The 55,817-nt window shown below is 72.1% G+C and carries 52 protein-coding genes and 1 pseudogene (1 of these 53 running past the window's edge); 39 read left to right on the plus strand and 14 right to left on the minus strand.

From position 1 onward, the window contains the following. Positions 1-76: 76 nt before the first annotated feature. Together ACIQVL_RS30930 and ACIQVL_RS30935 are read right to left on the minus strand one after the other, a co-directional pair. Entirely contained in the window at positions 77-868 is a 792-nt protein-coding gene (locus ACIQVL_RS30930; RefSeq protein ID WP_403476967.1) for an SDR family NAD(P)-dependent oxidoreductase, read from the minus strand. Beyond that, complete coding sequence (locus ACIQVL_RS30935) at positions 865-2,184, minus strand: acyl-CoA dehydrogenase family protein (RefSeq protein WP_403476968.1); 1,320 nt, start codon at positions 2,182-2,184, stop codon at positions 865-867. Before ACIQVL_RS30935 ends, ACIQVL_RS30930 begins: the two co-directional genes overlap by 4 nt. A gap of 98 nt (positions 2,185-2,282) precedes the next feature. On the opposite strand from ACIQVL_RS30935, the gene ACIQVL_RS30940 reads away from it, so the two are divergent. The 10 genes and pseudogenes from ACIQVL_RS30940 to ACIQVL_RS30985 all read left to right on the plus strand — a co-directional run bounded on the left by ACIQVL_RS30940 (position 2,283) and on the right by ACIQVL_RS30985 (position 14,287). Continuing rightward, entirely contained in the window at positions 2,283-3,515 is a 1,233-nt protein-coding gene (locus ACIQVL_RS30940; protein WP_403476969.1) for a CaiB/BaiF CoA transferase family protein, read from the plus strand. Positions 3,516-3,648: 133 nt separating this feature from the next. Further along, a complete protein-coding gene (locus tag ACIQVL_RS30945) occupies positions 3,649-4,851 on the plus strand; it encodes a cytochrome P450 (protein ID WP_403476970.1) in 1,203 nt (400 codons plus the stop codon). Positions 4,852-4,858: 7 nt separating this feature from the next. After that, the gene (locus ACIQVL_RS30950) at positions 4,859-5,332 is read left to right on the plus strand and encodes a VOC family protein (protein ID WP_403476971.1); all 474 of its coding nucleotides are present in this window, start codon (positions 4,859-4,861) and stop codon (positions 5,330-5,332) included. Positions 5,333-5,352: 20 nt separating this feature from the next. Further along, positions 5,353-6,531 carry an acyl-CoA dehydrogenase family protein gene (locus tag ACIQVL_RS30955; RefSeq protein ID WP_403476972.1) on the plus strand — a complete coding sequence of 393 codons (1,179 nt, stop codon included), beginning with the start codon at positions 5,353-5,355 and terminating at the stop codon, positions 6,529-6,531. Continuing rightward, positions 6,518-8,017: a class I adenylate-forming enzyme family protein gene (locus tag ACIQVL_RS30960; protein ID WP_403438830.1), complete on the plus strand. Its 1,500-nt coding sequence runs from the start codon at positions 6,518-6,520 to the stop codon at positions 8,015-8,017. The genes ACIQVL_RS30955 and ACIQVL_RS30960 overlap by 14 nt, the downstream gene beginning before the upstream one ends. Then, positions 8,014-9,270 (plus strand): MaoC family dehydratase N-terminal domain-containing protein, encoded by a 1,257-nt coding sequence (locus ACIQVL_RS30965; RefSeq protein WP_403476973.1) that lies wholly within the window; start codon positions 8,014-8,016, stop codon positions 9,268-9,270. Before ACIQVL_RS30960 ends, ACIQVL_RS30965 begins: the two co-directional genes overlap by 4 nt. A 2-nt stretch (positions 9,271-9,272) precedes the next feature. Next, positions 9,273-10,037, plus strand: a complete 765-nt coding sequence (locus ACIQVL_RS30970; protein ID WP_403476974.1) for a crotonase/enoyl-CoA hydratase family protein — start codon at positions 9,273-9,275, stop codon at positions 10,035-10,037. Between the two features lie 320 nt (positions 10,038-10,357). After that, a pseudogene (locus ACIQVL_RS30975) lies at positions 10,358-11,473 on the plus strand (CaiB/BaiF CoA transferase family protein); the annotation flags it as partial. A 37-nt stretch (positions 11,474-11,510) separates the two neighbouring features. After that, complete coding sequence (locus ACIQVL_RS30980) at positions 11,511-12,653, plus strand: thiolase family protein (protein ID WP_403438823.1); 1,143 nt, start codon at positions 11,511-11,513, stop codon at positions 12,651-12,653. Beyond that, positions 12,650-14,287 (plus strand): thiolase C-terminal domain-containing protein, encoded by a 1,638-nt coding sequence (locus tag ACIQVL_RS30985; RefSeq protein WP_403476975.1) that lies wholly within the window; start codon positions 12,650-12,652, stop codon positions 14,285-14,287. Before ACIQVL_RS30980 ends, ACIQVL_RS30985 begins: the two co-directional genes overlap by 4 nt. A gap of 27 nt (positions 14,288-14,314) precedes the next feature. Here the strand turns inward: ACIQVL_RS30985 and ACIQVL_RS30990 are convergent, their stop codons facing one another. From ACIQVL_RS30990 to ACIQVL_RS31000, 3 genes are all read right to left on the minus strand, one after another. Continuing rightward, positions 14,315-15,358 (minus strand): zinc-binding dehydrogenase, encoded by a 1,044-nt coding sequence (locus tag ACIQVL_RS30990; protein WP_403476976.1) that lies wholly within the window; start codon positions 15,356-15,358, stop codon positions 14,315-14,317. Between the two features lie 28 nt (positions 15,359-15,386). Beyond that, positions 15,387-16,628 (minus strand): cytochrome P450, encoded by a 1,242-nt coding sequence (locus tag ACIQVL_RS30995; RefSeq protein ID WP_403476977.1) that lies wholly within the window; start codon positions 16,626-16,628, stop codon positions 15,387-15,389. Positions 16,629-16,775: 147 nt separating this feature from the next. Further along, positions 16,776-17,975, minus strand: coding sequence for an acyl-CoA dehydrogenase family protein (locus ACIQVL_RS31000; RefSeq protein ID WP_403476978.1), 1,200 nt, complete (start codon positions 17,973-17,975; stop codon positions 16,776-16,778). Between the two features lie 193 nt (positions 17,976-18,168). Here ACIQVL_RS31000 and ACIQVL_RS31005 point away from each other — a divergent pair, with 193 nt between their 5' ends. The 4 genes from ACIQVL_RS31005 to ACIQVL_RS31020 all read left to right on the plus strand — a co-directional run bounded on the left by ACIQVL_RS31005 (position 18,169) and on the right by ACIQVL_RS31020 (position 22,776). Continuing rightward, entirely contained in the window at positions 18,169-19,641 is a 1,473-nt protein-coding gene (locus ACIQVL_RS31005; protein ID WP_403438814.1) for a FadR/GntR family transcriptional regulator, read from the plus strand. Between the two features lie 161 nt (positions 19,642-19,802). After that, entirely contained in the window at positions 19,803-20,570 is a 768-nt protein-coding gene (locus tag ACIQVL_RS31010) for an SDR family NAD(P)-dependent oxidoreductase (RefSeq protein WP_403438812.1), read from the plus strand. Further along, on the plus strand, positions 20,567-21,802 hold the full coding sequence (locus ACIQVL_RS31015; RefSeq protein ID WP_403476979.1) for an acyl-CoA dehydrogenase family protein: 1,236 nt from the start codon (positions 20,567-20,569) through the stop codon (positions 21,800-21,802). Before ACIQVL_RS31010 ends, ACIQVL_RS31015 begins: the two co-directional genes overlap by 4 nt. After that, on the plus strand, positions 21,799-22,776 hold the full coding sequence (locus ACIQVL_RS31020) for an NADPH:quinone oxidoreductase family protein (RefSeq protein ID WP_403438809.1): 978 nt from the start codon (positions 21,799-21,801) through the stop codon (positions 22,774-22,776). The genes ACIQVL_RS31015 and ACIQVL_RS31020 overlap by 4 nt, the downstream gene beginning before the upstream one ends. A 4-nt stretch (positions 22,777-22,780) precedes the next feature. Here the strand turns inward: ACIQVL_RS31020 and ACIQVL_RS31025 are convergent, their stop codons facing one another. Continuing rightward, positions 22,781-23,644 (minus strand): mycofactocin-coupled SDR family oxidoreductase, encoded by an 864-nt coding sequence (locus ACIQVL_RS31025; protein ID WP_403438807.1) that lies wholly within the window; start codon positions 23,642-23,644, stop codon positions 22,781-22,783. A 176-nt stretch (positions 23,645-23,820) separates the two neighbouring features. Here ACIQVL_RS31025 and ACIQVL_RS31030 point away from each other — a divergent pair, with 176 nt between their 5' ends. From ACIQVL_RS31030 to ACIQVL_RS31045, 4 genes are read left to right on the plus strand one after another with little or no spacing between them, the layout of a single operon-like run. Further along, the gene (locus tag ACIQVL_RS31030; RefSeq protein ID WP_403476980.1) at positions 23,821-24,966 is read left to right on the plus strand and encodes an amidohydrolase family protein; all 1,146 of its coding nucleotides are present in this window, start codon (positions 23,821-23,823) and stop codon (positions 24,964-24,966) included. Next, complete coding sequence (locus ACIQVL_RS31035; RefSeq protein WP_403438804.1) at positions 24,963-25,184, plus strand: hypothetical protein; 222 nt, start codon at positions 24,963-24,965, stop codon at positions 25,182-25,184. Before ACIQVL_RS31030 ends, ACIQVL_RS31035 begins: the two co-directional genes overlap by 4 nt. Positions 25,185-25,191: 7 nt before the next feature. Next, the gene (locus tag ACIQVL_RS31040) at positions 25,192-26,004 is read left to right on the plus strand and encodes a mycofactocin-coupled SDR family oxidoreductase (protein WP_403438802.1); all 813 of its coding nucleotides are present in this window, start codon (positions 25,192-25,194) and stop codon (positions 26,002-26,004) included. Between the two features lie 15 nt (positions 26,005-26,019). Continuing rightward, positions 26,020-26,208 (plus strand): ferredoxin, encoded by a 189-nt coding sequence (locus ACIQVL_RS31045; protein WP_403438800.1) that lies wholly within the window; start codon positions 26,020-26,022, stop codon positions 26,206-26,208. A gap of 118 nt (positions 26,209-26,326) precedes the next feature. On the opposite strand, the gene ACIQVL_RS31050 is transcribed toward ACIQVL_RS31045, so the two are convergent. After that, a complete protein-coding gene (locus tag ACIQVL_RS31050; protein WP_403476981.1) occupies positions 26,327-27,196 on the minus strand; it encodes a VOC family protein in 870 nt (289 codons plus the stop codon). Between the two features lie 162 nt (positions 27,197-27,358). On the opposite strand from ACIQVL_RS31050, the gene ACIQVL_RS31055 reads away from it, so the two are divergent. Together ACIQVL_RS31055 and ACIQVL_RS31060 are read left to right on the plus strand one after the other, a co-directional pair. Further along, positions 27,359-28,237, plus strand: coding sequence for an alpha/beta fold hydrolase (locus ACIQVL_RS31055; protein WP_403476982.1), 879 nt, complete (start codon positions 27,359-27,361; stop codon positions 28,235-28,237). Continuing rightward, positions 28,238-28,984 carry a TetR/AcrR family transcriptional regulator gene (locus ACIQVL_RS31060; protein ID WP_403438794.1) on the plus strand — a complete coding sequence of 249 codons (747 nt, stop codon included), beginning with the start codon at positions 28,238-28,240 and terminating at the stop codon, positions 28,982-28,984. Positions 28,985-29,041: 57 nt separating this feature from the next. On the opposite strand, the gene ACIQVL_RS31065 is transcribed toward ACIQVL_RS31060, so the two are convergent. Then, positions 29,042-30,640 carry an FAD-binding protein gene (locus ACIQVL_RS31065; protein WP_403476983.1) on the minus strand — a complete coding sequence of 533 codons (1,599 nt, stop codon included), beginning with the start codon at positions 30,638-30,640 and terminating at the stop codon, positions 29,042-29,044. 396 nt (positions 30,641-31,036) lie between these two features. Here ACIQVL_RS31065 and ACIQVL_RS31070 point away from each other — a divergent pair, with 396 nt between their 5' ends. From ACIQVL_RS31070 to ACIQVL_RS31090, 5 genes are all read left to right on the plus strand, one after another. Beyond that, positions 31,037-31,966, plus strand: a complete 930-nt coding sequence (locus ACIQVL_RS31070) for a 2-keto-4-pentenoate hydratase (RefSeq protein WP_403476984.1) — start codon at positions 31,037-31,039, stop codon at positions 31,964-31,966. Then, positions 31,963-32,916, plus strand: coding sequence for an acetaldehyde dehydrogenase (acetylating) (locus tag ACIQVL_RS31075; protein WP_403476985.1), 954 nt, complete (start codon positions 31,963-31,965; stop codon positions 32,914-32,916). The genes ACIQVL_RS31070 and ACIQVL_RS31075 overlap by 4 nt, the downstream gene beginning before the upstream one ends. After that, positions 32,913-33,923 carry a 4-hydroxy-2-oxovalerate aldolase gene (gene dmpG, locus ACIQVL_RS31080; RefSeq protein ID WP_403476986.1) on the plus strand — a complete coding sequence of 337 codons (1,011 nt, stop codon included), beginning with the start codon at positions 32,913-32,915 and terminating at the stop codon, positions 33,921-33,923. The genes ACIQVL_RS31075 and dmpG overlap by 4 nt, the downstream gene beginning before the upstream one ends. 257 nt (positions 33,924-34,180) lie before the next feature. Next, positions 34,181-34,939, plus strand: a complete 759-nt coding sequence (locus ACIQVL_RS31085) for an IclR family transcriptional regulator (protein WP_403438932.1) — start codon at positions 34,181-34,183, stop codon at positions 34,937-34,939. Between the two features lie 50 nt (positions 34,940-34,989). Further along, the gene (locus tag ACIQVL_RS31090) at positions 34,990-35,307 is read left to right on the plus strand and encodes a hypothetical protein (RefSeq protein ID WP_403476987.1); all 318 of its coding nucleotides are present in this window, start codon (positions 34,990-34,992) and stop codon (positions 35,305-35,307) included. 51 nt (positions 35,308-35,358) lie between these two features. Here the strand turns inward: ACIQVL_RS31090 and ACIQVL_RS31095 are convergent, their stop codons facing one another. From ACIQVL_RS31095 to ACIQVL_RS31105, 3 genes are all read right to left on the minus strand, one after another. Continuing rightward, positions 35,359-35,562: a cold-shock protein gene (locus ACIQVL_RS31095; RefSeq protein WP_362596413.1), complete on the minus strand. Its 204-nt coding sequence runs from the start codon at positions 35,560-35,562 to the stop codon at positions 35,359-35,361. 164 nt (positions 35,563-35,726) lie between these two features. Further along, positions 35,727-36,497 carry an SDR family NAD(P)-dependent oxidoreductase gene (locus ACIQVL_RS31100; protein WP_403438779.1) on the minus strand — a complete coding sequence of 257 codons (771 nt, stop codon included), beginning with the start codon at positions 36,495-36,497 and terminating at the stop codon, positions 35,727-35,729. Positions 36,498-36,500: 3 nt separating this feature from the next. Beyond that, positions 36,501-38,030, minus strand: coding sequence for a long-chain fatty acid--CoA ligase (locus ACIQVL_RS31105; protein ID WP_403476988.1), 1,530 nt, complete (start codon positions 38,028-38,030; stop codon positions 36,501-36,503). A gap of 224 nt (positions 38,031-38,254) precedes the next feature. On the opposite strand from ACIQVL_RS31105, the gene ACIQVL_RS31110 reads away from it, so the two are divergent. Genes ACIQVL_RS31110 through ACIQVL_RS31120 form a run of 3 tightly spaced genes read left to right on the plus strand, consistent with a single transcriptional unit; the run spans position 38,255 to position 41,355 of the window. Next, positions 38,255-39,094, plus strand: coding sequence for an enoyl-CoA hydratase/isomerase family protein (locus ACIQVL_RS31110; RefSeq protein ID WP_403438774.1), 840 nt, complete (start codon positions 38,255-38,257; stop codon positions 39,092-39,094). A 45-nt stretch (positions 39,095-39,139) separates the two neighbouring features. Further along, entirely contained in the window at positions 39,140-40,195 is a 1,056-nt protein-coding gene (locus ACIQVL_RS31115; RefSeq protein ID WP_403438772.1) for a 2,3-butanediol dehydrogenase, read from the plus strand. Further along, complete coding sequence (locus ACIQVL_RS31120; RefSeq protein WP_403438771.1) at positions 40,192-41,355, plus strand: acyl-CoA dehydrogenase family protein; 1,164 nt, start codon at positions 40,192-40,194, stop codon at positions 41,353-41,355. Before ACIQVL_RS31115 ends, ACIQVL_RS31120 begins: the two co-directional genes overlap by 4 nt. Before the next feature lie 46 nt (positions 41,356-41,401). Here the strand turns inward: ACIQVL_RS31120 and ACIQVL_RS31125 are convergent, their stop codons facing one another. Then, positions 41,402-42,109: a TetR/AcrR family transcriptional regulator gene (locus ACIQVL_RS31125; protein WP_403438770.1), complete on the minus strand. Its 708-nt coding sequence runs from the start codon at positions 42,107-42,109 to the stop codon at positions 41,402-41,404. Between the two features lie 189 nt (positions 42,110-42,298). Between ACIQVL_RS31125 and ACIQVL_RS31130 the strand changes: the two genes are divergently transcribed. After that, positions 42,299-44,284 carry a pyruvate dehydrogenase complex E1 component subunit beta gene (locus ACIQVL_RS31130; protein ID WP_403476989.1) on the plus strand — a complete coding sequence of 662 codons (1,986 nt, stop codon included), beginning with the start codon at positions 42,299-42,301 and terminating at the stop codon, positions 44,282-44,284. A 159-nt stretch (positions 44,285-44,443) separates the two neighbouring features. Here ACIQVL_RS31130 and ACIQVL_RS31135 read toward each other — a convergent pair whose 3' ends face one another. Next, positions 44,444-45,490 (minus strand): cyclase family protein, encoded by a 1,047-nt coding sequence (locus ACIQVL_RS31135; protein WP_403438766.1) that lies wholly within the window; start codon positions 45,488-45,490, stop codon positions 44,444-44,446. Positions 45,491-45,655: 165 nt separating this feature from the next. On the opposite strand from ACIQVL_RS31135, the gene ACIQVL_RS31140 reads away from it, so the two are divergent. Together ACIQVL_RS31140 and ACIQVL_RS31145 are read left to right on the plus strand one after the other, a co-directional pair. Next, positions 45,656-46,054 carry a nuclear transport factor 2 family protein gene (locus ACIQVL_RS31140; RefSeq protein ID WP_393814109.1) on the plus strand — a complete coding sequence of 133 codons (399 nt, stop codon included), beginning with the start codon at positions 45,656-45,658 and terminating at the stop codon, positions 46,052-46,054. A 50-nt stretch (positions 46,055-46,104) separates the two neighbouring features. After that, positions 46,105-46,497 (plus strand): nuclear transport factor 2 family protein, encoded by a 393-nt coding sequence (locus ACIQVL_RS31145; RefSeq protein ID WP_403438761.1) that lies wholly within the window; start codon positions 46,105-46,107, stop codon positions 46,495-46,497. Positions 46,498-46,569: 72 nt separating this feature from the next. Here ACIQVL_RS31145 and ACIQVL_RS31150 read toward each other — a convergent pair whose 3' ends face one another. After that, the gene (locus tag ACIQVL_RS31150; protein ID WP_403476990.1) at positions 46,570-48,231 is read right to left on the minus strand and encodes a flavin-containing monooxygenase; all 1,662 of its coding nucleotides are present in this window, start codon (positions 48,229-48,231) and stop codon (positions 46,570-46,572) included. Between the two features lie 276 nt (positions 48,232-48,507). Between ACIQVL_RS31150 and ACIQVL_RS31155 the strand changes: the two genes are divergently transcribed. The 8 genes from ACIQVL_RS31155 to ACIQVL_RS31190 form a co-directional block, all read left to right on the plus strand. Continuing rightward, positions 48,508-48,924: a carboxymuconolactone decarboxylase family protein gene (locus tag ACIQVL_RS31155; protein WP_403438755.1), complete on the plus strand. Its 417-nt coding sequence runs from the start codon at positions 48,508-48,510 to the stop codon at positions 48,922-48,924. A gap of 64 nt (positions 48,925-48,988) precedes the next feature. Then, positions 48,989-49,729 (plus strand): SDR family NAD(P)-dependent oxidoreductase, encoded by a 741-nt coding sequence (locus ACIQVL_RS31160; RefSeq protein WP_403438752.1) that lies wholly within the window; start codon positions 48,989-48,991, stop codon positions 49,727-49,729. A 178-nt stretch (positions 49,730-49,907) separates the two neighbouring features. Beyond that, the gene (locus ACIQVL_RS31165; protein WP_403476991.1) at positions 49,908-51,098 is read left to right on the plus strand and encodes an NAD(P)/FAD-dependent oxidoreductase; all 1,191 of its coding nucleotides are present in this window, start codon (positions 49,908-49,910) and stop codon (positions 51,096-51,098) included. Between the two features lie 18 nt (positions 51,099-51,116). Beyond that, positions 51,117-51,311 (plus strand): ferredoxin, encoded by a 195-nt coding sequence (locus tag ACIQVL_RS31170; protein WP_266423071.1) that lies wholly within the window; start codon positions 51,117-51,119, stop codon positions 51,309-51,311. A gap of 50 nt (positions 51,312-51,361) precedes the next feature. Then, positions 51,362-52,600, plus strand: coding sequence for a cytochrome P450 (locus tag ACIQVL_RS31175; RefSeq protein ID WP_403476992.1), 1,239 nt, complete (start codon positions 51,362-51,364; stop codon positions 52,598-52,600). A 104-nt stretch (positions 52,601-52,704) separates the two neighbouring features. Next, positions 52,705-53,649, plus strand: a complete 945-nt coding sequence (locus tag ACIQVL_RS31180; protein WP_403438745.1) for an SDR family NAD(P)-dependent oxidoreductase — start codon at positions 52,705-52,707, stop codon at positions 53,647-53,649. Between the two features lie 357 nt (positions 53,650-54,006). Continuing rightward, positions 54,007-55,470 (plus strand): MFS transporter, encoded by a 1,464-nt coding sequence (locus ACIQVL_RS31185; RefSeq protein ID WP_403476993.1) that lies wholly within the window; start codon positions 54,007-54,009, stop codon positions 55,468-55,470. Between the two features lie 172 nt (positions 55,471-55,642). Further along, a protein-coding gene (locus ACIQVL_RS31190; protein WP_403476994.1) for a hypothetical protein crosses the window boundary here: on the plus strand, positions 55,643-55,817 show its beginning. The gene runs 233 nt beyond the window's last position; 175 of the gene's 408 nt are visible here — the first part of the coding sequence; its start codon is at positions 55,643-55,645; the stop codon falls past the right edge of the window.

Genomic DNA, 55,817 nt, shown 5'->3' on the forward strand with positions numbered 1-55,817 from the left:
AAAAAAAGGGGCACTGCAGTGCGCCCCTTTAGGGGCGCGGGGAACTGCGCGAGCAACCCCCACCCACCCGCACTGTTCAGTACAACCCGCCATCCACCCGGATCAGCGACCCCGTCGTATAACTCGACGCGTCGCTCGCCAGATACAGCGCCGTGCTGATGATCTCCTCCGGCCGCCCTGGCCGGCCCACCGCGCTGCGCGTGCTCTGCCTCTTCTCCTCCGTCCAGGACTTCGAGATGTCCGTCAGGAACGGGCCCGCGGAGATCGTGTTGACCCGGACCGTCGGGCCGTACTCCAGGGCGAAGACGGTCGTCAGGGCGTTGAGCGCGGCCTTCGCACCGGCGTACGGGCCGAACCGCGGCTGAGGGAACAACGCACCGGACGACGACACGTTGATGATCGAGCCGCCGTCGCCCTCGGCCATCCGCTGCCCGACCAGCGAGGCGAGCCGGAACGGGCCCTTGAAGTTGACGCCGATCACCTTGTCGAAGAGTTCCTCGCTGGTCTCCGCCGAGGAGGGGGCCAGCGGGGACATCCCGGCGTTGTTGACGAGGACGTCGACGTGACCGAACTCCTCGTAGGCGAGGTCCGCGAGCCGGCCGAGGTCGTCCCAGCGGCCCACGTGCGCGGCGACCGGCAGCGCGCGCCGGCCCAGGTCGCGGACCTCGGCCGCGACCGTCTCGCACGCGTCGAGCTTGCGGCTCGCGACCACCACGTCGGCGCCCGCGGTGGCGAAGGCCCGCACCATCTCCCGGCCCAGCCCCCGGCTGCCGCCGGTGACCAGCGCGACCCGGCCGGACAGGTCGAACAGGTCGGCCGGGGTGCTGGACTTGGCGTCGCGGCCGGTCGAGTCCCGCCCGCCGCTCACGCGTTCACCCGGCCGCTGAGACCGTCGTCCGCGATGATGTGGGCGTACCGCTTGCGGGCCGCCTGAAGCTTCGGCGGGATGTGCTCGCTCGGGAACAGGCCCTCGGCCGGCGCGTAGTTCCTGAGCAGCTGCCTGGCGATGGTGGTGCGGTGCACCTCGGTCGGGCCGTCGGCGAGGGCGAGGTTCGGGGCGGCCATCCACCACTTGGCGAGCGGTAGTTCGCCGGTGGTGCCGAGCGAGCCGTGCAGATGCACCGCCCGCTGGACGATGTCGTGCAGCACCTTCGCCGTCTGCACCTTGCACATCGCGATCTGGGTGCGGGCGGCGCCGTGCGGCTGGGTGTCGATGATCCAGGCGGTGTGCAGCACGAGCAGCCGGAACTGCTGCAGCTCCACCCAGGAGTCCGCGATGAACTGCTGCACCGCCTGCTTGTCGGCGAGCAGGGTGCCCTGGGTACGGCGGGACAGCGCGCGCTCGCACATCATGTCGAAGGCGCGCGTGCACTTGCCCACCGTGCGCATCGCGTGATGGACACGACCGCCGCCGAGTCGGGCCTGGGCGACCGCGAAGCCCTCGCCGGGTCCGCCGAGCATGGCGTCGAGCGGGACGCGGACCTGGTGGTAGCGGATGTAGGCGTGGATGCCCTCGTCGAGGCTCTCACGCTCGTCCATCGTGCCGACGTTGCGCTTGATCTCGATGCCGGGAGTCCCCGACGGCACGATGAACATCGACATGCGCCGGTGCGGGGGCGCGTCCGGGTCGGTGACGGCCATGACGATGAGGAAGGCCGCGTACCGGGCGTTGGAGGAGAACCACTTCTCCCCTTCGATCACCCACTCGTCGCCGTCCCGCCAGGCCCGGCACGTGAACTCCTTGGGGTCGGCGCCCGCCTGCGGCTCGGTCATCGAGAAGGTGGAGACGATCTCGCCGTCGAGCAGCGGCCGCAGGTAGGCGGCCTTCTGCTCCTCGGTGCCGAACATCGCCAGGATCTCGGCGTTCCCGGTGTCGGGGGCGGCGGTGCCGAAGACCGTCGGCGCCCAGTAGGAGCGGCCGAGTATCTCGTTGAGCAGGGCGAGCCGCACCTGGCCGTAGCCGGGTCCGCCCAGTTCGGGGCCCAGGTGGCAGGCCCACAGACCCTGCTCCCGTACCCGTTCCTGCAGCGGCCCGAGGATCGCGCGGGCCTTCTCGTTGCCCGTGTCGTACGGGTCGCCGCCGTGCGGGAAGAGGAGGTCGAGCGGCTCGACCTCCTCGCGCACGAAGGCGGCGGCCCAGTCCAGCCTGGCCTGGAAGTCAGGTTCGATCGCGAAATCCAGCATGGCAAAACAGTATACTTTTTCGGCGACCTCGGTCCATACTCGAAGCGCAGGAGGCCAATTGGGTATGCGCAATGGCGCGGATCGGGAGGTCTGGTCGGATGCAGAGGCCGATGGAGGGCGTGCGGGTGCTCGAAGTCGCGCAGTTCACCTTCGTCCCGGCGGCGGGTGCCGTGCTGGCCGACTGGGGTGCCGACGTGATCAAGATCGAACACGCCGAACGCGGCGACGCCCAGCGCGGCCTGGTGCGGGTGCTCGGCTACGAGGCGGCCAGCGCGGGCTCGTCGTTCTTCCCGATCATGGAGGGACCCAACCGCGGGAAGCGCAGCGTCGGCCTGGCCCTGGAGAAGCCCGCGGCGCGGCCCGTGCTGGAGGAGCTGATCCGCTCCAGCGACGTGTTCCTCACCAACTTCCTGCCCGAGGCGCGGGCCAGGCTCCGCATCGACCTCGACGACGTCCGGGCGGTCAACCCCGACATCATCTACGTCCGGGGCAGCGGCTTCGGCATCCGCGGGGAAGAGGCCGGCAAGGGCGGCTACGACAGCACGGCCTTCTGGGCGCGCGGCGGCAGTGCCGCCGGTGTCACCCCGCCCGGCGCCGACCGCCTGACCCGGATGCCGGCCGGCGCCTACGGCGACTCGATGGGCGGCATGACCATCGCCGGCGGCATCGCCGCCGCCCTCTACTCCCGGGCCACCACCGGCGAACCGTCCGTCGTGGACGTGTCCCTGATCGGCGTCGGCGCCTGGGCGACCCAGTTCACCGTCAACCTGGCACTGATGACCGGCGGCCCGCTCCCGGTGAAGACCCAGCCCCGGCACGGCTCGGCCACCAACCCGCTCGTCGGCGCCTACCGCACCGCCGACGGCCGCTGGATCGAACTGTCGATGCTGCAACCGGGCCGCTACTGGGCCGAGTTCTGCAAGCTCGCCGGCCGCGAGGAACTGGGCGGCGACGAACGGTTCGACAGCACCGAGAAGCTGATGGCGAACGCGGCCGAGGCCGCCGGGATCGTCGCCGGTCTCGTCGCCTCCCGCCCGTACGCGCAGTGGGTGGAGATCCTCTCCCGGGGCGAGGGGCAGTGGTCGGCCGTGCAGAACGCCTGGGAGGTGGGCCAGGATCCCGCCCTGCGGGCCAACGGCCTCATCGCCCCCGTCGTGGACGCCGACGGCGTCGACCGCGAACTGGTCGCCAGCCCCGTCCAGTTCGACGAGACCCCGGCCGCCCTCACCCGGGCACCGCAGTTCGCGGAGCACACCGACGAGGTCCTGCGCTCGCTCGGCCTCGGCGACGACGAGCTGATCGCGCTCAAGATCGACGGCGCGGCCACGTGACCGACGTACGACGAGACGTGACCGACGTACGACGGGACGACGAGACGTGACCGACGTACGACGGGACGACGAGACGTGACCGACGTACGGCGAGACGACGAGACGTGACCGACGTACGGCGAGAGGAGCCGTGATGGGAACGACGCTCGACGAGTCCGAGGGGACGTACGAGGGCACGCCCGCCTACCACTTCGACAACCGGCTCGGCGGGCCGGTCCTCAGCCACCAGGAGCGCTGGGACGAGATGGCCGGCACCCACACCGGGTTCCGCAGCACCGTCGCGCGCGGTTTCTGGGTCGTCACCGACGGCCCGGCGGTGCAGGAGGCGCTCCAGGACTGGCGGACCTTCTCCAGCAGGTCGGTGACGGCGCTGGAACCGGACCCGAAGTTCCTGTGGATCCCCGAGATGCTGGACCCGCCCACCCACAGCGTGTGGCGGCGCCTCCTCGGCCGCTACTTCTCGCCGGGCGCCGTGGCCGCCCGTGAACCTGAGGTCCGCCGGACCGCGGCGGAGCTGATCGACGCGCTCGGCGGGCGGGACGGCGCCGACGTGCTCGACGAGTTCGCGCGCCGCTTCCCGACCCTGATCTTCATGCGTCTGATGGGCCTGCCGGAGGAGGACCTGCCCACCTTCCTCGCCTGGACCCGCGAACTGCTGCACCTCTCGCACGCCGAGGACCCGGACGGCGCCCGCCAACTGGCCGCCACCCGGGAGGTGTCGGCGTACTTCGCGGAACAGATCGCCCTGCGCCGCAGGACACCCCTGGACGACCTGCTCTCGCACGCCATGACCTGGACCGTCGACGGCGAGCCCATCGACGACCGGGACATGCACGCCTTCTGCGTCCTGATGTTCCAGGCCGGCTTCGACACCGTGCCCATCTCGATCGGCTGGGCGCTGTACCACTTCGCCACGCACCCGGAGCAGCGTGCCGAGATCCTCGCCGATCCCGCGCTGATCCCGACCGGGGTCGAGGAGATCCTGCGCGTCTACTCGTTCGTCGTGCCGGCGCGCAAGGCGACCCAGGACGTCGAGGTCGGCGGCTGCCCGGTGAAGGCGGGCGAGATGGTGATGCTCCCGCTCGCGGTCACCAACCGCGACCCCGAGCGGTACGAGAACCCGCTGGAGGTGGACCTGCACCGCAAGGCCACCAACCACATCGCGTTCGGCTCCGGCCCGCACCGCTGCCTCGGCTCGCACCTCGCCCGCCTCGAACTCAACGTGGCGGTCGAGGAATGGCACCGGCGCATCCCCGACTACCGGCTCGCCCCCGGTCAGGAGCTGTGGCAGCACGGCAACATGTACGGCATCAAGTCGCTCCGGCTGGAGTGGTGAGGCGCCGGTGCCGACACACCCCCTGCGAGCGGCTGACCTCTACCACACCGGGATCGTGGTCGACGGCGTGGACGCCTGGAAGGCCCGGCTGAGCGAGGTCGCCGGGTACCGGTGGACCGAGACCATGTCCGCCGACCTGCCGGTACGGCTGGCGGACGGCGGCGACCGGGTGCTGAACCTCCGCTATGCCTACTCCCTGGACGCCCCGCACATCGAACTCGTCCAGGAGATCCCCGGCACCCCGTGGACGGCCGCCGCCCACCTCGCCACCCACCACCTCGGCTACTTCTGCGACGACCTGGCGACGACGTCGAAGCGGCTGGCCGAGGCGGGCTTCGCCCTGGAAGCCTGCGCGGTGATCGACGGCGAACCGTCCGTCTTCGCCTACCACCTGGCCCCCTCCGGCATCCGCATCGAGATCGTGGACCGCACCCGCATCCCCGACCTCGCCGCCTATCTGCGTTCGAAGACGCCCCGGTGACGGCCGGGGACGGGACGGCCGTGGCACCGACCTTCACCGAGGAGCACGAGCAACTCCGCGCGACGCTGCGCCGCTTCCTCGCGGACAAGGCGCCGAGCGAGGCAGTGCGCCGCTCCATGGAGTCCACGGACGGACACGACCCGGCGCTCTGGCGGCGGATGGCGGACGAACTCGGCCTGCTCGGCCTTGCGTTGCCCGAGGAGTACGGCGGTCTCGGCGGCGGACCCGTCGAGCTGGGCCTGGTCCTGGAGGAACTGGGCCGGGCCCTGTTGCCCTCCCCGTACTTCGCGACCGTCGCCCTGGCCGGCCAGGCACTCGTGGTCTCCGGCGACGAGAGGGCGAAGGCACGCTGGCTGCCGGCGATCGCCGACGGCTCGCTGACCGGCACGCTGGCGTGGGCCGAGGAGAGCGGGTCGTGGCACGTCGAGGACGTGCGGGCCGAGGCCGTACCCGACAGGGGCGGTACCCGCGACCGGGTGTCGGGCACGAAGATGTTCGTCGTCGACGGCCGCAGCGCCGACCTCGTCCTGGTCGTGGCCCGCACGACGACCGGCCCCCGGCTGTTCGCCGTCGAGGGCACGGCACCCGGGGTGACCCGCACTCGGCTGGAGACGCTCGACCCGACCCGGCGCCTGGCCCGGATCGACCTCGACGGCGCCCCGGCACAGGCGGTCGGCCCGGAGGACGCGGACGCCGCGGCCGGGTACCTGCGCCGGGTGACCGACCTCGCGGCGGTGGCCCTCGCCGCCGAACAGGCAGGTGGAGCACAGGCGTGCCTGGACGCGGCCGTGGCGTACGCCAGGGTCCGGGTGCAGTTCGGCCGGCCCGTCGGCTCCTTCCAGGCGGTCAAGCACAAGTGCGCCGACACACTGGTGAAGGTCGAGGCGGCACGATCGGCGGCCTACCACGCGCTGTCCGTGGCGGCGGCGGACCCGCCGGAGTGGCGGGAGCGGGCCGCGGCCGCCGCGGTGGCCGCCGTCTGCTGCGCGGACGCCTACACCCACGCGGCCAAGGAGAACATCCAGATCCACGGCGGCATCGGCTGCACGTGGGAGCACGACGCCCACCTCCATCTGAGACGCGCGAAGTCCTCCGAGCAGCTCCTCGGCAGCCCGGCGGCGCACCGCCGGCGGCTGGCCGGGCTGGTCGGAATCTCCGCGCCCGAGGCGACGAAAGGCCGAGCACGTGGGAATCCGTGACCGTCTGTCCCGGCTGCTGGGCGAAGCCGCCGCCGAGGCCGAGGCGATCGAGTACGACGGCGAGTGGTGGACCTGGGGACAGGTCCGGAAGACCGCGAACGGTGTCATGGCGCTCCTCGACGAGGCGGGCCTGCCGCCCGGCGGCCGGGTCGGCGTCGTACTGGAGAACCGGCCCGAGCACGTCGCCGTCGTCGCCGCGGTGATCGCCTCCGGGCGCTGCCTGGTGATGCTGAGCCCGCTGCAGCCCGCCGAGCGGCTCGCGGCCGACGTCGACCGCTGCGCGCCGCCCGTCGTCGTCGCCGGTGCCGAACCGCTGGCCCGCGCGGGCGTCTCGGCGGCGGTGACCGCCCACGGCGCGGCGCTTCGACTCGGCCCGGACGGCACGTTGACGCCCGCCGGGGGCGCCGCCCCCGCCGGCGCCCCGGCCAACCCCGGCGTCGCCGTGGAGATGCTCACCTCCGGCACCACCGGCCCCCCGAAACGCGTCCACCTGCGCATCGGCCAGCTCGACCAGGCCCTCGTCTCCGGCGGGCAGACCCCGAAGGCGGAGCGCCTGCTGTCGCCGTCGGCCTCGCTCGTGTCCAGCCCGCTGGTGCACATCGGCGGCCTGTGGCGGGCGCTCGCCTGTCTCGCGACCGGCCGCCGCATGCTGCTGATGCCCAGGTTCGCCGTCGAACCCTGGGCCGACGCGGTGGAGCGGCACGGGCTGCGGGCGGCGAGCCTGGTCCCGGCCGCGATCCGCGCCGTGCTCGACGCCGGGGTGCCGAAGGAGCGGCTGGCGAGCCTCCAGGTCGTCACCTCCGGCACCGCGCCCTGCCCGGCCGAACTCGCCGACGCGTTCTTCCGCACGTACGGCGTGCCCGTCCTGATGACCTACGGGGCGACCGAGTTCGCCGGAGCCGTGGCCGGCTGGACGCTGCCGCTGCACGCACGGTGGTGGCAGCGCAAGGCGGGCAGCGCCGGGCGCGCCTTCGACGGCGTCGAACTGCGGGTGACCGGCGAGAACGGTGCCGAGCTGCCGGTCGGCCGGACCGGCCGCCTGGAGGTCAGGACCGAGCAGAGCACGCACGGCGGCCGGGTGTGGGTGCGCACCAGCGACCTCGCCCGGATCGACGCCGACCGGTTCGTCTGGATCGAGGGCCGCGCGGACGACGCGATCATCCGCGGCGGCTTCAAGGTGCGGCCGGAGACGGTCCGCCGCGTCCTGGAGTCGCACCCGGCCGTACGGGAGGCGGCGGTGGCCGGGCTGCCGGACGCCCGGCTCGGCGAGGTGCCGGTCGCGGCGGTCGAGCCCGAGCCGGCCCGGCCCGCACCGGACCCCGCCGAACTCGTCGCCCTCTGCCGCGCCCGGCTCACCCCCTACGAGGTGCCCGCACACGTCGTCGTCCTCGGTGCACTGCCCCGGACCCCCTCGGGCAAGGTCAGCCGGGTGGAACTGCTGGGCCTGGTCCGGGCCCGGCTGGCGAGCAAGGAGGAACAGCGATGACGGACACCGAGGAGCGGTTCGGCGTCCTGACCGACGAGGCCGTCGAACGCTCCCGGCGCCGCCTCGGCGTCCCCCGCCCCCAGCGCAACCCCCCGCACAACTACGAGGTGACCTGGGACGCCGCCCGCCACTTCGCCTACGGCTACGGCGACGACAACCCCCTGTACTGCGACCCCGACTACGCGGCCGGCACCCGCTGGGGCACCCTGCTCGCACCGCCCACCTTCCTCTACACGATGGGCGAGGACGCCGCCCCGGCACCCGACCCCGGGACGAAGGCGCTCCTCAGGGGCGACCCCTTCGCCGGACTCGGCTCCTACCAGGCGGTGATGGAGTTCGAGTGGTGGTGCCCGCTGCAACGCGGGGACCGCTGCCGGGTGTTGCAGACCCAGGTGGGCGTGGACCTCAAACCCAGCCGCTTCGGCGGCCGCACCGCCCACGTCGTCAACGACTACCTCTACGCCAACGGGCGCGGCGAGATGCACGCACTGCGCCGGGGCACCTGGATCAACGCGGAGCGGCACACCTCCAAGCAGCGAGCCACCGAACAGCTCGTACAACAGCCGTACAGTGCAGCACAGTTGGCGGAGATCGACGCCGCCTACGCGGCCGAGACCCGGCGCGGCGCCGAGCCGCGATACTGGGAGGACGTCGAGATCGGCGAGGAGCTCCAGCCGCGGGTGAAGGGGCCGCTGACCACCACCGACGTGGTCGTCTGGCATCTGGGCTGGGGCATGCAGCTCACCCCGCCCGGCGCCTTCGGGATCGCGGCGCGGGTCCGGCGCAAGGCGCCCGGCCTCTACCCGCCCAACCCGCTGAACGTCCCCGACACCGTGCAGCGGCTGCACTGGGAGCCGGAACGCGCCAGGGAACTCGGCCTGCCGGCCCCCTACGACTACGGCGGCATGCGCGAGACCTGGCTGTGCCATCTGCTCACCGACTGGATGGGCGACGACGGCTGGCTGTGGCGGCTCCGCTGCGAGCACCGCAGGTTCAACTACCGCGGCGACACCACCTGGGTACGCGGCACGGTCGTCAGCAAACGCCTGGCGGACGGGCGCGCCGAGGTCGACATCGAGGTGCGCTGCGAGAACCAGCGGGGCGAGGTCACCACGCCCGGCACGGCCGTCGTCCTGCTGCCCACCCGCGACCGGCCCGTCGAACTCCCCGCACCGCCCGCGGCGGACCTCGACGGCATGGTCGCCCATGAACTGACCCGATTCGCCGTGACCGGCGACCGTCCGAGGAGGTAGGCGTGTCCGACGAGGTACTGGTGGAGCGCCGAGGCGCGGTGCAGCTCATCACGATCAACCGCCCCGCGGTGAAGAACGCGCTGGACGCCGCGGTGGCCGAGGGGGTGGCGGCCGCGGTCGACGAACTGGACGAGTCGGACGAGCTGCGGGTCGGCGTGCTCACCGGCGCGGGCGGCACGTTCTCGGCGGGCATGGACCTCAAGGCGTGGCTGCGCGGCGAGACGCCCGCGATCGAGGGCCGCGGCCTGTGCGGGATCAGCATGACCCCGCCGCGCAAGCCGCTGGTCGCCGCCGTGGAGGGCTGGGCCCTGGCGGGCGGCTTCGAACTGCTGCTGGCCTGCGATCTCGTCGTCGCCGCCCGCACCGCCCGGCTCGGTGTACCCGAGGTGACCCGCTCGCTGGTCGCCCGCGCGGGCGCCGCACTCCACCTGCCGCGCCGCATCCCGTACGCCATCGCCCTCGAACTGCTGCTGACCGGCCGGCCGATCGGCGCCGCGCGCGCCGCCACGTACGGCCTGGTCAACCGGCTCACCGAGGAGGGCGGCGCGCTGGAGGGCGCCCTCGAACTCGCGGCCACCATCGCGGCGAACGGCCCGCTGGCGGTCGCGGCGACGAAGCAGATCGCCCGCTCCACCGCCGACTGGACCCTGGACGAGGCATGGGGCAGGCAGTTCGACATCGCCGAGCCGGTGTTCCAGTCCGAGGACGCCCGCGAAGGGGCGGCGGCGTTCGCGGAGAAGCGGGCGCCGGCCTGGAAGGGCCGCTGACGATGACTGCCGAAGCCGAAGCCGAAGCCGAAGCTGGAGCTGGAGCTGGAGCTGGAGCTGGAGCTGGAGCTGGAGCTGGAGCTGAAGCCGGAGCCGGAGCCGGAGCCGGAGCCGGAGCCGGAGCTGAAGCTGAAGCCGGAGCTGAAGCTGAAGCCGGAGCTGAAGCTGAAGCCGGAGCTGAAGCCGGTGCCGGTGCCGGTGCCGGTGCCGGTGCCGGAGCTGGAGCCGGAGCTGAAGCCGAAGCCGAAGCCGAAGCCAAAGCCCCAACCGCAACCGCAACCGGGGCCGTCGGCCGCGACGGGACGTCGGCCGGCGCGGTCGGGCCGCTCGCAGGCTGCCGCGTCCTCGAACTCGGCGGGATCGGACCGGGACCCTTCGCCGGTATGCTCCTCGCCGACCTGGGCGCGGAGGTCGTCCGGGTGGACCGGCCCGGACGGGAGGCCGAGTCGGACGCGGGCGGACCGGCGGCCGTGCTCGACCGGGGCAAGCGGTCGGTCGTACTGGACCTGAAGCGACCCGCCGAGGCCGAGGCACTGCTGCAACTCGTGGCGCACGCCGACGTGTTGACCGAGGGGTTCCGGCCCGGCGTCACCGAACGGCTCGGCATCGGACCGCACGACTGCCTGGCCCGCAACCCCCGCCTGGTCTACGGCCGGATGACCGGGTGGGGCCAGGACGGACCCCTGGCCGCCGCGGCCGGACACGACCTCACCTACATCGCGGTGACCGGCGCGCTCGGCGCCATCGGCGAGGCGGGCGGCCCGCCGCGGATCCCGCTGAACCTCGTCGGCGACTTCGGGGGCGGCGGCTGCTACCTCGTGATCGGGGTACTGGCCGCGCTGCACGCCGTAGCACGCACCGGCGCCGGGCAGGTCGTCGACGCGGCGATCGTCGACGGCACCGCCCACCTGCTCGCCAGCACCTTCGCCAAGCTCGCCCGCGACGAGTGGCGTGACGAGCGGGGCGTCAACCGGTTCGACGGCGGCTGGCCCTTCTACGCCGTGTACGAGACGAAGGACGGCCGTCATATGGCCGTCGGCGCGCTGGAGCCCAAGTTCTACCGCAGCCTGGTGGAGCTGCTCGGCCTCGGGGTGGACCCGGACCGGCAGCACGACCGCTCGGCCTGGCCGCGGCTGCGGGAGCTGCTGGCGGAGCGCTTCGCCGAGCGCACCCGGGACGAGTGGGCGGCGCTGTTCGAGGGCACCGACGCCTGCGTGGCGCCCGTCCTGAGCCTCACCGAGGCGGCCTCCCACCCCCAGCTGGCCGCCCGCGCCAGCCTGTTCACCCGCGACGGCGTGCTCCAGCCCGCCGCGGCCCCCCGCTTCTCGGCGACCCCGGCCCGCCCCGGCCGCCCGGCACCGCCCGTCGGCGCCGACACCCGCGCCGTGTTCCGCGACTGGGGCGTGCCGTTCCCTGGTGAACCCACGCCCGAGTGAACTCACCCCCCCCCGACGACCCGACCTAGGAGTTGACATGCGAGACGCCGTCATCGTCGACGCCGTACGCACCCCGATCGGCAAGCGCAACGGCTCGCTGGCGTCGGTGCACGCGGCGGACCTGTCGGCCGAGGTGCTCAGGGCGCTGGTGCGGCGCACCGGCATCGACCCCGGCACCGTGGACGACGTGGTCTGGGGCTGTGTCACCCAGATCGGCGACCAGTCCAGCAACGTCGGCCGGTTCGCGGTGCTCGCCGCGGACTGGCCCGAGCACGTCCCGGCCGTCACGGTGAACCGGGCCTGCGGTTCCAGCCAGCAGGCCGTCGACCAGGCCGCGCACGCCGTCATGGCCGGCCAGTACGACCTGGTGGTCGCGGGCGGCGTCGAGACCATGAGCAGGGTGCCGCTGGGCTCGCACCGCACGACGGGGCAGCCGTACGGTCCCGCCGCCATCGCCCGCTACGGCGGTGCCGAGTTCAGCCAGGGCATCGGCGCCGAACTGATAGCCGAACGGTACGGGTTCAGCCGGGCCCGCCTCGACGAGTTCGCCTCCGAGTCGCACGCGAAGGCCGCCGCGGCGATCGACGCGGGCGTCTTCGACGACCACCTCGTGCCGATCGACGTCGAGGGCACCAAGTTCGCCACGGACGAGGGGCTGCGGCGGGGCACCTCGCCCGGGACACTGGCCCGGCTCAAGCCGTCGTTCCAGGAGGACGGCGTGATCCACGCCGGCAACTCCTCCCAGATCTCCGACGGGGCCGCCGCCCTCCTCGTCACCACCCCCGAGCGGGCCCGCGCCCTCGGCCTCACCCCGATCGCCCGCTACCACAGCGGAGCGGTCAGCGGCGCCGACCCGATCACCATGCTCCTCGGCCCGGTCCCCGCCACTGAGAAGGTGCTGCGCCGCTCCGGGCTCTCCCTCGGCGACATCGGCGCCTACGAGGTCAACGAGGCCTTCGCACCGGTGCCGTTGGCGTGGCTCGCCGAGACCGGCGCCGACCCGGAGCGGCTCAACCCGCTGGGCGGGGCGATCGCCGTCGGACACCCGCTCGGCGGCTCCGGCGCCATCCTGATGACCCGGCTGCTGGCCCGGATGCGCCGCGAGAACCTCCGCTACGGCCTCCAGACCATGTGCGAGGGCGGCGGCACGGCCAACGCGACCATCGTCGAGCTGCTGTGACGATCCGTCCGCTGCCCCAACCCACCCTCGCCAGCGCCGGGTTCTGGGCCTCCGGCGCCGACGGCGTGCTGCGGATCCCGCACTGCGCCGACTGCGACCGGTACTTCCATCCGCCGCTGCCGGTGTGCCCGTCGTGCCGCGGCCGTGCCGTGGCCCTCGCCCCGGTCTCCGGCAGGGCGGTCGTGGTCGGCTTCAGCGTCAACCACCAGACCTGGCTGCCCGACTTCCCGCCGCCGTACGTCGTCGCGGTGGTCGCCCTCGCCGAGGACGACCGGGCCCGCCTGACCACCAACATCGTGGGCTGCGCGCCGGACGAGGTGAAGGTCGGCCTGCGCGTCCGGGTCCGCTTCGAGCACCACGGCGACGTGCATCTCCCGCTGTTCGAGCCGGACCCGGAGGCCGAGGGCCCCGGCCCGCTGCCGCGACCGCGCGAGGTGCGCGCCCGTCCCATGGCCTCCCCGCGGAAGTACGAGGACAGGGTCGCCCTGACCGGTGTCGGCCAGTCACGCGTGGGCCGCCGCCTGATGGTCGACCCGCTCTCCCTGACCGTCGACGCCTGCCTGGCCGCGGTCGCGGACGCGGGCCTCGACCTCGACGAGATCGACGGGCTCTCCACCTACCCGGGGCCCAGCCCCGACGGCATGAGCGAAGGCGGCGTCACCGCCCTCACCGAAGCCCTCCAGCTGCGCCCCACCTGGGTCAACGGCGCCCGTGAAGTGCCCGGCCAGATCGGCTCGATCACCGCCGGCATGCTCGCGGTCGCGGCCGGCCTCTGCCGGCACGTGCTCTGCTTCCGCACGGTGTGGGAGTCCTCCCACGGCGCCCTGGTGCGCGCCGGGCGGTGGCAGTCCGGCGGCGGCCGGGCCACCGGCATGTTCGAGTTCCGGGCCCCCTTCGGAGCGATGTCGGCCGCCCAGTGGATCGGCTGCCACGCCTCGCACTACCTGCACCGGTACGGTGTCGGCCGCGAGGCCCTCGGCGCGATCGCGGTCACCGCGCGGACGAACGCCGGACGCAACCCGGAGGCCCTGCACCGCGACCCGATGACCCTCGACGACTACTTCGACGCCCGCATGATCACGACCCCGTTCGGGCTCTACGACTGCGACGTACCCTGCGACGGAGCGGTGGCCGTCGTCGTCTCCGCGATCGAGACCGCCCACGACCGGCCCCGGCCGCCGGTCCTGGTGGAGTCAGTCGGCACCGCGGTCCTGGAACGGCTCAGCTGGGACCAGGACACCCTCACCCACCTGCCGCAGTCCCGCGGCCCCGCCGCGCACCTGTGGACCCGCACCGACCTCACCCCGGCGGACGTCGACGTGGCCCTGCTCTACGACGGGTTCACCTTCAACGCCCTGTCCTGGCTGGAGGGCCTCGGCTTCTGCGGGCCGGGCGAGGCGACCGACTTCATCGGCGACGGCAAGACCATCGCCCTGGACGGACGGCTCCCGCTGAACCCGCACGGCGGGCAGCTCTCCGCCGGCCGCCTGCACGGCTACGGCTTCGTCCGCGAGGCCATGCTGCAACTGCGTGGGGACGCCCCGGGCCGCCAGGTCCAGGGCGCCCGTGTCGCGGTGGTCACGGCGGGCGGGGGAGTGCCGTCCGGAGCGATGCTGCTGCGGACGGCGGAGTAGGACCTCGCCGTCCGCAGCAGCACCCGCTCACGCCTCGTCGTCGTAGGTGACGACGACCTTCTCGGCAGCGCCCGGAGTCAGCGCCAGCTCGAAGGCCCGGTCCACCTCGGCGAACGGCACCCGGTGACTGATCAGCCGGGCGAACCGCTCCTGGTGCTCGGCGAGTTCCGCCGTCACCTCGAAGATCTCGGTCGGATACCCCTGCGAGGCGATGAGGGTCAGCTCGCTGCGCAGCATCCCGCCGAGGTCGATCGCCTCGGACGGCTTCTGCACGGCGACCATCACCAGCTTCGCGCCCCATCTGGCGGCGTCGACGGTGGTGTTGAGGACGGCGGCGACACCGGCGGCGTCGATGTAGACGTCGGTGCCGGCACGCGGCTGGCCCAGCGCGTTGGGCGCCTCGCCGTGCAGTGCGGTCAGCCGTGCGGTGACGTCCTCGGTGCCGGAGTCGATCACCGCGTCGGCGCCGACGGCCAGCGCGGTCTGCAGCCGCTCGGGGATGACGTCGGCGACGACCACGTGCCCGACCCCGCGCAGCTTCAGCCAGATGGTGACGCCCAGGCCGATGGGCCCGGCACCGAAGACCACGACCTTGTCGCCGGGCCGTGCTCCGGACCGGTTGACGCAGTGCCGGGCGACCGCCATCGGCTCGTTGAGCGCGGCGACGGCGAAGGGCACGGTGTCCGGGAAGACGGCGAGGGTACGGCCGAGCTCCGCCTCCTCCAGCAGCAGGTACTCGCTCATCCCGCCGTGTGCGCCGCCGCACCCGATGATCCCCGAGGGCACGCCCTGCGGGTTGACCACCACCCGGTCGCCGACCTTCAGCCCGGTGACCTCGGCGCCCAGCTGCACGATCTCGCCGGCCGGTTCGTGTCCGAGCAGCAGCGGCTCCACCGAGCCGTCGGCGTTGTACGGGGTGCCACCCGCCTGGACGAAGAACGTGTCGGTGCCGCAGATCCCGCAGGCGCGGATCCTGACCACCACGTCCCTGGGGCCGGGCACCGGACGCTCGGACTCCACGACCTCGACCGTGTTCTTCGCGCCGGTCCGGACGGATTTCATCGTGGCCATGTGGCTGTCTCCTTCCCCGGGACGCCGGTCACCAGGCGACGGGCAGCTCGTAGATGCCGTACGCCTGGGAGTCCTCCTTGAACTTCAGCTCCGAGACGTCGACCGCGAGCCGCAGGGCCGGGATGCGGCGGAACAGCGTGCTGAACACGACGTGCAGTTCGATGCGGGCCAGCTGCTGGCCGACGCACTGGTGCGGACCCCAGCCGAAGGCGTGGTGGTGCGCCGCGGTACGGGTCAGGTCGAGCCGGCCGGGCTCCGGGAACGCCTCGGGGTCCCAGTTGGCCGCCGGCAGCGAGGCGATGACACCCTCGCCGGCGCGGATGGTCTCCCCGTCGATCTCGATGTCGTCCAGCACCGCGCGCCGCGCCAGCAGGTGCGGGATGGTCAGGTAGCGCAGGAGTTCCTCGACGGCCTTCGTCACGTACTTCGGGTCGTCCTGGTTCTCCCGCAGTGCCGCGAGCTGGTCGGGGTGCTGCAGCAGCAGCGCGGTACCCAGGGTGATCATGTTGGCGCTGGTGTCGTGGCCGGCGACGAGCAGGATGTGCCCGAGCGGGGCGGCCTCCTCCATGGAGAGCACCCCCTCCTTGATCCGCGCGCCGAGGTCGGAGAGGACGTCCTCACCGGGGTCGTCCATCTTGGCCTCGATGAGCCCGGCGATGTACCGGCGCACCTCCACGATCGACCGGGCCGCCTCCTCGGGGGTCTTGAAGCGGGCGTTGGTGACCCCGGCGTGCTCCTGGAAGAAGTCGTGGTCCTCGTACGGGACGCCGAGGAGCGCGCAGATCATGAGCGACGGCAGCGGCAGGGACAGCGCCTCGTTGAGGTCGACGGGGTTGGGCCCGGCCAGCATCCTGTCGATGAGGTCGTCGGTGATCTGCTGGATCTCCGGGCGGAGCTTCTCCATCCGGTGCCGGGTGAACGAATTGGTCAGCATCCGGCGCCAGCGGGTGTGCTCGGCGCCGTCGGTGTTGTTGATCGACGGCTGGATCTCGGCTGCATGGGCCTTCATGGCCTCGGTGGTGTGCGGGTAGCCGGGGGCACCGATGTTCGCGCTGAGCCGCGGGTCGGTCATCAGCTCGCGCTGCGCGGCGTGCGAGGTGACGAGCCACGGCGTGGTGCCGTCCCAGGTCCGGACGCGTACGACGTCCTTGTCCGTCTCGTGCAGCGCCAGCAGGCCCGGAGGGGGCGCGAACGGGCACTGACCGGATCGGGGCGTCGGAAACTCCGGCAGCTCCGTGGCGGCATCGGTCCCGGCGATGCTCTCGGTCATGGTTCCCTCGCTCTCTCGGCATCACCATTGAGGGCACCTTACGTGGACCGGTCGGTACAATCAATATCGCGAACACGCTCATGTGGGATATCGACCGTCCGGTCTATTTGAAGCGAGCCTGGCCCGGTGGTCGGGTGTTCGGCCAGGTCAGCGGGGTTCCCGGGGCATCCCCAGGCCTCGCTCGGCGATCTGTGTCCGCAGCACCTCGTTCGCCCCGCCCGCGATCGTGTACGCCCGCGAGTACAGGTGGGCGTCCTGCCACCAGCCCGCCGCGAGCGCCGCCGGATCGTCCTCGGTGAGCAGGCCGTCGGTGCCCTGCAGGCGCAGGCCGAAGTCGGCCAGGTCGTGGTTGAGTTCGCTGAAGAAGACCTTGCCCAGCAGGGCGTCCGCGGGTCCCTCGGTGCCGTGCAGCATCCGCGACTGCGCGAGGGCGATCAGCGCGGCGTTCACCTGCACCCGGGCGGCGAGTCCGCCGATCTCCTGGCGGGTGGCGGCGTCGTCGAGCGCGGGCCGGCCGCCGGCCGGTACCTCCTCCGCGAGCCGTACCAGGTCCTCCAGTGCGGCGATCAGTTCGACGCCGCGTGCGGCCACCCCGGACCGCTCCCGGGCAAGGCTGCTCATCGCCACCCGCCAGCCGTCGTCCACCCGGCCGATGACGTTCGCCGCCGGGATCCGGACGCCGTCCAGGAAGACCTCGTTGAAGTCGGTGGTCCCGGTGAGCTCGCGCAGCGGCCGCACCTCGACCCCCGGGCTGCGCATGTCCAGCGCGAAGGCCGTGATGCCGTGGTGCTTCGGCGCGTCGGCGTCGGTGCGCGCCAGCAGGTAACCCATGTCCGCGTGCTGGCCGTTGGTCGTCCACACCTTCTGGCCGTCGACGACGAACACCGCGTCACCGCCCTCGTCCTCCCGCCGGGCCCGGGTGCGCAGGGACGCCAGGTCGCTGCCCGCCTCGGGCTCGCTGAACAGCTGGCACCAGACGTCGTCGCAGGAGCGGATGCGGGGCAGGAACCGCGCCCGCTGGGCGTCGGTGCCGAACTCGACGAGCGCCGCCGAGGCCAGTGGGGCGGCGCCGACCGGGGCCCAGGAGCGGGCGCGGGCGATCTCCTCGGCGACGACCGACGGTTCCAGCGGGTGCGCGTCGGGCCGCCCGCCGTACTCGGCGGGCCAGTCGATGCCGAGCAGCCCCGCCTCGTACAGTCGCGCGGTCCAGGCCCGGATCGCCGGCATCAGCTCCGGTTCGGGTGCGCGCACCCCGGCGTGCGCCTTGACGCCCGGCGCGTGCTCGGCCACGAAGGCGCGCACCTTGCCGCGGAAGGCCTCCAGTTCGGGTGTGGGTTCCAGTCGCATCGCCGCCGGCTCCTCGGTCCTCACGCAAGCGATCTCGAAATGAGGGTACTCTAAACATGCCTTGGGGCCGGTTGCCAAGGGCCGGTACTGAAATCAGTGGCCCGATCTCGGCGTCGGGCGGCCGGTCCGGGGGTTCCTGACCCGGTGCCGAATAGACTGGGGATCCGCAATGATTCCGCAGAGGAGTTGGCCCATGGCGACTGCCGTCGACCGCGAGCCCGCCGACGGCGAGACCGACGCCCCGGTCGGCAAGCTGGCCGCGCAGACCGCGCAGCGCATCGAGGCGACCGTGATCCGCCGGGGCTGGCCCGTCGGCGAGTCGCTGGGCTCCGAGGTGGACCTGCGCGAACAGCTCGGGGTGAGCCGGGCGGTGCTGCGCGAGGCGGTGCGCCTGGTCGAGCACCACCAGGTCGCCCGGATGCGGCGCGGCCCCGGCGGCGGCCTGCTCGTCTGCGCCCCCGACGCGGGCCCGGCGACCCGGGCCATGGTGATCTACCTCGAATACGTCGGCACCAGCGTCACCGACCTGCTCCAGGCCCGCCGACTGCTCGAACCGATCGCCGCGGGCCTCGCCGCCGACCGCATCACCGAGGAGGGCATCGCCACCCTCCGCGCCACCCTCGACTCCGAACGCGACCACTGGGACGACCCGTCCGTCCACTCCCAGGACCCCCTGCACCCGGTGCTCGGCCAGTTGTCAGGCAACCCGGTACTGCACCTGTTCATCGACGTCCTCACCCGCCTCACCGCCCGCTACGCCCACACCTCGCGCCGGATCTCCAAGGCGGAGATGCACGCGGCGAAGGAGACCTCGCACCGCGAGCACCGCGCCGTCGTCGACGCCGTCGTCGCCGACGACGGGGCCCGCGCGCAGACCGAGCTGACGGCGCACCTGGAGTCGGTGGCCGGCTGGATCGAGAAGCACCGGGTGCGCCGCGGCGGACGGATCTCGGGGAACGTGGTCGAGCCCGAACTGGTCGAGGGGCCGCGAGCCAAGCTCGCCGAGGTGGTGGCCTCCCGGATCCACGACGACATCGCCGCGCGCGGCTGGCAGATCGGCATGGTCCTCGGTTCGGAGCCGGACCTGCTGGCCCGCTACGAGATCAGCCGGGCCGTCCTGCGCGAGGCCGTACGGCTCCTGGAGTACCACTCGGTCGCCCGGATGCGGCGCGGCCCCGGCGGTGGCCTGGTCGTCACCGAACCCGAGCCGCAGGCCAGCATCGACACGATGGCCCTCTTCCTCGAATACCAGGGCGTCACCGCCGACGACCTGCGGATCGTCCGCAACGCCGTCGAACTCGGCATCGTCGCCCGGGTGACCGCCCGGCACGCCGGGGGTGACCCGGAGGTCGCCGAGCGGCTGGGCAAGGCCGTCCGCTGGACCGTCGAGGGTCCTGCCGCCGCGCCTCGCAAGGCCGACCTGTTCCACTCCGAACTGGCGGCCCTGGCCGACAATCCGGTGCTGTCGCTGTTCCTCGCCATCATCACCGAACTGTTCCGCCGGCACGCCTCCGGGCACGACCGGCCGCTGCCCGGTGACACGGCGGCCGACGAGGTCCAGCAGGTCCACCAGCGCATCCTCGACGCGATCGTGCAGGGCGACGCCGGCGTGGCCCGCCACCGGATGCGCCGCCACCTGGACGCGCTGATCCCCTGGTGGCACTGACTTAGTGACACTGATTACCTGTGCCCCGCACGGCTTCCAGCCATGCGGGGTTTTCTGCTGTGCCGACGATCGCTAATTACGTATACTCAATAGGGGAGTGGTCGGCATCTGCGACGGAATACCGTCGTCAGCAAGTCCCTGGGCCTGCAGAGGAGACCCGAGTGAACATCGACGGATCCACGGCACTGGTCACCGGCGGCGCCTCCGGTCTGGGCCTCGCCACCGCGCGCCGGGTCATCGACCGCGGCGGCCGGGTCGTCCTGGCCGACATCTCCGAGGAGCAGGGCGCCAAGGCGGTCGCCGAACTCGGCGAGGCCGCCCGCTTCGTCCGCGCCGACGTCACCGACGAAGCCGCGGTGAACGCCGCCCTCGACACCGCGGAGCGACTCGGCCCGCTGCGCTTCGCCGTGCACTGCGCCGGGCGCGGCGGCGACCGCACCCGGATCATCGACCGCGAGCGCGCCCCCGGCGAACTCGCCACCTTCGCCGAGGTGATACGGGTCAACCTGATCGGCACCTACAACGTGCTGCGCCTGGCCGCCGCCCGCCTCTCCGGCAACGAGGTGGTGGACGGCGACCGCGGGGCCGTCGTCCTGACCGCCTCGGTCGCCGCGTTCGACGGCCAGATCGGCCAGACCTCTTACACCGCCGCGAAGGCCGGCGTGCACGGCATGACCCTGGTCGCCGCCCGTGACCTGGCCAGTTGGCAGATCCGGGTGAACACCATCGCCCCCGGCATCATGGACACCCCCATGCTCGGCCGCCTCCGCGAGGACATCCGCGACGGCCTCGCCGCCTCCGTGCCCCACCCCAGACGCCTCGGCGACCCCGACGACTTCGCCCGCCTCGCCGTCGAGATGCTGGAGAACCCCTACCTCAACGGCCAGACCGTCCGCCTCGACGGCGCGATCCGCATGGCCCCGCGATGACCGAGGCGACGACCGGGGCGACGTTCGGGACGACGTCCGCGACCGAGACCGACGAGCAGTTCCGCACCCGCCTGCGCGCCTTCCTGACGGAACACCACCCAGGGCGCCGCCCCAAGGACCCCGCCGAACGCCTCGCGTGGCAGAAGCGGTGGCTGGCCACCCTGTACGACGGCGGCTACGCGGGCCCGGGCTGGCCGCGCGCGTACGGCGGCATGGACCTGCCCTTCGCCCGCCAGGTCGTCTACCAGGACGAGTACGCGCGCGCCCGGGTCCCCGGCCCGCTGGGCACCGGACTCGGCATCGCCGCCCCCACCCTCATCCGGTACGCCACGCCCGAGCAGAAGGACCGCTTCCTGCGCCCCATGCTGCGCGGCGACACGGTCTGGGCACAGGGGTACTCCGAACCCGAGGCGGGCTCGGACCTCCCCGCACTGCGCACCACGGCGCGCCGCGAGGGCGGCGGCCCCGACGACCCCCGGGCCGAGTACGTCGTCAACGGCCAGAAGGTGTGGAACAGTTCGGCCGACATCGCCGACATCCTCTTCACCCTCGTCCGCACCGGGCCCCCCGGCTCCCGCCAGGACGGCATCAGTTACCTCCTGATCGACGCCCACGCCCCCGGCGTGACCGTGCGCCCGCTGCGGGACCTCACCGGCGACGCGCACTTCTGCGAGATCTTCTTCGACGACGTCCGGGTCCCGGCCGCCGACCGGATCGGCGCGGAGAACGGCGGCTGGCCCCTGGTCCGCACCAGCCTCGGCCACGAACGCGCCGCCGGGGCGATGAACCAGGCGGCCCGGTACCGGCGGGTCCTCGACGAGCTGATCGAGCTGGCCCACGAACGCGGGGCGACCGCCGACCCGTCGGTGTGCGACCGGCTCGCCGACTTCGAGATCCGGGTGACGGTCATGCGGCTCACCGGGATGCGGACCATCGCCGACATCATGGCGAAGGGCGAGCCCGGCCCCGCCTCCTCGACCGCACGGCTGTTCATCGTCACCTTCGAGCAGGAACTGCACGAGTTCGCCCTGGAGTTGCTGGGACCGTACGGGATCCTGGGCCGCCGCGACCCGCACGCCGTCCAGCGCGGGCGCTGGATGTGGGGTTTCCTGCGCACCCGGGCCTCCACGATCGGCGCGGGCACCGCCGAGATCCAGCGCAACACCATCGCCGAACAGGTCCTGGGACTGCCCCGGGACCCGGCGATGCCGGCCACCGGGAGCACACGATGAGAGCCGCACGCTGTACCGACTACGGGCCCCCGGACGGCCTGGCCGTCGTCGAACTGGACGCCCCCCAGCCCGGCCCGGGGGAGGTCCTGGTCCGGGTGCACGCGGCCGCGGTCAACTACCCGGACGTGCTGCTGGTGGCGAACCGCTATCAGGTGCCCGCGCCGCTGCCGTTCACCCCGGGCAGCGAGTTCGCCGGTGTGGTCGCCGCGCTGGGGCCGGGCGTATCCGGCCCCGCGGTGGGTTCGCCCGTGGCCGGAGCGGTGCTCACCGGCGCCTTCGCCGAGCAGGTCGTGGTGCCGGTGACCGGCCTGCGCCCCGTCCCCGAGGGCCTCGACCTGGTCCACGCCGCCGCGTTCCACGTCACCTACGCGACCGCCTACCACGCCCTGACCACCGTCGGGCAGGGCACGGCGGGGGAGTGGGCGACCGTGCTCGGGGCCGCCGGCGGCGTCGGCTCCGCCACCGTCGACGTCGCCACCCGCCTCGGCATGCGCGTCGTGGCGGCGGCGTCCGGCCCCGAGCGACTCGCGGTCGCCCGGAAACTGGGCGCCGAGGGCGGCGTCGACTACGTCCGCGAGGACCTGAAGACGCGCCTCCGCGAACTGACCGGCGGCGAGGGCGCCCACCTGGTCGTCGACCCCGTGGGCGGCGACCACGCGGAGGCCGCCCTGCGCGCGCTGCGCCGGGGCGGCCGGTTCGTCACCGTGGGCTACGCCGACGGCAGGATCCCGCGGATCCCGCTCAACCTCGTGCTGCTCAAGGACGCGGTCGTCCGGGGCTTCGAGATCCGCATGCTGCGCCGGTACGCCCCGGACGCGGTGGCCGCGGGCGACCGGGCGCTGGCCCGGATGGTCCGGGACGGGATGCGCCCGCTCGTCTCCCGCGTCCACCCCCTCGCCGACGTGGCGTCCGCACTGACCGATGTGGCCGGGCGGCGCACCACCGGCAAGGTGGTCATCGACATGACGGCATGACCCGTCAGAACGCGGGCAGTTGCGGCCGCCGTTTGACGTAGCCGCCGGCGTCGACGCGCATCTGCATGCCGGTGACGTACTGCGACTCGTCCGACACCAGGAACAGCACCATGTCGGCGATGTTCTCCGGCTCGACGAAGGGGACCCCGAACCCGGTCGTCGCGGGGAAGCCGGGCAGCGCGTCCTCGCGGGTCGGGCTCTCCAGGTCGGGCCGGAACGACCGGTACATGACGTCGCTGTTCAGCATGTCGGTGTTGACGTTCGTCGGGTGCACCGCGTTGACCCGGATCCGGCGGGACAGCAGGACCGTCGCCAGGTCGTGCACGAACGCGGCCACCTGCCGCTTGGCGAAGGAGTAGCCCAGCCCGCCGGGCCCGTTGGCCGGGTTGTCCACGGTCGCCGGTATCAGCCCCGCGATGGACCCGGTCGCGACGATCGAGGCGCCGTCGGGCAGATGGGGCAGCGCCGCGTCGACGGCGTGCACGACCCCGTTGAAGTCGACGGTGACGGCGTCCAGGAAGGCCTGCACGGTCTGCTCGGGCCCCAGCGGGCAGATCCCGGCCTGGGCGACCACGGCGTCGAGCCGCCCCAGCTCGGTCACCCCCTCGGCGACCGCCGCCTTCAGCGCGGCCGGATCCCGCACGTCGGCCCGGCGGGCCACGATGCGCCGGCCGAGCTTCTCGACCTGCCGGACCGTCTCCTCCAGGTCGGCCTCGGTGGCCAGCGGGTAGCCGTTGGTGGCGATGTCCGCGCACAGGTCCACGGCGATGATGTCGGCGCCCTCCGCGGCGAGCCGGACCGCCTGGGCCCGGCCCTGGCCGCGCGCGGCTCCGGTGATGAAGACGGCCTTGTCCTGCACTCGCCCCATGGGGTCTCCTTCCGTAGATGAAAAGAGTAGCCTGAATAGTGGTGGCGGGAGCTGATCGATACCGGATGATCGCCGATGTGAGCGGTAGTTGGTCGATCTCTCTCACCCAGTGAGACAGGTTCAGTGCACACAATGTGCCCGGTGCTAGAGAGTCCCCGAGACCGAGGGAGCACACGATGCCGTTGCAGCCATGGATGAAGTTGCTGTCGACCGACGACCACCTGATCGAGCCCCCACACCTGTGGTCCGACCGGCTGCCGGCGAGGTACCGGGAGGCCGGGCCGCGCATCGTGGAGCAGCCGCGTGGCGAGGGACAGGCCCCCGCCGAGGTCTGGGTCTACGAGGACCGGGTCTACCCCTACATCGGCCTCAACGCCGTCGCAGGCAAGCGGCCCGAGGAGTTCGGCCTCGAACCCACCCGCTACGACGAGATGATCCCGGGCTGCTACGACCCGAAGGCCCGGATCCGAGACATGGACCTGGACGGCGTCTGGGGCGCCCTGTGCTTCCCGTCGTTCCCCGGCTTCTCCGGCCATGTCTTCCTGGAGGGCCGGGACCGCGAGCTGGCCCTGCTGTGCGTGCGGGCCTGGAACGACTTCGTCCTCGACGAGTGGTGTGCCACCGCCCCCGGCCGACTCATCCCACTGGTCATCATGCCGATGTGGGACGTCGACGCCTGCGTCGCCGAGATCCACCGCACCGCGGCCAAGGGGGCGAGGGCGATCTCCTTCCCCGAGAACCCCGCTCCCCGCGGGCTGCCCTCCTTCCACACCGACTACTGGGACCCCATGTTCTCCGCGGCGGAGGAGGCCGACCTGCCCGTCTGCCTGCACTTCGGCACCTCGGGCAAGCCTCCGAAGACCGCCGAGGAGGCCCCCTTCGCGGTCACCATCACCCTGTTCGGCTGCAACGCCATGTTCGCCACCGCCGACCTGCTCTTCTCCCCGGTGCTGCACAAGCACCCCAGGCTCAGGATCGGCCTCTCCGAGGGCGGCATCGGCTGGATCCCCTACCTCCTGGAACGCGCCGACGGCACCTGGGAGCGGCACCGCTTCTACCAGAACGTCGACCAGAGCGTGCGGCCCTCGGAGCTGTTCCGCAAACACTTCCACGGCTGCTTCATCGACGACCGGTTCGGCGTGGAGGTACGGCACCACGTCGGCGTCGAAAGGATCACCTGGGAGTGCGACTACCCGCACTCCGACTCCTACTGGCCCAAGTCCCGCGCCTACGCGGCCGAGGTCCTGGCCGACGTACCCGACGACGAAGTGCACCAGATCGTGGAGCTGAACACCCGCCGCCTCTACAACCTCCCCGCATGAGCCGGCGACCCGAGTCCGAGCGGTCCGACTGGACCGACCTGGACCTGCTCACCCGCGAGGAGGCCCACGGCCGGCTCCTCGCCGAGATCGCCGAGACGGACGCACGCCTCGCCGAACCGGGCACGTCCGACGGGGCCGAGCGCGAACTCCTGCAGTCCCGGCTGCGTGCCCTGCGCGAGGCCGCCGAGGACCTGCTCGACCGGCCGAAGGGGAAGTGAGGCGGCCATGGGGCGCATGGAGGGCAAGGTCGCGCTCATCACCGGAGGGGCGCGCGGGCAGGGCCGTTCGCACGCAGTGCGGCTGGCCGAGGAGGGCGCGGACATCGTCGTCACCGATGTCTGCCACGACATCAGTGCGGAACTGCCGTACCCGCTGGCGACCAAGGACGAGCTGGAGGAGACCGCCAAGCTGGTCAGGGAGACCGGGCGGCGGTGCGTCGCGGTCGAGGCCGACGTCCGCTCGGTCGACGAGATGCGGGCCGCGGTCGACGCGACGCGCAAGGAGTTCGGGCGGCTCGACACCGTCGTCGCCAACGCCGGAGTGATGAGCATCGGGGCCGCCTGGGAGCTGTCCGAGGAGGCGTGGGACGTCACCGTGGACGTCAACCTCAAGGGCCCCTGGAACACGGTGCGGGCCGCGGTCCCCTGGATGATCGAGCAGGGGGAGGGCGGCTCGGTCGTCCTCACCAGCTCCGCCGCCGGCATCCGCGGCCATGTGCCGTACGCCCACTACGTGGCCGCCAAGCACGGCGTGGTGGGCCTGATGAAGGCGCTGTCCAACGAACTCGCCCCGCACCGCATCCGGGTGAACACCGTCCACCCCACCGGGGTCAGCGACACGGGCATCACCGTGGGCGTGCCGGTGGAGGAACTCGCCGCGCGCGAGCCGTTGTTCGCACTCGCCGCGATGAACCCCCTGGCCCCGTACGTCGAGCCCCGGGACGTGTCGAACGCCGTCCTCTTCCTCGCCTCGGACGAGGCGCGGTACGTCACCGGGCTGCAGTTCACCGTCGACGCGGGTTCGACCAACAAGCCGTAGAACGGAGTGGGTTGAATGAAGATCACCATCGACACGACGGCGTGCTCCGGGCACGCGCGGTGCGCGGCGGCGTCCCCGCAGCTCTTCCGCCTCGACGACGACGGCTATGCGCTGCCGTTCGACGGAGAGGTCCCGGCGGACCTCGAACAGGCCGCCAGGGACGGTGCGGCGGCCTGCCCGGAGCGGGCCGTCACCGTCCACTGACAGCGACGTCCGGTCCCTTCGGAGAGACGTCCGCCGACAACGGCCGAGCCCCACGGTCCGAGGACCGTGGGGCTCCCCCCGTACCCGCCGCCTCAGCCGGCCGCCTCAGCCGGCCGCCTCAGCCGGCCGGCTGAGGCGGCGGGGTGAAGTGGTGGCCCCAGAACGCGCCGTCCGTGATCTCGTACACGGGGACCGGCTCGGGCACCTTGAGGCCGTTCCAGCCGAACTCGACGGCGTAGTTCTCCGGCGACCAGACGTAGAACGACACCATGTGGTCGTTGGTGTGCTTGCCCAGCGAGTGCATCATCGGCACCTCGTACCTGCCGGCCCGGTCCAGGGCCCGCCCCACGTCGTCCAGGGTCGCCGCCTCGACCATGAAGTGCAGCAGCCGCCCCGGACCCGGCATCGGTGTGACGCCCAGCGTGTGGTGGCGCGGGTTGCAGCCCATGAACCAGGTCGTGCCGCCCGGCGAGCGCATCGTGTTCCGCTCGATGAACCCGAGCACGTTGACGTAGAAGTCGAACGTGCCGCGCGCGTCCTCGGCGGAGACGATGGCGTGCCCGAAGCCCATGTCGTCCGTGACGAACTTCGACACCAGCGGGGTCTGCACGGGCAGGTGGTCGAGGGTCCGGCCGTAGAACAGCTCGACCGGGTTGCCGCCCGGGTCGCTGAACCTGACGAAGCCGGTCACCTTCCGCTCCGCCGCCTCGGCCTCGGTGCCGGCGGTCACCTTGATCCCGGCCTTCTCGACGTCCGCGGCCAGCCGCGCCAGCTCCCGCTCGTCGAGGACCTCGAAGCCCAGCGCCGTCATCGCGGGCTGGGCACCCGGCGCGACCACGATCCGGGACGGATGGTCGTCCATCCGGAAGGCGAGCGACCCGGAGTCGCCCTCGACGGGCATCAGGCCGAGGAAGTCGGCCCCGAACGCCTTCCACCGGTCGAGGTCGTTGGACTCCAGACGCAGGTACCCGAGTGAGCGCACACCCATCAGGCCCTCCCCTCACATTGGTCAGGTCCCAGGCGGCCCGTCGGACCCCCGGTATCGGTACGTCCGCGACCGTAGAAGGCCGGGCCGCACCGCCGCCGGGACCGTCCCACTGATCGGGAGCCGTACGGCGACGGCCGCCGTACGGGTGCCACGGTGACCGTCATGACACTGAGCACACCCAGCACACTCGACTACGCGGACACCCTGCGCGAACTGCCCACCGACGACGGTGTCCTGCGCTACCACGAGGCCGGCGAAGGTCCGCCCCTGCTGATGCTGCACGGCTCGGGTCCCGGGGTGACCGGCTGGCGCAACTACCGGGGCAACCTGCCCGTGATCGCCCGGCACTTCCGCTGCCTGGCGCTGGAGTTCCCCGGCTTCGGGGTGAGCGACCCGACCGCCGAGAACCCGATGGCCGCCGCCCCCAAGGCCGTCCTGCGCTTCCTGGAAGGGCTCGGCCTCGACCGCGTCGACGTCATCGGGAACTCGATGGGCGGGTTCGTGGCCGTGGGGCTCGCGGTGGCCCACAAGGACCTGTTCCGCAGGGTCGTGACCATCGGCGGGGTCGGCCGCAACCTCCTCTCCCCGGGCCCCAGCGAAGGGCTCAACCTCCTGGTGGAGTTCGCCGAGAACCCCACCCGCGACAACCTCGTCCAGTGGCTGCGCTCGATGGTCCACGACCCCGCACTGCTCACCGAGGAACTGATCGAGGAACGCTGGGCGACCGCCACCGAACCGGCGACCCTGGAGGCGTCCCGCCGGATCTACGGCCGCCAGGCGATGGCCGCGATGCAGGCCGCGCAGTCCCGGTCGGACCAGCCGATCTGGGCCATGCTCCACAAGGTCGCCGCGCCCACGCTGCTGACCTGGGGCCGCGACGACCGGGTCACCCCGCTGGAGAGCGCGCTGCTGCCGATGCGGACCATCCCCAAGGCCGAGCTGCACGTGCTGCCCGACTGCGGGCACTGGGCGATGATCGAGCAGAAGGCGGCCTGGGAGAGCGCGGTGCTGGCCTTCCTGACCCGCCCGGAGGCCGGCTGAGTGCCCAGCGCGAGGGCGTCCGGCGAACCGGCGATGTGCGACCCGGCGATCGATGACCTGGCGATGGGCGACCTCGCGATGGCTGACCCCGCGATCGACGACCGGGTGAGCCGGGCCAGGCCCCGCCGACCCGCCGCGCCGATGTCGAGCCGGCAGACGGACCGCCGCATCCGCATCCTGCGCGCCGCCTCCGACCTCGGCACGCGCGAGGGGCTGGCCGCCGTGCAGATGCACGACGTGGCCAGGGAGGCCGGGGTCGCGATCGCCACCCTGTACCGGTACTTCCCGTCCAAGCCGTATCTGTTCCTGTCGGTTCTCGAGTGGCACATCGAGCAGTTCCTGGGCAGCCGCGACGGCGGCCCGGTCCGCGACGGCGGTCCAGCCCGAGACGGCGGTCCGGTCCCCTACCGGGCGGCGGATCCCGTGACCGAGGTCGCCGACACGCTCGTCGCGCTGAGCGGCAAGCTGCTGGACAGCCGGCTGCTCGCCTCGGCGGTGGCGCTGTCGTCGTTCAGCGAGTACGCGAGCGCCGCCCGCAGCCGCATCGACATCGTGGAGAGCGCACTGGGACAACGGCTGCTGCGGCTGCTCGGGGACCGGGCGGACGCGCGGACCGGGCACAGCCGGGTGCGGCTGCTCGTCTACGACTGGTGGGGGGTGTTCGTGGCCATGCTGACCCAGGAGATCTCCACCGCGCAGGGCGAGGCGGACCTGCGGCTGGCCGCGCGGCTGATCGCCGGGTCCTGAACCACGCGAAGGTGCCCGGGACACCCCGTGCCCCGGGCACCTGTCCGCTTCCCGCCGTCAGTCCGCCGCCCCGGCCATGTCCAGGACCGCCAGGTACCCGAACGCGAGACTCGAACCGATCGGGGTACCGGCACCGGGGTAGACCCGGCCCGACATCGCGGCCGCGGTGTTGCCCGTCGCGTACAGACCGTCGATCGGGGAGCCGTCCGGCCGCAGCACGCGTGCGTGCGTGTCGATCCGCAGCCCGCCCTTGGTGCCGATGTCGGACGGCACGATGGTCGCCACGTAGAACGGGGCCTGGTCGAGGGGCGGCAGCAGGGGGTTCGGCCACTCCGGTGACGGCTCGGCGGGGAAGTTCTGCCGGGGGTCGGCCGGGAACCCGACGACGTGCCGGAACATCTGGTCCCAGGGCGTCTCGCCCCGGTGGAACCTCTCGTCGACGCCGGTGGCCGCGTACCCGTTGAACTCCTTGACCGTGCGGTCCAGGGCGTCGAAGGGGACGTCGATCAGCCGCGCCAGTTCCTCCAGGGTGTCGGCCCTGCGCAGCGCGCCCGACTTCAGCCACTCCTCGACGGGCGGCGTGGCGGGCGGCCAGCCGATGCCGTCCCGGTCCAGCTGGCGCTGGTCGAACACCCAGTGGCAGGGGATGTGCCGTACGCCGCCGGCCCGGTGCCGGCGGAAGATCTCGTGCCCTGCCTGGTCGTAGGGGGACGTCTCGTTGACGAAGCGCTCGCCCGCGCCGTTGACCCAGATGCCGCCCCGGGTCCCGGTGTGGAAGACCGGCAGGCCGTCCGGGTGGACCAGCCCCGGCACGAACCAGGCCTCGTCGAGCAGGTCGGTGTCCGCGCCGACGGCGATGCCCGCCCGCAGGGCGTCACCGGTGTTCGCCGGGGCGCCGTCGGACCACTCCCCGGTGAGCGGGGACTGGTGTGTCTCGCGCAGCCCGCGGTCGCGCTCGAAACCGCCGGCCGCCAGCAGCACGCCCCGGGCGGCCCGGATCCGGACCCGTTCGCCCTCGTGCACGGCCTCGATGCCGACGACCCTGCCGTCCTCGACGACCAGGCTCTCCAGCGCGGTGTTCAGCCGCAGTTCGCCGCGGCCGGTCTCCAGGAACGCCGACAGGGCGCGGCCGATCAGCGCCCGCCCGCCGCTGAGCAGCGGGCCCTCGTCGAAGCCGAACCGCTCCGTGGGCAGCGAGTCACGCACCAGCGCCCGGCGCTCGCCGAGTTCCGCGACCTCGACCGGCGGTGGGAAGACGGTGTGCCCCGTGGGCGACGACCCCGGGCTCGCCGCGTAGTAGTCCGGCACCGGCCCGTGCACGAAGGACTGGAACCAGGTGTTCTGCTCCAGCTCGTCGATCAGCCGGCGCCCGGCCGCCAGGTACGCGTCCTGCAGCCCCTCCCGGGACGGGTCGTCGACGACCGCGCGCAGATACGACCGCGCCTCCTCGACGTCGGCCCCGAGACCGGCCCGGCTCAGCGGCGCCGAGCCCGGGAACCACAGGCCCGCGCCGGAGTACGCGACCGTGCCGCCGACCCGGTGGGTCTTCTCGACGACGAGCGTGCGCAGGCCGCGCGCCGCCGCCACGTACGCCCCGACCAGACCGCCGCCCGACCCCACGACGATCACGTCGTAGGCATCTTCGTTGATGCTCATCCGAACCTCCTGATGGGTGCCGAACTCGTTGGTGGGGGGAACCGCCCTTACGGGTGGGGACCGTGCTCGTGGCGGGGGACCGCGGGGCGAGGCCGGAACGAGGGCGCCCTCGTACGGCCATGGAGGCGCGACGGACCCGCGGCGGCCGGCCGCCCGGACGCCCTACGGCCCTGCGGGCGACGGTAATGAGCCAGCCTGAGGTCACTCCCGAGCCATCTCGCTCACCGAGACCACGCCCGCCGACTCCCCGCCGAACACCCGCCGTCCGCCCGCCGGTACCTGCACGGCGTGTGCCGGCTCGCGCCCTCCGCCCCGGAGTCCCGGTGAGCGGAAAGACCCCGGCGGTCCCACGGCGCGGCGGCACAGGCTGGAGGCCGGAACGAGTCGAGGACGGCGATGACAGACGTGTGGGAACCGACGGCGGTCGCGGACCGTGAGACAGCCGTGGCCGAGGCGGCCGCGCGCCTCGCCCGGGCGGCGAGCGACCGCAGACCCTGTGCGCCGGTACGGGATCTGCTCGGTCCGGACGACATCGGCCTCGCGTACGCCGTCCAGCGACGCGTCGTCGGCGCCCGGATCGCGGCCGGTGCCCGTGTCGTCGGCCGCAAGATCGGGCTGACCTCCCCGTCGGTGCAGCGTCAGGTGGGCGTCGACCGGCCCGACTTCGGCGTCCTGCTGGACGACATGGACGTCACCGCGCTGCCTGCCGTCCCCAGCGGCCGGCTGCTCCAGCCCAGGGCCGAGGCGGAGATCGCGTTCGTGCTCGCCGCCGACCTGGACACCGCCGACCTGGACCTGGCGCGGGTCCGTTCGGCGGTCGGGTACGCCGTGGCCGCACTGGAGATCGTGGACAGCCGGGTGGCCGGCTGGGACATCGCGATCACGGACACGGTCGCCGACAACGCCTCCAGCGGACTCTTCGTGCTCGGGCAACGGGCCGTCGGCCTCGACGAGTTCGAACCGCGGGACGTGACCATGCGGCTGCACGCCGACGGGAGGCTCGCCTCCGAGGGCGACGGCACCGCCTGCCTGGGCGATCCGCTCGCCGCGCTGCTGTGGCTGGCGCGCACCGCCCGGGAGTTCGGCGATCCGCTGCGCGCCGGGCAGGTCGTGCTCTCCGGTGCCCTCGGCCCGCTCGTCCCCACACCGCCGGGCACGACCGTACGGGCCGAGATGTCCGGCCTGGGCTCGGTGACCGCGGCCTTCACGCCCCAGGAAGCCTCCGAAGCCCAGGAAGCCTCCGACGCCCCGGAAGTCCCCCAAGTGCCCGCAGTCCCCGAAGCCCCCGAAGCCCCCGCAGTCCCCGAAGCCAAGGAACACGGATGACGAAGACCAAGGTGGCCGTAATCGGCTCCGGCAACATCGGCACCGACCTGATGATCAAGGTGCTGCGCCTCTCCGACACCCTGGAGATGGCCGCGCTGGTGGGCATCGACCCGGAGTCGGACGGCCTGGCGCGTGCGGCCCGGCTGAAGGTGCCCGTCACGCACGAGGGAGTGGACGGCCTGATCCGCATGGACGGCTTCGACGACATCGGCATCGTCTTCGACGCCACCTCCGCCAGGGCCCACGTCGAGAACGCCAAGAAGCTGGCCCCGTACGGCAAACGCCTGATCGACCTCACCCCGGCCGCCCTCGGCCCGTACGTCGTACCGCCGGTCAACCTGGACGAGCACCTCGCCAACGACGTCGAGAACCTCAACCTCGTCACCTGCGGCGGCCAGGCGACCATCCCGATCGTCCACGCGGTCAGCCGCGTCACCCCCGTGCCCTACGCCGAGATCGTCGCCTCGATCGCCTCCAGGTCGGCCGGACCCGGCACCCGGGCCAATATCGACGAGTTCACCGAGACCACGGCCGGCGCCATCGAGAAGGTGGGCGGTGCCCGCCGGGGCAAGGCGATCATCGTCCTCAACCCGGCCGATCCGCCGCTGATCATGCGGGACACCGTGTACTGCCTGACCGGCGACGCCGACCACGACGCGATCCGCGCCTCCGTCGAGGAGATGGTCGCGGCGGTGGCCGAGTACGTGCCCGGCTACCGCCTCAAGCAGCAGGTCCAGTTCACGCCGGTCACGGCCGACGACCCGGTGCACACCCTCCTGCCCGACGGCACCGCAGGTCGGCCGACCACCAAGGTCACCGTCTTCCTGGAGGTCGAGGGCGCCGCGCACTACCTGCCGGCCTATGCCGGCAACCTCGACATCATGACCTCGGCCGCCCTGCGCGTCGCCGATCGCATCGCCCGCCGCCCGACTTCCGAGGTGACCGAGTGACCCGCAGGCTCTACGTCCAGGACGTCACCCTCCGGGACGGCATGCACGCCGTCCGGCACCGCATCACCCCCGAGTTCGTGTCGAAGATCTCCGCCGCCCTCGACCGGGCCGGGGTGGACGCCATCGAGGTCGCCCACGGCGACGGACTGGCCGGCGGCAGCCTCAACTACGGTCCCGGCAGCAACACCGACTGGGAGTGGATCGAGGCGGCGGCCGACGCCGTCGAGAACGCCGTCCTGACCTCCCTCCTGCTCCCGGGCATCGGCACCGTCGCCGAACTCAAGCGCGCCTACGCCCTCGGCGTCCGCTCGGTGCGCATCGCCACCCACTGCACGGAGGCGGACGTCGCGGCCCAGCACATCGCCACCGCACGGGAGTTGGGCATGGACGTCGCGGGCTTCCTGATGATGGCCCACATGGCGCCCCCGCACGTCCTCGCCGAGCAGGCCCGGCTGATGGAGTCCTACGGCGCCACTTGCGTCTACGTCACCGACTCCGGCGGCCGGCTCACCATGGACGGCGTCCGCGACCGGATCCGCGCCTACCGGGACGTTCTCGACCCACAGACGCAGATCGGCATCCACGCCCACGAGAACCTCTCCCTCTCGGTCGCCAACTCCGTGGTGGCGGTGGAGGAGGGCGTCACGCGCGTCGACGCGTCCCTGGCCGGACAGGGTGCCGGCGCGGGCAACTGCCCGATCGAGCCGTTCGTCGCCGTCGCCAACCTGTACGGCTGGAAGCACGGCTGCGACCTGCACGCCCTCCAGGACGCCGCCGAGGAGCTCGTACGACCGCTGCAGGACCGTCCGGTGCGCGTCGACCGGGAGACCCTCACCCTCGGCTACGCCGGTGCCTACTCCAGCTTCCTGCGGCACGCCGAGGCCGCCGCCGAACGGTACGGCCTCGACGCCCGCACGATCCTGGAGGAGGTCGGCCGGCGTGGGCTGGTCGGCGGGCAGGAGGACATGATCGTGGACATCGCGCTGGACCTCACCCGGCACGGCTGACGCCCGACGGCACGCGACCGCTCTCCGGGAACACCTTCCCGGAGAGCGGTACGTTTTTCCCCGCGGAGTAAAATAGACCAATCGCTCCAATGAATCGGTGCACGACTCTTTCTCCGTGGCCGAGGGCATTGATAACTTGACGTCGGCGCCGAACTAGAATTGATTTCAGTTTGAGCAGAGAGGCACCGACGATGACGTCTGCCCTTCGCCTGAGCTCGCGTTCCGCCGAGGCCGACGGCCCCGCGCTGCCTCCGTCGATGATGGAGCGGGTCACGCTGATCATGGACCTCTTCGAACGTCCCCAGACCCATCTGACGCTCGAAGCGGTGTCCCGTCGGACCCAGCTGCCCCGGTCGACCACGCACCGGATTCTCGACCAGCTGGTGCGGCTGGACTGGCTGCGTCACACGGTGGCCGGATACACCCTCGGGTCGCGCGCGCTCGGCCTGGGAGGCCGCGAGATCGGCCACAGCGCGCTGCGCGCCGCCGCCGCACCGCACCTGCTGGACCTGGCGGTCAGGACCAGGATGGTCGTCCACCTGGCCGTGCTCGACGGACCGGAGATCTACTACCTGGACAAGGTGGGGGGCCGGGCGGCGGTGGACATCCCCTCGAAGGTCGGCGGCCGGGCGGTCGCGCACTGCACCGGACTCGGCAAGGCCATGCTCGCCTGGCTGACCCCGGAGGAGATCGACGCTCGCTGCGCGCCGGTGATGGAGCGCCGCACCCCGCACAGCATCGGCCGCCTCGACCAGCTGCACCGCGAACTCGGCCTGGTTCGGCGCCGCAACGGACTGGCGATCGACCGCGGCGAGTGCTTCCCCGACCTCGGGTGCGTCGGCCTCGCGCTGCGCGGACCCGAGGGCCCGGTCGGGGCGATCTCGGTGGTCGGGGACGGCCGCTCCCCGCTGGAGCTCGTGGCCCCGCTGGTGGTCGACGCGGTCCGGGCGGTGTCCGGGGAACTCTTCGAGACCGCGCATGGGGCGGAAACCGGGCTTGACCTCAAGTCCGGTTGAGTTTCTACGCTGGGCCGTGCCGATGCCGACCCGCCGGAGAGGAAACGACCATGAGGACGCTGGTGCTCGGAAGGACGCCCGCCAGGGTGACGGCGGTGCTCGCCACCCTGCACGCGGACGGCTTCGACGCGGAGGGGGTGAGCACCGACGAGGAGGCCCTGAAGCTCCTGGCGACCGAGGAGTTCGGAGTGCTGATCATCGGCGGGGGCGTGGGACCCGGCTCCCGCGCGGCGATCAAGGAGTTCGCGGCGGAACACCGGGTACGGCAGGTGATCGACGGCGCGCTGTCCGAACCGTTCGACGTCTACGTGCGCCGGGAGTTCGAGCCGCGGATCCGCAGGGCCGCCGCCGGGACGGACGCCCCCTGACCACCGGGACCACCGGCGCCCGACCGCCCTGCGGACCTGCGGAGTCACGGACTAGAGCGACCTGACCTGCTGCGCCTGCGGGCCCTTGGTGCCCTGCCCGATCTCGAACTCGACGCGCTGGCCCTCGTCCAGGCTCCGGTAGCCGTTGCCCTGGACCTCCGAGTAGTGCACGAACACGTCAGGGCCGCCGCCGTCCTGCTCGATGAACCCGAACCCCTTCTCCGCGTTGAACCACTTGACGCTGCCCTGAGCCATGCCTGTTTCCCTTGTCTCATCGCCACGACCCGAATCGTCGCGGACCGCGACCATTCATCCCCCTGAGCCGCGACGGGAAACCTCCTGCGGGCCACAATCACCCGGATGGCGGGCATCCTTCGACGGCCGGAGCGTGCGCGCCGGCCGTCGGCCGGGCGGCCGGTTCACCAGGCCGTCCAGCCCCCGTCCACGGTGAGGGTGGTGCCGGTGACGAAGCGGGCGGCGTCCGAGGCGAGGAACACCGCGGCGCCGCCCAGTTCCGTGGCATCGCCCACCCGGCCCAGCGGAGTCCCGCGGACGATCCGCTCGCCCCAGCGGCTGTCCAGCAGCCCGGAGCTGAGGTCGGTGTGGAAGTAACCGGGGGCCAGCGTGTTGACCCGGACCCCGCGATCGGCCCACTCCACGGCCAGCGCCCGGGTCAGGGCCTCGACCCCGCCCTTGCTCGCGGCGTAGGCGGCGATGCGCTCGAAGCCGGTGACGGCGTGCACGGACGAGACGTTGACGATCGATCCGGAGCGCTGCTCCAGCATCACCTTGCCGGCCTCGCGGCAGCAGTAGAAGGTGCCGGCCAGGTTCACGTCGACGACCTGCCGCCAGTCCTGGTCGGTGACCTTCTCGCTGCGGGTGAAGTGCGGGCTGATCCCGGCGCAGTTGACCAGCGCGTCAAGCCGGCCCGTCCGTTCGGTGATGCGCTCGACCGTCTCGCGCACGGCGGCGGAGTCGGCGACCGAGCCGGGCAGCGCCAGCACCTTGCCGCCGTGGCCGGTGAGTTCGGACTCCAGGGTGTCGAGATCGGAGGCGGTGCGCGCGGTCACGGCGACGGTGGCGCCGGCCTGGGAGAGGGCGACGGCGATGGCCCGGCCCAGCCCCTTCCCGGCGCCCGTGATCCACGCGGTCCTGCCGTCCAGGCGCAGTTCGGTGTTCACGTCGGTCATGGCTCAGCCCTCCGCGGGGACGTCGCGCAGCGTCCGCTTGAGGACCTTGCCCGAGGGGGTACGGGGCAGTTCGGCGACGAAGTCGAAGCGGGACGGCACCTTGAACCTGGCCAGCCGGGCCCGGCAGAACTCCCGGAGCTCCTCGGCCCCTGCCTTCGCGTCCGGCCGCAGCACCACGAACGCGCGCGGGACCTCGCCCCAGCGGGGATGCGTCAGGCCGACCACGGCCGCCTCCAGGACCGCCGGGTGCTCGTACAGCACCCGTTCCACCTCGGGCGTCGCGATGTTCTCGCCACCGGAGACGATCATGTCCTTCTTGCGGTCGTCGATGTAGAGGAAGCCGTCCTCGTCGAGGTGGCCGATGTCCCCGGTGTGGAACCAGCCGTCCCGCAGGGCCGCGGCGGTGGCCTGCTCGTCCCGCCAGTAACCGGCGAACACCTTCGGACCGCGCAGGGTGATCTCGCCGAGTTCGCCCGCCGGCGCCTCCCTGCCCTCGTCGTCGACGATCCTGACCCGGGTGTGCGGCACCGGGCGGCCCACCGAGCCCAGTTTCGACAGGGCGTGCTCACGGTCGAGGAAGGTGTCGCCGGAGACCGTCTCGGTCAGCCCGTAGGCGTCGGCGTACCAGGCGTTGGGGAACGCGGTCATGATGCGGCGCAGCACCGGCTCGGGGGTCTTCTCGCCGCCGCCCAGGACGAAGCGGACCGAGGTGGTGTCGTGACTGTCCCGGTCGGGGACCTCCAGGACCGCGTTGACCATGGCGGGCGCCAGCCACAGGTTGGTGACGCGGTGCCTCGGGATCGCCTCCAGGACCCCCACCGGGTCGAACCTGCGCTGCAGCACCACGGCGCCGCCCGCGTAGAGGGTCGCGAGGCCGGGCATGTCGAGACCGCCCACGTGGTAGAGCGGGCCGCACACCAGGGTGGTGTCGGCCGCGGTGAGCCCGAAGTGCACGATGTGCGCGAGGTTCTTGGCCTGCAGGTTCCCGTAGGTGATGCGCACGCCCTTGGGCCGTGAGGTGGTGCCGGAGGTGTACATCAGGCGCTGCAGGTCCTCGGTGCCGACGTCCACCGGATCCACGCGGGCCCCCCGGTGGCCGTCGAGCAGCGCCTCGTACCCCCTCCAGGCCCCCTCGGGCGGGCCGCCGACCAGGATCCGGTGCTCCAGGTCCGTCAGGCAGCCGGCACTGCGCTCCATCGCCGGCACGAACTCCGGCTCGGCGATGACGGCCCTGGCCTGGGCGTGGCCCAGGATGTACTGCCACTCCTCCTCGGAGAGCCGGTAGTTGAGCGGCAGGAACACGGCGCCGATCCGGCTCGCCGCGTAGACCAGTTCCAGGAACTCCGGCCGGTTGTAGAGGAGCAGGGCGACGACGTCACCGCGCCCGATGCCCAGTTCGGTCAGCCCGGCGGCCAACCGGTTGACGCGTTCGTGCAGCTGACGAACCGTCAGCGCCTGGTCCTCCTGTGCGACCGCCACGGCGTCGGGCCGCTGGGTCAGGTGGTAGTCGAGGATGCTCGCGAAATTGTGCACGGCTCACTCTCACTGTGTGGTGTTCGACGGCGACCGCGGCCGCCCCGGCTCAAGGGCAACCCGGGTCCCGACCGGTCGGTTGCCCGCACCGAAGATTTAGTGTACCCCTTGGTCTATAAAACTTGTTTCCGCACTTTACGACGGCACGAAGGCCTCGACAAGCGCTCCCGCGACTGCCGCTGCCGAAGCCGCCGGAATGTGCCGGAGCCGACGAGGAGGTGCCTGTGCCACGCATCCGCTTCGACCTCGACGGGCCGGTCGTCACGGTCCGCCTGGACAACCCGCCGATGAACGCCTTCGACTCCGCCCAGCGGGCGGAGCTCTCCGCCTGCGTCCGCGAACTCGCCGACGCCCCCGGCGTGCGGGCCGTGGTGCTCTACGGCGGAGAACGGCTGTTCGCGGCCGGTGCGGACGTGAAGGCACTGGCCGCGATGGGCCCCGAGGAGGTGCGGGGCTGGAACCGCGCCCTGCAGCGGACCTTCGACGAGGTCGCTCGCCTGCCGATGCCGGTCGTCGCCGCCCTCACCGGCTACGCCCTCGGCGGCGGCCTCGAACTGGCCCTCGCCGCCGACTACCGGGTGGCCGCCGACGACGCGCTCCTCGGCCAGCCCGAGGTCCAGCTCGGCATCATGCCGGGCTCCGGCGGCACCCAGCGCCTCACCCGCCTCATCGGCCCCTCCCGCGCGAAGAACCTCCTGATGACCGGCCGCCGCGTGGGCGCCGACGAGGCCCTGCGCCTCGGCCTCGTCGACGAGGTCGTCCCACCCGCCCACGTCCTCGACACCGCCCTCGCCTACGCCCACCGCCTCGCCGAGGGCCCGGCCGCCGCCCTGGAGGCGATCAAGGAGTCGGTGGACCACGGCGCCGACACGGCCCTCACCACCGGCCTCGCCCTCGAACGCGCCCTGTTCACCGGCGTGTTCGGCACCCAGGACGCCACCACTGGCATCCAGTCCTTCCTGGCCCACGGCCCGGGTCAGGCCCGCTTCGGGGAGCGCCCCGAAGGGGCGCGGGGAACTGCGCGACCAGCCCCCACGCCGCCGCAGCCGAAGAACAACACATGACCGCGCCGGCAGCGAAGCACTGACGACACGAAAGGGGTGCCCACCATGAAGGCACTGCGCTGGCACGGCGCACAGGACCTCCGCCTCGAAGAGGTCCCCGACCCTCCCGAGCCGGCCCCGCACGAGGCCGTCGTGGAGGTCTCCTGGTGCGGGGTGTGCGGCACCGACCTGCACGAGTTCCTCGAAGGCCCGCACATGATCCGCACCGGCCCGCACCCCCTCACCGGCGCCGAGCCGCCCCTCGCCCTGGGCCACGAACTGAGCGGCACCGTCGTCGCCCTCGGCACCGCCGTGCCCGGCATCGCGGTCGGCGACCGCGTCACCGCCGACCCCGTCTGGCGCTGCGGCGTCTGCTTCTGGTGCGCGCGCGGCGAGTACCACATCTGCCCGAGCTCCGGCTCCGTCGGCCTCGCCTCACCGGGCGGCTTCGCCGACCGCGTCACCGTGCCGATCGCCGGCCTGACCCGGCTGCCCGACAACGTCACCGACGAGATGGCGGCGGTCGCCGAACCGCTGGCCGTCGGCCTGCACGCGGTGACCCGCGCCGGGATACGGCCCGGCGACAACGTCCTGGTCGTCGGCGGTGGACCCATCGGCGTCGCCGTGGTCCTCGCGGCCCGGATCGCCGGTGCGGCCGGCCTCTACGTGAGCGAACCCCTCAAGGAGCGCCGGGAGATGCTCCTCGGCATCGGCGTCACCGAGGCCTTCGACCCGACGGAGACCGACGTGCGCCGCGAGGTGTTCCTGCGCACCGGCCGGATCGGCCCGGACGCCGTCATCGACGCGACCGGCGTGCCCCGGCTCGCCGCCCAGGCCGTCGCCACCGTCCGGCGCGGCGGCCGGGTCGTGCTCGCCGGAGTCGGCCACGGCAGCGTCGAGTTCGACATGGGGCAGCTCGTCTTCTACGAGCGTTCCGTGCTCGGCACGCTCGGCTACAACTTCGACATTCCCCGCGTGATCGACCTGATGAGCACCGGGCGCCTGGACGCCTCGGCGCTGGTCACCGGACGTTTCCCGCTCTCCGCGGGAGCCGGGGTCTTCGCGGACCTGGCCGCCGACCGGGCCCGCCACCTCAAGGTTCTGCTGACCCCGAAGGGATGACCGACATGGATTTCGACCTGCCCGAGGAGACCGTCGCCCTCAAGGAGATGGTCCGTGAGTTCGCGGCCAAGGAGATCACGCCGCACGCGGCCCAGTGGTCGGAGAACGAGGAGTTCCCGACCCAGGTCTTCACCAAGCTCGGTGAACTCGGCCTGATGGGCATGCTGGTGCCCGAGGAGTACGGCGGCGCCGGCTCCGACATGGTCACCTACGTGGCCGTGATGGAGGAACTCGGCGCCGCCGACCAGTCGGTGGCCTCCTCCTGGAACGCGCACTCGACCATCGCCACGCTGCCGCTGCTCGCCTACGGCACCGAGGAGCAGAAGCACCGCTGGCTGGCCCCGCTGGCGGCCGGCGAGGCCATCGGCGCCTTCGGTCTGACCGAGCCGGAGGCCGGTTCCGACGCGGCCGGCATCGCCACCACCGCCCGCCGGGCGGACGGCGGCTGGGTGATCAACGGCACCAAGATGTTCATCACCAACGCCGGTACCGACATCAGCCAGGGCGTCACCATCCTCGCCGTGACCGGCCGCGGCGACGAGGGACGCAAGCGGTACGCGACCTTCTACGTCCCGACCGGCACCCCCGGCTACACCGTCGGCCACAAGCTGAAGAAGCTCGGCTGGCACGCCATGGACACCCGGGAACTGGTCTTCGACGGCTGCTTCGTCCCCGACGACCACCTGATCGGCGAGGAGGGCGGCGGCCTGCGCCAGTTCCTCTCCGTCCTCGACAAGGGACGGATCAGCGTCGCCGCGCTCGGTCTGTCCCTGGCGAAGGCGGCGCTCGGCCTGGCGGTCAAGCACGCCACCGAACGGCACCAGTTCGGCCGTCCGCTGTCGGACTTCCAGGCCGTCGGCCACAAGATCGCCGACATGGGCACCGAGCTGGAGGCCGCCCGCTGCCTGGTCTACCGGGCGGCCTGGCTCGCCGACCAGGGGCGCCCGCACAGCACCGCGTCCGCGATGGCCAAGCTCTACGCCTCCGAGGTCGCCAACCGGGCCGCCTCCCAGGCCGTCCAGATCCACGGCGGCTACGGCTATGTCCGGGAGTCGGAGATCTCCCGCTTCTACGCCGACGCCAAGATCCTGGAGATCGGCGAGGGCACCAACGAGATCCAGCGCAATGTCATCGCCAGGGCGCTGGTCGCCGAGGCGTGAGCGGGTTCCCGCGGTGTGCGTCGGTACACCGCGGGACCGTCGTCCGTCAGCCGGCGGCGGGCACCTGCTCCCACTCGGCCTCCGGGTCGAGCGAAAGGCCGGGCCGCTCGCGCTTGAACGCCTCGGCCTGCTCCTCGACCCGCGGCAGGGCGTGGTCCGGCGCGCCGAACCCGCGGAACAGGGTCGCGCAGTACTCGCGGGACAGGAACGGCGCGTCCCACTGCCCCTCCGGCCGCACCCATTGGTAGGTGTGGTTGTGCAGGTTCAGGAACTGAAGGGTGGCCAGGCGCGGCGAGGTCTGCCGGAAGACGCCCTGCTGCATGGCCTCCGAGAGCAGTCCGGAGATCAGCTCCTCGAAGTCGGAGCGCTGCCCGAGCAGGGTCTTGAGCTCGTCGCCGCTCAGGCTGCGGTAGTCGTGCTCGTAGACCCAGATGTGGTCGAGCCGCCGGAAGATGATGGTCAGCAGCGACTCCGACAGGAGCCTGAGCCGCAGCAGGGGCTCCTCGTCCAGGTCCGCGATCTGGCGGGCACGGGCGAGCAGCGGCCCCATCACCCGGGACTGGATCTCGACCAGCAGGTTCTCCTTGGAACCGATGTAGTAGTACAGCGCTCCCTTGGCGAGACCGACCGCGCGCCCCAGGTCGTTGATGGAGGTCGCCGCATACCCCTGCTGTGCGAACAGCGAGGCCGCGATGTCGATGATCTTCTGGCGTCTGACCTCGAAACCCGGTCCATGGCCCGGCGGACGTGGCATGGATTCCTCTCCCCGCGTGATGTGACGACGTGTCGATTGAAACAGGCTCCCGGGCCCGCGTCGAACAGCCTTCGGCACATCCGGGGGAAGCGGACTCCAGGTGTCGTTCCAGTTTGCTAGACCAAACGGTACATTAAAACACGGAATACAGACGGCCCGGCCGTCTCTGTGAGCATTGCGAGGACGCGCATGACGCAGGCACCGCAGCACACCGGCTCCGCTCCCGCGGACGACCTCCTGGAAATGTACCGCCGTATGCGGCGCATCCGGCGCTTCGAGGAACGGGCGTCCGAACTGTACAAGGCGACGGAGATACCCGGCTTCCTGCATCTGTCCATCGGGCAGGAGGCGAGCGCCGTCGGCGCCTGCTGGCCGCTCACCGAGCGCGACGGCATCACCTCCACCCACCGCGGCCACGGCCACGTCCTGGCCAAGGGACTGGACGCCGCCCCGATGATGGCCGAACTGATGGGCAAGGACGCCGGCACCAACCGGGGCCGCGGCGGCTCGATGCACATCGCCGACCCCGGCCTCGGCATCTACGGCGCCAACGGCATCGTGGCCGCCGGACTGCCGATCGCCGGGGGCGTCGCCACGGCCGCCAAGCTGCGCGGCCGGGGCGACGTCGTGGTGGCGTTCTTCGGGGACGGTGCGGTCGCCCAGGGCATGTTCCACGAGGCCGTCAACCTGGCCGCCGTATGGGACCTGCCGGTCGTCTTCCTCTGCGAGAACAACCACTACTCCGAGTTCTCGCCCGCCGCCGAACAGCACCGCGCCACCCTCGCCGCGCGCGCCGCCGGCTACGGCATCGGTTACGAGCACGTCGACGGCAACGACGTGCTCGCGGTGAAGACGCTGATGACGGACGTGGTGGGGCGCCTGCGGGCGGGCGGCGGCCCGGTCCTGGTGGAGGCCGAGACCTACCGCTGGCACGGCCACTACGAGGGCGACCCCGAGCGCTACCGTCCGGCCGAGGAGGTCGCGGCCGCCAAGGAACGCGACCCGCTGGTCATCGCGCGCCGGCAGCTGGCGGCGGCCGGGGTGGCGACGGCCCTCGTGGACGCCGTCGACGAGGAGATCGGCAAGGAGATCGAGGCGGCCGTGCAGTGGGCCCGCGGCCTGCCGGAACCGGCCCCCGAGACGCTGTACGACTTCGTCTCCGCCCCGCGTCCCGCCGTACCCGAACCCGCCCCCGCCCAGGGGGAGGTCTTCCGCACGATGGACGCCGTACGCCTCGCCCTGGAGCACGAACTCAGCGCCGACCCGGACGTGTTCGTCGCCGGCATCGACGTCGGCGCGGGCGGCAACGTCTTCGGCCTCACCCGGGGCCTCGCCCAGGCCTTCCCGGGGCGGGTGCGGGACACCCCGATCAGCGAGAGCGCGATCATCGGCACGGCGGTGGGGGCGGCCATGGCCGGCATGAAGCCGGTCGTCGAGGTCATGTACATGGACTTCATCGGCGTCTGCCTGGACATGCTGCTCAACCAGGCCGCCAAGCTGCGCTTCATGACCGGCGGCCGGGCCGCCATGCCCCTCGTGGTGCGCACCCAGTTCGGCGCGGGCCGCTCCTCCGGCAGCCAGCACTCCCAGTCCCTGGAGGCGCTGCTCGCGCACATCCCCGGCCTGACCGTGGTGATGCCCGCCAACCCGGCCGACACCTACGGCCTGCTGCGGGCCGCCATCCAGGACCCCAACCCGGTGGTCTTCGTGGAGAACCGCCTCCAGTACGGCCTCAAGGGGCCCCGCCCGCCGGCCGACCACCTCGTCCCGCTGGGCCGGGCCAAGGTCGTCAGGGAGGGCACCGACATCACCCTGGTCTCCTGGTCGCGGATGGTCCAGGACTGCCTGGCCGCCGCGGAGCTGCTGGCGACCGAGGGCGTGAGCGTCGAGGTGGTCGACCTGCGCACCATCGCCCCGCTGGACCGCGAGACCGTCCTCGCCTCCCTCGCCAAGACCAACCGGCTGGTCATCGCCCACGAGGCGGTACGGGACTTCGGCGTCGGCGCGGAACTGTCGGCGCTCGCCGTCGACGAGGGCTTCTGGCACCTGGACGCGCCCGTCACCCGGGTCGCCCCGCCGCCGATGCCGGCCCCCTACACGCCCGCGCTGGAACGGCTCTGGCTGCCCTCGCGCGACACCATCGCCGACACGCTGCGGCGGATCGCGGCGGTGTGAACCACGGGCCGCACGACGCATGACGAAGGGGTGCCCCCGGGATCCGGTCCCGGGGGCACCCCTTCGTCATGGTGTGTGTGCTGCGTGGTGTCCGCCGCCGGCCCGACTTCGTCGGCAGGACAAGGGAGGGGCCGGCGGCGGTCCGGCCGTGACCGTGGATCAGACGGTCGCGACCGGGGTCAGCGGACTGCCCTGCGTACCCGGCAGGTTCAGCGGGGGAGCGGTGAGCAGGAAGCGGCTGCGGTTGTGCTCGCGCAGCCAGGCCGCCAGGTCGTGCAGGTACCAGAGCTCGCCGAGCGGGACGCCCAGCTTGAACAGGCACAGGTGGTGGATCGGGAGCAGGGTGTGGCGGCCCTGGGCCTGGGTGACGCCCACGCCCTCGACCGCGTAGTTGTCGGAGATCAGCGCCGACATCTGCGAGTCGGCGATCCACTTGAGGATGTCCGGGTCGTCCGCGTCGAGGTAGGCGGCGGTCTGGTGGATCGCCACCGGGTCCGGGTCCTTGTTCCAGGCGAGCACCTGGGTGGCGAAACCGGTGTGCAGCAGCACCATGTCGCCGGGCTCCACGGTCACGTTGTCCGCGGCCATGATCTCCTGGAGCTGCTGGTAGCTGACGGCCTGGTAGCCGGTGCCCAGGTGGTGGGCGATGTCGATGAGGACGCCGCGGCCCTGGACGCCGTGCTCGGCCATCTTCTCCAGGCCGAGGTGGCGGGCGAAGCTGACGCTTCCGCTGCCGTCGCCCTTGGCGTCCTCCCGCGGCCCCACCAGGTCGGTGCCGGGGCGGAAGCCGTTGTAGTAGACCGGCTCGGCCTCGCCGTCGCCGTCGGCGTCGAACTCGGCGCCCTGGTGGGCGAGGGAGTCCCACTGGGTCGAGTACTGCAGCCAGAGGGTCACCACGTCGTCGGACCAGACGTCGATCAGGGACGGGTCGATCTGGTCGCGCGCGACGACGTTGTAGAAGACGTCCTGGTTGTGCGCGAGGTCCTCGGTGGGCTTCAGGATCGGCGGGTACCGCCGCTGGTTGAGGGCGGTCCCGCCCGGATAGTCCAGCGGCAGGCTCAGGCTGAAGGTGACCCCGTGCTCCACCTCGCGCACGCCCTGGAGCACCTTCTCCGCGGTCAGCAGGTTGATGCGTCCGAGTTCGTCGTCCTCGCCGAAATCTCCCCACGTCGATCCCGGCGGCCGCTGCTTCCAACGCTTCGTCACGATAAAAACCCTCCTTGGGCGACGGTCCCCGTCGACGGTCGTGGCCGCATGCTATTTCTAATAGACCGAGTGGTCAACTAGTGAAGCGGCTTGGAATTTGGGCTTCATATTGCCTGCTTCGATCAATAGACTGACTGGTCGAAACGTCTACCGCTTGGAGAGGCAATGAGCGAATCCACACCGGCGTGGGTCGCGGCCGGGGTCCGTGCCGTGATCGGCGCGCACACCCAGGCCCAGGACACCGGCCGCACCGACGACATCGTCGCGCTGTACGCGCCCGACGGGATCCTGGAGCTGCCCGGCATGGACCCCGTGCGGGGCCACGACGCCCTGCGCGAGGCCTTCAAGGGCTGGGCCCCCACCCAGCCGCAGCTGCACCTCGTGGGCAACACCGTCGTCACCGCCTCCGGGCCCGACGAGGCGACCGCGTCCAGCGACGTGGTCTTCCACCTGCGAGGCGAGTCGGGCTGGGCGCCGCAGGTCGTCGGCCACTACGAGGACACCCTGCGGCACGTCGACGGCACCTGGCTGATCCAGCGGCGCGTGACCGTCTTCCAGGCGTAGTCCGCCCCCGTCCGCTCCCACCCTTCGCCACTGCTGAGAGAAGAAGACACATGACCATCTCCGCCGAAGAAGCCCTGGCCGGCGTGCAGTCCGTCATCGCGGCCTACGCGCACGCCATCGACGCGGGCGACGCCGGCACCGTCGCCGACCTGTTCACGCAGGACGGCGTCTCCGAGATCGCCGGCCAGGGCACCTTCCAGGGCCGTGCGGCGATCCGCGAGGCCTACGGCGCCTTCAAGCCGCAGGCCCCGCAGCTGCACCTCGTCGGCAACACCGTCCTCACCTCGCCCCCCGGCGAGGAGGTGACGGCCACCAGCAACCTGGTGTTCTACGCACGCGGCGAGCAGGGCTGGGCCGTCCAGCTCGTCGGGAGCTACGAGGACACGGTGGCCCTCGTGGACGGGGCGTGGCAGTTCCGCAAGCGGGTCACGTCCTTCCAGTGACCCGGCAGCGCCGAGCGCCCGTGCCGCCGGTCCCGCCCCGTGACGGGACCGGCGGCACGGGCGCCGCCGTGTTCAGCCCCGCTGCTCCGCCTTGGCGAAGGAGAACGCGGGGAAGTCGTTCTCCACGGACTCGTTGATCAGCTCCTGGAGCTTCCACCGGCCGGTCGGGTTCAGCAGCTGCTTGATCGCCTTGCCGGGGATGTTCGCCCCGTAGAAGTAGCTGCTCTTGAGGAAGGAGGACTGGCCCTCGCTGTCGTTGACCAGGTTCGTCCACTCCTCCTCCGCGGCCGCGGTGACCGCGACGACGTCGTGACCGTGGTTGCGGGCGTGCGCGAGCACGTCCATCACGTAGTCGACCTGGTCGCCGGAGTAACGCGGGTTGTTGCCGAGCGCGCCGTGCGGTCCGCCCGGGAAGAAGAAGTTCGGGAAGCCGGCGGTCACGACGCCCAGGTACGTCGACGGGCCGTCCGCCCAGTGGTCCTTCAGTGCGAGCCCGTCGCGGCCCCGCACGCCCAGCCGGTTCAGGGCGCCGGTGCCGAAGTCGTAGCCGGTGGCCCAGATGATGATGTCGGCCTCGTGCACGCCCTCCGCGGTCTCGATGCCGGTCTCGGTGATGCGGACGATCGGCGTCTCGTTGATGTCGACGAGGTGGACGTTGGGCTTGTTGTACGCCTCGTAGTACCCGGTGCCGAACGGGGGCCGCCGGCCGCCGTAGCCGTGCCCCTTGGGGATCAGCTTCTCCGCCGTCGCCGGGTCCTTGACGATGGAGCGGATCTTGGCGGCGATGAACGCGCAGAACTCCTCGTTGACCGTGGGGTTGGTGGTCATGTCGTAGTAGTGCTCGGAGAGCTTGGTGAAGCCGGGGCTGTTCCACTTCTGCTCGTAGAACTCCTGCCGCTGCTCCGGGGTGTCCTCCAGGCCCGAGCGCATCGTGATCTGGTGCAGGAACCCGCTCACCGAGGTGTTGAGCGTGTCGCGGATGGACTCGAAGTTCGCCTTCAGGTCCGCCTGCTCCTCGGCCGTGATCGGCCGGTTGTTCAGCGGCGTGAGCCAGTCGGCGACCTTCTGGTACACCGTGACGGAGGCCACCTCGTCGGCGATCGCGGGGACGATCTGGACCCCGCTGGAGCCGGTGCCGATCTGGGCCACCCGCTTGCCGGCGAAGTCCACCGGCTCTTTCGGCCAGCGGCCGGTGTGGTGCTGCTCGCCGCGGAAGTCCGAACGGCCCGGGATGTCCGGGATGAACGGCACCGAGAGGATGCCGGTCGCCGCGACCACGAACCGCGCCCGGCGCTCCGTGCCGTCCTCGGTCCGGACGGTCCAGGTGCCCGCCGGCTCGTCCCAGACGGCCGAGGTCACCTTGGCGCCGAAGGAGATGTGGCGGCGCAGGTCGAACCGGTCGACCACGTGGTTGAAGTACCGCTCGATCTCCGGCTGGCCGGCGAAGTGCTCCGACCACTCCCACTCCTCCCACAGCTCCTTGGAGAAGAGGTAGCCGTACGTGTAGCTCTCGGAGTCGAAGCGGGCCTGGGGGTAGCGGTTCCAGTACCAGGTGCCGCCCACACCGGTGCCGGCCTCGATCAGCTGCGCCGAGAAGCCGGCCTCGCGGGCCCGGTAGAGCTGGTAGATGCCGGTGACACCGGCACCGATCACGAGTACGTCGACCACGCCCTGCTCAGGTGCCTGCGCCTGGGCGCCGGTCGCTGCCTCCGGCACCTTCGTCGATTCGCTCATCTGCCCTCCAACGTGACAGGGGCCGCTGCTCCCGCGTGCGCCTTGAATGATGTTTCGACCAGTCGGTCGAATATTCAGGCCGAGCGTAGGGGAGGGGATGGGCCCGATCAATGGTCCGGGGGTGCGGGTTTCGGGCTTCCCCCGGAGATCGCGCCGCACGGCGGGCTTGGTCCGCGGCGCGGACGGCCGGATCGGCGCGATGGATTGATTGTACCGACCGTTTGAATTAACTTTCGCTCAGGCGAACCGCACAATGTCGTGGCAGAGGAGTCGCACATGACGACCGAGGACGTCCAGGAACCCATCACCGCGGGGCCCGGGACCACCGCCGATCTGCGAGCCGACGGCTGGAAGGCCATGCGCGCGGCCCTGCCCGGGGTCTTCCCGGAGGGGGAGGTCGACCTCCGCGACGGCCGTCTCGGGGAGGAACTGGTCGACATCGGCCTGACCAGCGTCTGGGGCGCGATCTGGGCCCGCGAGGGGCTCGCGCCCCGGGACCGCAGCCTGGTCACGCTCGGCCTCCTGATCGCGCTGGGCGCCGAGACCGAGCTGAAGACACACGTCCGGGTCGCGCTGACCAACGGACTGACCAAGGACGAGATCGCCGAGGTCATCTACCACTCCGCCGGCTACGCGGGCTTCCCCCGCGCGGTGGGGGCCCGCACCGCGGCGCGCGAGGCGCTGGGCGAGTGACGGGCGCCGTACGGCACCACCCGTCTCCGGCACACCGCACGCACCAGGCACACAAGGAGCACGCATGACACTGCAGGGAAAGGTCGCGGTCGTCACCGGCGGCGCCCGCGGCATCGGACGGGCGATCGCGGTCGTCCTCGCCTCGCGCGGCGCGGCGGTCGCCGTCTGGGACCTGAACGCCGAAGGCGCGGAGAAGACCGTGGCCGAGATCCAGGAGGCGGGCGGCACCGCGATCGCCGTGGCCGGCGACGCAGCCGACGCCCCGGCCGTCGCCGCCGCGGCGGCCCGGACCCGCGAGGAACTGGGCGCCGTCACGATCCTCGTCAACAACGCCGGGACCACGGCCTACGTACCCTTCACCGGGATCACCGAGGCCGCCTGGGACCGCATGATCGGCATCAACCTCAAGGGGCCGTTCCTGGTCACCAAGGAACTGGTGCCGGACATGCTGGCGGCCGGCTGGGGGCGGATCGTCAACATCTCGTCCTCGTCCGCGCAGACCGGCGCCCCCGCCATGGCCCACTACGCGGCCTCCAAGGGCGGCGTCATCGGCCTCACCCGGGCCCTCGCGATCGAGTACGCCGACAAGGGCATCACCGTCAACCACGTCCCGCCGGGCTTCATCGACACCCCACTGGTGCGCGAGGGGCCGGTCGACGTCGAGGCGGCCGCGGCGACCATGCCCATGAAGAGGGCCGGGCAGCCCGAGGACATCGCCTACGCGGTGGCCTACCTCGCCTCCGAGGAGGCCGGTTACGTGACCGGCCAGAGCCTCAGCGCCAACGGCGGGCGCTACCTCGTCTGAGCCCCGCCGCCGCACGACCGGCACGTTCGCGGTGTCCGTGTCTTTATGTGGATCGAATTGATTCTGTCGACCGGTCGGTCTATTTTTCAGGGACGGACACCGCACCACAGACCCAAACGGAGTCACGCATGACGATCGACGACATCACCAGGGGGAACACGGCCCGCGAGGTGCTCGCATGACGGCCCCCGGCCGCGTGCTGGTGGTGGGCGCCTCCGCGTCCGGACTGACCACCGCGGAGGCGCTGCGGCGCAAGGGGTACACCGGCGCCCTCACGGTGCTCGGCGACGAGCCGCACGCGCCGTACGACCGCCCCCCGCTGTCCAAGCAGGTACTCGCCGGGGAGTGGGAACCCGACCGGGCGGTGCTGCGCACCGAGGACGTCCTGTCCACGCTGGACGCCGAGTTCCTGCTCGGCGACCCGGCCGTCGCACTGGACCCGCCGACCCGCACCGTGCGCACCGAGTCCGGCCGCGAACTGTCCGCCGACGCCGTGGTGATCGCCACCGGCGTTCGGGCACGGCGGCTGCCCGGCCAGGACGCGCTCGCCGGGGTGCACGTGCTGCGCACCCTCGACGACGCCCTGGCGCTGCGCAAGGACCTGCTCGCGGGCCGGCGGCTCGTGGTCGTCGGTGAAGGCGTCCTCGGCTCCGAGATCGCGGCCACCGCGTGCAAGCTCGGCCTGGACGTCACCCTGACCGGCCCCCTCGACGCGCCCATGGCGCTGCAGGTGGGCCCGCTGGTCTCCGGCGTCCTCGCCGACCTGCACACCGAACGCGGCGTCCGGCTGCGCCTCGGCAACGGCGTCACCGGGCTCACCGACGACGGCGCGGGCCGGGTGGCGGGCGTCCGGCTCGGCAGCGGCGAGACGCTGCCGGCCGACGTGGTGGTCGTCGCGATCGGCGCCGTCCCGGCCACGGACTGGCTCGCGGACAGCGGGCTGCGGCTGGACAACGGCGTGCTCTGCGACACCCGTTGCCGGGCCGCGGACGGCGTCTACGCCGTCGGCGACGTGGCCCGCTGGCACCACGAGTGGCTCGGCCGCCCGGTCCGCCTGGAGAACCGTACGAACGCCACCGAACAGGCCATGGCGGTGGCCGCGGCGATCCTAGGCGACGACCGGCCGTACGCGCCGGTCCCGTACTTCTGGACGGACCAGTTCGACGCCAAGCTCCAGGTGCACGGCTTCCTGCCGTCCGAGGCCGAAGTCGACGTCGTCGAGGGCGATCTGACGGCCCGTCGCTTCGTCGCCCGCTACCGGCTGGACGGCGTCGTCACCGGCGTCCTGGGCTGGAACATGCCCAAGCAGGCCCGGATGCGCCGACAGGAGATCGTCGACGCCTTCCGTACCCCCGCCCCCACCCCCTGAACGAGCTGGAGAGATCCCATGAAGGTTGTCGTCGACGAGGAGAAGTGCGTCGCGGCCGGACAGTGCGTGGCCGCCGCCATGGACGTGTTCGACCAGCGCGAGGACGACGGCATCGTCGTCGTGCTCAACGAGAACCCGCCCGCGGAACTGGCCGACGAGGTCCGCAACGCGGCCGCGGTCTGCCCGGCGCTCGCCATCCGCATCGAGGAATAGCCCCTCCCGGGCTCGCTCCTTCCCCCCACCCCAACACCGTAGGAGAACCCATGGCCGAGGCAGAGGCCCGAACCGCCCCCGACGAGCAGGTCTACCACTACCAGGACGACCGGGACGCCAAGTGCCCCTTCGCCCCGCCGCCCGGACTGCGCGCCCTGAACGAGACGGGCCCGGTGAGCCGGGGCCGGATCTGGGACGGCAGCACTCCCTGGCTCGTCACGGGCCACGCCGCACAGCGCGCCATCCTGTCCGACCCCCGGGTCAGCTCGGACGACAAGCAGGCCGGCTTCCCCTACCCGAACCGGGCCATGGCGGAGACCGCGCACCTGCACCCGCTCACCATCTTCAACGCGGACGGCGCCGACCACACCCGGATCCGCCGCATGATGACCCGGCCCTTCACCCGCCCCCGGATGGAGGCGCTGCGCCCGGAGATCCAGCGGATCACCGACGACCTCATCGACAAGATGCTGGCCGGCCCCAAGCCCGTGGACCTGGTACACGCGCTGTCGCTCCCGCTGCCCTCGCTGATGATCTGCGCGCTCCTCGGAGTGCCGTACGACGACCACGAGTTCTTCCACGAGCACGCCTCCTTCGCCACCCGCAGCGACAAGACCACCGAGGAGCAGAACCGGGCCAACGAGGCGCTCGGCGGCTACCTGGCGGCGCTGCTCCAGACGAAGATGGAGAAGCCGGGCGAGGACGTGCTCTCGGACTTCGCCGCGCGCATCAAGGACGGCGACCTCACCCTCCCCGAGGCCACCCTGCTCGCCATGATCCTGCTGATCGCCGGTCACGAGACCAGCGCGACCATGATCACGGTGGGTACGGCCCTCCTCATGGAAAACCCCGAGCAGCTGGCCAGGCTGCGCGCGGTCGAGGACACCAAGGACGCGGCGCCCGCCGTCGAGGAGATCCTGCGCTATCTGACCGTCGCCCAGTTCGGGCAGCGCCGGATCGCCGCCGAGGACTTCGAGTTCGAGGGCGCCGAGATCAGCGCCGGGGACGGCATCGTCGTCCCGCTGCCCGCCGGCAACTGGGACCCGCAGGCGTTCCCCGACCCGGAGAAGCTCGACCTCACCCGGGACTCGCGCCACCACCACGCCTTCGGCTGGGGCATCCACCAGTGCCTCGGCCAGCAGCTCGCCCGGATCGAACTCCAGGTCGTCTACGGCACGTTGTACCGGCGCATCCCGACCCTGCGGCTCGCCGTCGACCGGGACGACCTCGTCTTCCGGCCGTCCGACGCGCTCGCCTTCGGCATCAGCGAGCTGCCGGTCACCTGGTAGCCGGAGCGGCTTCAAGGCCTATCACCAACCGCCGGTTCCGGCCCGCCCGGACGGGACCGGCGTTCCGTATCCCGCACGCAACCGCCGCACAACAGGAGTCAGGCATGAGCAAGTTGAGCTTCGAAGGACGCGTCGCCGTGGTCACCGGCGCGGGTCGTGGCATCGGCCGGGCCCATGCCCGTCTCCTGGCGGCACGCGGGGCGAAGGTCGTCGTCAACGACCTGGGCGGCTCCATGGAGGGCGACGGCTCGGACGCCGGTCCCGCGCAGAAGGTCGTGGACGAGATCGCCGCGGCGGGCGGCGAGGCCGTCGCGGACACCCATGACGTCTCCACGCCGGCCGGCGGACAGGCCGTCGTCGACACCGCGATCGAACACTTCGGCCGCATCGACGTCCTCGTCAACAACGCCGGGATCATCCGGTACGCGGGCCTGCCCGACATCGACGCGGAGAACCTTGAGCGCCACCTCGCCGTGCACCTCGTCGGCTCGTTCAACACGATGCGCGCCGCCTGGCCGCACTTCGTGGAACAGCGCTACGGCCGGGTCGTGCTGACCACCTCCAGCGGCATGTTCGGCATGGACAACAACCTGTCGTACGCCGCGGCCAAGGCCGGCACGGTCGGCATGGCCCGCAGTGCGAAGCTGGCCGGTGAGCCGCACAACATCAAGGTCAACCTGATCGCACCGGCCGCGATGACCCGCATGGGCGGCGGTCCCGAGGAGGAGCCCGCCGAGGCCGCCCCGGGCATGCCGTACATGCCGTCCGACGCCGTCGCGCCCATGGTCGCCTACCTCGCGCACGAGAGCTGCCCGGTCAACGGCGAGATCTACACCGCAGGAGCGGGCCGTTTCGCGCGCCTTTTCCTCGCCTCCACCGAGGGCTACACCCACGACGGCGGCCCGGCCTCGATCGAGGACGTGGCCGCGAACTGGGAGGCCATCAACGACGAGAAGGGCTACTACGTCCCCGCGGACCTGATGGCGTGGACCGGGGCCTTCCTCAAGCACCAGCTCGGACAGCTCGGGACGGGGGCCGCGTCGTCCTGACCCGTACGGCCAGGATCTGACGCCCTTCCCCCCAGCTTCTCTCTGTCTTCCCTGCTCTCTCGATGCCGCGCGAATTGTGACATTCGCGCGGCATTTTTCTGTTGGTGGGGAAGTGGCCGTCCTCGTCGGAAATTCTCCGGTCCGAAGGATTGATTGTACCGACCGTTAGGTCTACGTTACGTGCGAAGCCGGGCCCACTCCGCATCCCGGTCTTCGCTCGGGCCGACGAGATACGTCGGCGTTCCGGATCGGCCGGCTCACCGCTGCGCCCGTCCGATCTCCCCTCCGGCAAGGCGCTTCAGGCCGTGTCTGTCCGCGGCGGCTTCCCGCGCCCCCGACCGTCCACGGAAGGCCCCCATGTCCCAGACGCAGACCGTTCCGCCGCAGGCGGACGACAGATCCCGCTCCACCACACGCAACGTGCTCGTCGTCGTCGCGCTGTTGTGGACGGTCCAGCTCGTGTCGCTCGTCGCCGCGCTGTCCGGCATCGCCCAGGCCGACGTCGCGATCCACTTCCGGACCACCCAGATCGCCTGGTTCACCCTGATGACCCTGCTGACCGGCACCTTCTTCCTGCCGTTCATGGTCAAGGGCGCCGCCCTGTTCGGGAAGAAGCGCGTCCTGCTCGTCGCCACCGGCCTCGGCTTCGCCGGCGACCTGCTCGCCGCCGTCGCCACCGACTACCGCACCCTGCTCATCGGCCGCGGCCTCGCGGGTGTCTACGCGGCCACGATGCCCATCGGGTACGCCATCACCCGCGACATCTTCCCGCGCCGCTGGGTCGGCATCGCCAGCGGCATCCTCGCCGGCGGCGTCGGCCTCGTCGCCTTCGGCGGACCGTTCCTGGCCGGCTGGCTGCTGGACGACTACGGATTCCGCGGCGTGCTGTGGTTCATGGCCGTCAGCACCGCGGTGAGCTTCGCGATGGTCGCCCTCTTCGTCCCGGAGAGCCCGGTCCGGCAGAGCGCGGGCCGCATGGACTGGACCGGCGGGCTCCTCCTCGGTGCCGGGGTCACCGGGCTCGTGTACGCGGTGGGAGAGGGGGCCGACTGGGGCTGGGGCAGCGGGAAGTTCATCGGCTACGTCGCCGGCGCGGTGGTCGTGCTGATCGCCTTCCTGATCGTCGAGCGCCGGGTGGCCGAGCCGCTGTTCCCGCCGGCCATGACCCGGCGCCGGCCCGTGTGGACCGTGCTGCTGGCCACGTCCGTGGCGGCCGGCTCGCTCAGCGCCGTCGGCGTGGTCATCCAGCTGCTCGTGCTGATGCCGAACATCCCGCACGTCTCCGAGGGCCTCGGCTGGTCCGGTACCCACAACGCCATCGTCACCAGCCCGATCAGCGCGATGATCATCGTCGGGGCCGTGGGCACCGGCTGGGTCGCCCGCCGCGTGGACGCCCGGATCCTGCTGGCCGCCGGTTCCGTGTGCACGGTCATCGGCTACGGCATCGGCACGCACCTGCACCACAACGGCCCCCAGATCGTGGGCTGGGGCGTACTCGCGGGCCTGGGCACCGGCATGGTCGTCGCCGTCGTCCCCATCATGATCATCGAGGTGGTGACGCCGGCCGAACAGGCCCTCGCCAACGGCGCCCAGAACCTCGCGCAGGGCGTCGCCCAGATCATCGTCTCCCAACTGGCCTTCGTGGTCATGGCCCAGCACGGAGTGGTCCTCAAGGGCACCCAGTTCTACCTCGACCAGGGCTTCACCAACGGCCTCTGGCTGGTCGTCGGATGCTGCGCCCTCGGCACGCTCCTGGTAGCGCTCGTGCCGAGGGGCGAGCGGCTCGGCGAGGCCGAGAGCCCGGTCCCGCAGACGGTCTGACGTACGGGCGCACGGGGTGGAGCAGGCTACACCGGGGATCCGGGAGCCCGCTCCATCGTCGCGTCGGGCGGCGGACGGGATCGTGGTCGGCAGAGATCGAGAGCACCTGGCTCTCTGCCGAGGAATTCCGCCGGTGGCCGCGAGCGCGCCGCCGTCAGAAGGGACCGACCCCATGGCCGTCGACCGACGCCGCCGTTTCACCGTCCTCGCCACCACCGCAGCCGCCGTCGCCCTGACCGCCGCCCTCGCCACCGGATGCGATCCCGACAACCCGCTGGACTGCCTCTCCGACGCCGACACGATCGCGGACAGCATCACCGCCATCAACAAGGCGGGTGCGGAAGCGA

The organism is Streptomyces sp. NPDC090499, from assembly GCF_044769305.1.
Lineage (GTDB): Bacteria > Actinomycetota > Actinomycetes > Streptomycetales > Streptomycetaceae > Streptomyces.

Excerpts from the sequence above, each read along its gene's own strand:
- ACIQVL_RS30935 (WP_403476968.1), bottom strand. The coding sequence starts at position 2,184 with ATGCTGGATTTCGCGATCGAACCTGACTTCCAGGCCAGGCTGGACTGG.
- ACIQVL_RS30940 (WP_403476969.1), top strand. The coding sequence starts at position 2,283 with ATGCAGAGGCCGATGGAGGGCGTGCGGGTGCTCGAAGTCGCGCAGTTC.
- ACIQVL_RS30945 (WP_403476970.1), top strand. The coding sequence starts at position 3,649 with ATGGGAACGACGCTCGACGAGTCCGAGGGGACGTACGAGGGCACGCCC.
- ACIQVL_RS30965 (WP_403476973.1), top strand. The coding sequence starts at position 8,014 with ATGACGGACACCGAGGAGCGGTTCGGCGTCCTGACCGACGAGGCCGTC.
- ACIQVL_RS30980 (WP_403438823.1), top strand. The coding sequence starts at position 11,511 with ATGCGAGACGCCGTCATCGTCGACGCCGTACGCACCCCGATCGGCAAG.
- ACIQVL_RS30990 (WP_403476976.1), bottom strand. The coding sequence starts at position 15,358 with ATGGCCACGATGAAATCCGTCCGGACCGGCGCGAAGAACACGGTCGAG.
- ACIQVL_RS30995 (WP_403476977.1), bottom strand. The coding sequence starts at position 16,628 with ATGACCGAGAGCATCGCCGGGACCGATGCCGCCACGGAGCTGCCGGAG.
- ACIQVL_RS31000 (WP_403476978.1), bottom strand. The coding sequence starts at position 17,975 with ATGCGACTGGAACCCACACCCGAACTGGAGGCCTTCCGCGGCAAGGTG.
- ACIQVL_RS31005 (WP_403438814.1), top strand. The coding sequence starts at position 18,169 with ATGGCGACTGCCGTCGACCGCGAGCCCGCCGACGGCGAGACCGACGCC.
- ACIQVL_RS31015 (WP_403476979.1), top strand. The coding sequence starts at position 20,567 with ATGACCGAGGCGACGACCGGGGCGACGTTCGGGACGACGTCCGCGACC.
- ACIQVL_RS31020 (WP_403438809.1), top strand. The coding sequence starts at position 21,799 with ATGAGAGCCGCACGCTGTACCGACTACGGGCCCCCGGACGGCCTGGCC.
- ACIQVL_RS31025 (WP_403438807.1), bottom strand. The coding sequence starts at position 23,644 with ATGGGGCGAGTGCAGGACAAGGCCGTCTTCATCACCGGAGCCGCGCGC.
- ACIQVL_RS31030 (WP_403476980.1), top strand. The coding sequence starts at position 23,821 with ATGCCGTTGCAGCCATGGATGAAGTTGCTGTCGACCGACGACCACCTG.
- ACIQVL_RS31035 (WP_403438804.1), top strand. The coding sequence starts at position 24,963 with ATGAGCCGGCGACCCGAGTCCGAGCGGTCCGACTGGACCGACCTGGAC.
- ACIQVL_RS31040 (WP_403438802.1), top strand. The coding sequence starts at position 25,192 with ATGGGGCGCATGGAGGGCAAGGTCGCGCTCATCACCGGAGGGGCGCGC.
- ACIQVL_RS31045 (WP_403438800.1), top strand. The coding sequence starts at position 26,020 with ATGAAGATCACCATCGACACGACGGCGTGCTCCGGGCACGCGCGGTGC.
- ACIQVL_RS31050 (WP_403476981.1), bottom strand. The coding sequence starts at position 27,196 with ATGGGTGTGCGCTCACTCGGGTACCTGCGTCTGGAGTCCAACGACCTC.
- ACIQVL_RS31055 (WP_403476982.1), top strand. The coding sequence starts at position 27,359 with ATGACACTGAGCACACCCAGCACACTCGACTACGCGGACACCCTGCGC.
- ACIQVL_RS31065 (WP_403476983.1), bottom strand. The coding sequence starts at position 30,640 with ATGAGCATCAACGAAGATGCCTACGACGTGATCGTCGTGGGGTCGGGC.
- ACIQVL_RS31070 (WP_403476984.1), top strand. The coding sequence starts at position 31,037 with ATGACAGACGTGTGGGAACCGACGGCGGTCGCGGACCGTGAGACAGCC.
- ACIQVL_RS31075 (WP_403476985.1), top strand. The coding sequence starts at position 31,963 with ATGACGAAGACCAAGGTGGCCGTAATCGGCTCCGGCAACATCGGCACC.
- ACIQVL_RS31085 (WP_403438932.1), top strand. The coding sequence starts at position 34,181 with ATGATGGAGCGGGTCACGCTGATCATGGACCTCTTCGAACGTCCCCAG.
- ACIQVL_RS31090 (WP_403476987.1), top strand. The coding sequence starts at position 34,990 with ATGAGGACGCTGGTGCTCGGAAGGACGCCCGCCAGGGTGACGGCGGTG.
- ACIQVL_RS31095 (WP_362596413.1), bottom strand. The coding sequence starts at position 35,562 with ATGGCTCAGGGCAGCGTCAAGTGGTTCAACGCGGAGAAGGGGTTCGGG.
- ACIQVL_RS31100 (WP_403438779.1), bottom strand. The coding sequence starts at position 36,497 with ATGACCGACGTGAACACCGAACTGCGCCTGGACGGCAGGACCGCGTGG.
- ACIQVL_RS31115 (WP_403438772.1), top strand. The coding sequence starts at position 39,140 with ATGAAGGCACTGCGCTGGCACGGCGCACAGGACCTCCGCCTCGAAGAG.
- ACIQVL_RS31120 (WP_403438771.1), top strand. The coding sequence starts at position 40,192 with ATGACCGACATGGATTTCGACCTGCCCGAGGAGACCGTCGCCCTCAAG.
- ACIQVL_RS31125 (WP_403438770.1), bottom strand. The coding sequence starts at position 42,109 with ATGCCACGTCCGCCGGGCCATGGACCGGGTTTCGAGGTCAGACGCCAG.
- ACIQVL_RS31130 (WP_403476989.1), top strand. The coding sequence starts at position 42,299 with ATGACGCAGGCACCGCAGCACACCGGCTCCGCTCCCGCGGACGACCTC.
- ACIQVL_RS31140 (WP_393814109.1), top strand. The coding sequence starts at position 45,656 with ATGAGCGAATCCACACCGGCGTGGGTCGCGGCCGGGGTCCGTGCCGTG.
- ACIQVL_RS31145 (WP_403438761.1), top strand. The coding sequence starts at position 46,105 with ATGACCATCTCCGCCGAAGAAGCCCTGGCCGGCGTGCAGTCCGTCATC.
- ACIQVL_RS31150 (WP_403476990.1), bottom strand. The coding sequence starts at position 48,231 with ATGAGCGAATCGACGAAGGTGCCGGAGGCAGCGACCGGCGCCCAGGCG.
- ACIQVL_RS31155 (WP_403438755.1), top strand. The coding sequence starts at position 48,508 with ATGACGACCGAGGACGTCCAGGAACCCATCACCGCGGGGCCCGGGACC.
- ACIQVL_RS31160 (WP_403438752.1), top strand. The coding sequence starts at position 48,989 with ATGACACTGCAGGGAAAGGTCGCGGTCGTCACCGGCGGCGCCCGCGGC.
- ACIQVL_RS31165 (WP_403476991.1), top strand. The coding sequence starts at position 49,908 with ATGACGGCCCCCGGCCGCGTGCTGGTGGTGGGCGCCTCCGCGTCCGGA.
- ACIQVL_RS31170 (WP_266423071.1), top strand. The coding sequence starts at position 51,117 with ATGAAGGTTGTCGTCGACGAGGAGAAGTGCGTCGCGGCCGGACAGTGC.
- ACIQVL_RS31175 (WP_403476992.1), top strand. The coding sequence starts at position 51,362 with ATGGCCGAGGCAGAGGCCCGAACCGCCCCCGACGAGCAGGTCTACCAC.
- ACIQVL_RS31180 (WP_403438745.1), top strand. The coding sequence starts at position 52,705 with ATGAGCAAGTTGAGCTTCGAAGGACGCGTCGCCGTGGTCACCGGCGCG.
- ACIQVL_RS31185 (WP_403476993.1), top strand. The coding sequence starts at position 54,007 with ATGTCCCAGACGCAGACCGTTCCGCCGCAGGCGGACGACAGATCCCGC.